Source organism: Eikenella glucosivorans (assembly GCF_016025525.2).
Taxonomy (GTDB): domain Bacteria; phylum Pseudomonadota; class Gammaproteobacteria; order Burkholderiales; family Neisseriaceae; genus Eikenella; species Eikenella glucosivorans.
This window is the reverse complement of the sequence record NZ_JACSGR010000010.1, coordinates 1-40894: the sequence shown is the minus strand read 5'-3', so window position 1 is coordinate 40894 and position 40894 is coordinate 1. Positions and strand designations below refer to the sequence as shown.

The 40894-nt window shown below is 58.5% G+C and carries 42 protein-coding genes and 1 tRNA gene; 18 read left to right on the top strand and 25 right to left on the bottom strand.

Features of this window, described 5'->3' with window-relative positions:
- Window positions 1-154: 154 nt before the first annotated feature.
- From H9Q10_RS11835 to H9Q10_RS11815, 5 genes are all read left to right on the top strand, one after another.
- Entirely contained in the window at window positions 155-2353 is a 2199-nt protein-coding gene (locus tag H9Q10_RS11835; protein ID WP_197904186.1) for a UvrD-helicase domain-containing protein, read from the top strand.
- A 118-nt stretch (window positions 2354-2471) separates the two neighbouring features.
- Entirely contained in the window at window positions 2472-2894 is a 423-nt protein-coding gene (locus H9Q10_RS11830) for an HIT family protein (RefSeq protein WP_197904185.1), read from the top strand.
- A 98-nt stretch (window positions 2895-2992) separates the two neighbouring features.
- Window positions 2993-3667, top strand: a complete 675-nt coding sequence (locus H9Q10_RS11825) for a sigma-70 family RNA polymerase sigma factor (RefSeq protein WP_238480203.1) — start codon at window positions 2993-2995, stop codon at window positions 3665-3667.
- Between the two features lie 9 nt (window positions 3668-3676).
- A complete protein-coding gene (locus tag H9Q10_RS11820) occupies window positions 3677-3868 on the top strand; it encodes a zf-HC2 domain-containing protein (protein ID WP_197904184.1) in 192 nt (63 codons plus the stop codon).
- Between the two features lie 179 nt (window positions 3869-4047).
- Window positions 4048-4123: transfer RNA gene (locus H9Q10_RS11815), tRNA-Phe, on the top strand.
- A gap of 264 nt (window positions 4124-4387) precedes the next feature.
- On the opposite strand, the gene prfH is transcribed toward H9Q10_RS11815, so the two are convergent.
- The 5 genes from prfH to H9Q10_RS11790 all read right to left on the bottom strand — a co-directional run bounded on the left by prfH (window position 4388) and on the right by H9Q10_RS11790 (window position 7736).
- Window positions 4388-5005 (bottom strand): peptide chain release factor H, encoded by a 618-nt coding sequence (gene prfH, locus H9Q10_RS11810; protein ID WP_197904183.1) that lies wholly within the window; start codon window positions 5003-5005, stop codon window positions 4388-4390.
- The gene (locus H9Q10_RS11805; RefSeq protein ID WP_197904182.1) at window positions 5002-5703 is read right to left on the bottom strand and encodes a hypothetical protein; all 702 of its coding nucleotides are present in this window, start codon (window positions 5701-5703) and stop codon (window positions 5002-5004) included. Before H9Q10_RS11805 ends, prfH begins: the two co-directional genes overlap by 4 nt.
- Window positions 5704-5706: 3 nt before the next feature.
- Window positions 5707-6846: an RNA ligase RtcB family protein gene (locus H9Q10_RS11800; RefSeq protein WP_197904181.1), complete on the bottom strand. Its 1140-nt coding sequence runs from the start codon at window positions 6844-6846 to the stop codon at window positions 5707-5709.
- Window positions 6801-7208, bottom strand: a complete 408-nt coding sequence (locus H9Q10_RS11795) for a hypothetical protein (protein WP_197904180.1) — start codon at window positions 7206-7208, stop codon at window positions 6801-6803. The genes H9Q10_RS11800 and H9Q10_RS11795 overlap by 46 nt, the downstream gene beginning before the upstream one ends.
- 171 nt (window positions 7209-7379) lie before the next feature.
- The gene (locus tag H9Q10_RS11790; RefSeq protein ID WP_197904179.1) at window positions 7380-7736 is read right to left on the bottom strand and encodes a hypothetical protein; all 357 of its coding nucleotides are present in this window, start codon (window positions 7734-7736) and stop codon (window positions 7380-7382) included.
- A gap of 659 nt (window positions 7737-8395) precedes the next feature.
- On the opposite strand from H9Q10_RS11790, the gene folP reads away from it, so the two are divergent.
- Window positions 8396-9241: a dihydropteroate synthase gene (gene folP / locus H9Q10_RS11785; RefSeq protein ID WP_197904178.1), complete on the top strand. Its 846-nt coding sequence runs from the start codon at window positions 8396-8398 to the stop codon at window positions 9239-9241.
- Between the two features lie 261 nt (window positions 9242-9502).
- Here the strand turns inward: folP and H9Q10_RS11780 are convergent, their stop codons facing one another.
- A complete protein-coding gene (locus H9Q10_RS11780) occupies window positions 9503-10663 on the bottom strand; it encodes a THUMP domain-containing class I SAM-dependent RNA methyltransferase (protein ID WP_197904177.1) in 1161 nt (386 codons plus the stop codon).
- 204 nt (window positions 10664-10867) lie between these two features.
- On the opposite strand from H9Q10_RS11780, the gene mutY reads away from it, so the two are divergent.
- On the top strand, window positions 10868-11899 hold the full coding sequence (gene mutY, locus H9Q10_RS11775; protein WP_197904176.1) for an A/G-specific adenine glycosylase: 1032 nt from the start codon (window positions 10868-10870) through the stop codon (window positions 11897-11899).
- A gap of 252 nt (window positions 11900-12151) precedes the next feature.
- Window positions 12152-14329 carry a TonB-dependent hemoglobin/transferrin/lactoferrin family receptor gene (locus H9Q10_RS11770; protein ID WP_238480202.1) on the top strand — a complete coding sequence of 726 codons (2178 nt, stop codon included), beginning with the start codon at window positions 12152-12154 and terminating at the stop codon, window positions 14327-14329.
- Window positions 14330-14634: 305 nt separating this feature from the next.
- Here the strand turns inward: H9Q10_RS11770 and H9Q10_RS11765 are convergent, their stop codons facing one another.
- Together H9Q10_RS11765 and H9Q10_RS11760 are read right to left on the bottom strand one after the other, a co-directional pair.
- On the bottom strand, window positions 14635-15543 hold the full coding sequence (locus H9Q10_RS11765; protein WP_197904174.1) for an EamA/RhaT family transporter: 909 nt from the start codon (window positions 15541-15543) through the stop codon (window positions 14635-14637).
- 43 nt (window positions 15544-15586) lie between these two features.
- Window positions 15587-15838, bottom strand: coding sequence for a DUF1289 domain-containing protein (locus H9Q10_RS11760; protein ID WP_197904173.1), 252 nt, complete (start codon window positions 15836-15838; stop codon window positions 15587-15589).
- Between H9Q10_RS11760 and H9Q10_RS11755 the strand changes: the two genes are divergently transcribed.
- The 4 genes from H9Q10_RS11755 to H9Q10_RS11740 all read left to right on the top strand — a co-directional run bounded on the left by H9Q10_RS11755 (window position 15837) and on the right by H9Q10_RS11740 (window position 18969).
- Window positions 15837-15983 (top strand): hypothetical protein, encoded by a 147-nt coding sequence (locus tag H9Q10_RS11755; RefSeq protein WP_197904172.1) that lies wholly within the window; start codon window positions 15837-15839, stop codon window positions 15981-15983. The genes H9Q10_RS11760 and H9Q10_RS11755 overlap by 2 nt on opposite strands.
- A gap of 231 nt (window positions 15984-16214) precedes the next feature.
- Window positions 16215-16844: a lytic transglycosylase domain-containing protein gene (locus H9Q10_RS11750; RefSeq protein WP_197904171.1), complete on the top strand. Its 630-nt coding sequence runs from the start codon at window positions 16215-16217 to the stop codon at window positions 16842-16844.
- Between the two features lie 234 nt (window positions 16845-17078).
- Window positions 17079-18467, top strand: coding sequence for an MFS transporter (locus tag H9Q10_RS11745; RefSeq protein ID WP_197904170.1), 1389 nt, complete (start codon window positions 17079-17081; stop codon window positions 18465-18467).
- Window positions 18457-18969, top strand: coding sequence for a single-stranded DNA-binding protein (locus H9Q10_RS11740; RefSeq protein ID WP_197904169.1), 513 nt, complete (start codon window positions 18457-18459; stop codon window positions 18967-18969). The genes H9Q10_RS11745 and H9Q10_RS11740 overlap by 11 nt, the downstream gene beginning before the upstream one ends.
- A 350-nt stretch (window positions 18970-19319) precedes the next feature.
- Here H9Q10_RS11740 and H9Q10_RS11735 read toward each other — a convergent pair whose 3' ends face one another.
- The gene (locus H9Q10_RS11735; RefSeq protein ID WP_197904168.1) at window positions 19320-21449 is read right to left on the bottom strand and encodes a lysine decarboxylase LdcC; all 2130 of its coding nucleotides are present in this window, start codon (window positions 21447-21449) and stop codon (window positions 19320-19322) included.
- Between H9Q10_RS11735 and H9Q10_RS11730 the strand changes: the two genes are divergently transcribed.
- Window positions 21448-21657 (top strand): hypothetical protein, encoded by a 210-nt coding sequence (locus H9Q10_RS11730; RefSeq protein WP_197904167.1) that lies wholly within the window; start codon window positions 21448-21450, stop codon window positions 21655-21657. The two genes, H9Q10_RS11735 and H9Q10_RS11730, sit on opposite strands and share 2 nt — an antisense overlap.
- A 671-nt stretch (window positions 21658-22328) precedes the next feature.
- Here the strand turns inward: H9Q10_RS11730 and H9Q10_RS11725 are convergent.
- From H9Q10_RS11725 to pheA, 4 genes are all read right to left on the bottom strand, one after another.
- On the bottom strand, window positions 22329-22955 hold the full coding sequence (locus H9Q10_RS11725; protein ID WP_338082329.1) for a TIGR00730 family Rossman fold protein: 627 nt from the start codon (window positions 22953-22955) through the stop codon (window positions 22329-22331).
- Window positions 22956-23091: 136 nt separating this feature from the next.
- Window positions 23092-23496 carry a DUF6636 domain-containing protein gene (locus H9Q10_RS11720; protein WP_197904166.1) on the bottom strand — a complete coding sequence of 135 codons (405 nt, stop codon included), beginning with the start codon at window positions 23494-23496 and terminating at the stop codon, window positions 23092-23094.
- A gap of 171 nt (window positions 23497-23667) precedes the next feature.
- Complete coding sequence (locus tag H9Q10_RS11715; RefSeq protein ID WP_197904165.1) at window positions 23668-24102, bottom strand: DUF6636 domain-containing protein; 435 nt, start codon at window positions 24100-24102, stop codon at window positions 23668-23670.
- Between the two features lie 152 nt (window positions 24103-24254).
- Complete coding sequence (gene pheA, locus H9Q10_RS11710) at window positions 24255-25334, bottom strand: prephenate dehydratase (RefSeq protein WP_197904164.1); 1080 nt, start codon at window positions 25332-25334, stop codon at window positions 24255-24257.
- A 450-nt stretch (window positions 25335-25784) separates the two neighbouring features.
- Between pheA and murA the strand changes: the two genes are divergently transcribed.
- The 3 genes from murA to H9Q10_RS11695 all read left to right on the top strand — a co-directional run bounded on the left by murA (window position 25785) and on the right by H9Q10_RS11695 (window position 28363).
- Entirely contained in the window at window positions 25785-27035 is a 1251-nt protein-coding gene (murA, locus tag H9Q10_RS11705) for a UDP-N-acetylglucosamine 1-carboxyvinyltransferase (protein WP_197904163.1), read from the top strand.
- Window positions 27036-27187: 152 nt separating this feature from the next.
- Window positions 27188-27403 (top strand): 50S ribosomal protein L31, encoded by a 216-nt coding sequence (gene rpmE / locus H9Q10_RS11700; protein ID WP_067593429.1) that lies wholly within the window; start codon window positions 27188-27190, stop codon window positions 27401-27403.
- 201 nt (window positions 27404-27604) lie between these two features.
- Complete coding sequence (locus H9Q10_RS11695) at window positions 27605-28363, top strand: endonuclease/exonuclease/phosphatase family protein (protein WP_197904162.1); 759 nt, start codon at window positions 27605-27607, stop codon at window positions 28361-28363.
- A 463-nt stretch (window positions 28364-28826) separates the two neighbouring features.
- On the opposite strand, the gene H9Q10_RS11690 is transcribed toward H9Q10_RS11695, so the two are convergent.
- The 4 genes from H9Q10_RS11690 to mpl form a co-directional block, all read right to left on the bottom strand.
- Window positions 28827-29078 carry a BolA family protein gene (locus H9Q10_RS11690; RefSeq protein WP_067593434.1) on the bottom strand — a complete coding sequence of 84 codons (252 nt, stop codon included), beginning with the start codon at window positions 29076-29078 and terminating at the stop codon, window positions 28827-28829.
- 333 nt (window positions 29079-29411) lie between these two features.
- Window positions 29412-30518 (bottom strand): N5-glutamine methyltransferase family protein, encoded by a 1107-nt coding sequence (locus H9Q10_RS11685; protein ID WP_197904161.1) that lies wholly within the window; start codon window positions 30516-30518, stop codon window positions 29412-29414.
- Window positions 30519-30668: 150 nt separating this feature from the next.
- A complete protein-coding gene (locus H9Q10_RS11680; protein ID WP_197904160.1) occupies window positions 30669-31220 on the bottom strand; it encodes a hypothetical protein in 552 nt (183 codons plus the stop codon).
- A 153-nt stretch (window positions 31221-31373) separates the two neighbouring features.
- Window positions 31374-32756, bottom strand: coding sequence for a UDP-N-acetylmuramate:L-alanyl-gamma-D-glutamyl-meso-diaminopimelate ligase (gene mpl / locus H9Q10_RS11675; protein WP_197904159.1), 1383 nt, complete (start codon window positions 32754-32756; stop codon window positions 31374-31376).
- A gap of 272 nt (window positions 32757-33028) precedes the next feature.
- Between mpl and H9Q10_RS11670 the strand changes: the two genes are divergently transcribed.
- Complete coding sequence (locus H9Q10_RS11670; RefSeq protein WP_197904158.1) at window positions 33029-33943, top strand: dialkylrecorsinol condensing enzyme; 915 nt, start codon at window positions 33029-33031, stop codon at window positions 33941-33943.
- A 128-nt stretch (window positions 33944-34071) separates the two neighbouring features.
- Here the strand turns inward: H9Q10_RS11670 and H9Q10_RS11665 are convergent, their stop codons facing one another.
- The 7 genes from H9Q10_RS11665 to aroE form a co-directional block, all read right to left on the bottom strand.
- Entirely contained in the window at window positions 34072-34743 is a 672-nt protein-coding gene (locus H9Q10_RS11665; protein ID WP_197904157.1) for a M48 family metallopeptidase, read from the bottom strand.
- A gap of 31 nt (window positions 34744-34774) precedes the next feature.
- Complete coding sequence (locus H9Q10_RS11660) at window positions 34775-35401, bottom strand: hypothetical protein (protein ID WP_197904156.1); 627 nt, start codon at window positions 35399-35401, stop codon at window positions 34775-34777.
- A 61-nt stretch (window positions 35402-35462) separates the two neighbouring features.
- Complete coding sequence (locus H9Q10_RS11655; RefSeq protein WP_197904155.1) at window positions 35463-36182, bottom strand: 7-cyano-7-deazaguanine/7-aminomethyl-7-deazaguanine transporter; 720 nt, start codon at window positions 36180-36182, stop codon at window positions 35463-35465.
- Window positions 36183-36301: 119 nt separating this feature from the next.
- Window positions 36302-36745 carry a hypothetical protein gene (locus H9Q10_RS11650; RefSeq protein ID WP_197904154.1) on the bottom strand — a complete coding sequence of 148 codons (444 nt, stop codon included), beginning with the start codon at window positions 36743-36745 and terminating at the stop codon, window positions 36302-36304.
- Window positions 36746-36855: 110 nt separating this feature from the next.
- A complete protein-coding gene (locus H9Q10_RS11645) occupies window positions 36856-37116 on the bottom strand; it encodes a hypothetical protein (protein ID WP_197904153.1) in 261 nt (86 codons plus the stop codon).
- 22 nt (window positions 37117-37138) lie between these two features.
- The gene (gene queF, locus H9Q10_RS11640) at window positions 37139-37612 is read right to left on the bottom strand and encodes a preQ(1) synthase (RefSeq protein ID WP_197904187.1); all 474 of its coding nucleotides are present in this window, start codon (window positions 37610-37612) and stop codon (window positions 37139-37141) included.
- A 533-nt stretch (window positions 37613-38145) separates the two neighbouring features.
- The gene (gene aroE / locus H9Q10_RS11635) at window positions 38146-38961 is read right to left on the bottom strand and encodes a shikimate dehydrogenase (protein WP_197904152.1); all 816 of its coding nucleotides are present in this window, start codon (window positions 38959-38961) and stop codon (window positions 38146-38148) included.
- A gap of 253 nt (window positions 38962-39214) precedes the next feature.
- Here aroE and H9Q10_RS11630 point away from each other — a divergent pair, with 253 nt between their 5' ends.
- Window positions 39215-39910 carry a Bax inhibitor-1 family protein gene (locus H9Q10_RS11630; protein ID WP_197904151.1) on the top strand — a complete coding sequence of 232 codons (696 nt, stop codon included), beginning with the start codon at window positions 39215-39217 and terminating at the stop codon, window positions 39908-39910.
- 80 nt (window positions 39911-39990) lie between these two features.
- On the opposite strand, the gene H9Q10_RS11625 is transcribed toward H9Q10_RS11630, so the two are convergent.
- Window positions 39991-40704, bottom strand: a complete 714-nt coding sequence (locus H9Q10_RS11625; RefSeq protein ID WP_197904150.1) for a DUF6348 family protein — start codon at window positions 40702-40704, stop codon at window positions 39991-39993.
- Window positions 40705-40894: the final 190 nt, after the last annotated feature.

The following is a 40894-nucleotide window of genomic DNA, read 5'->3' as shown; positions in this document are numbered from 1 at the left end:
TTATACGATACCCCGGCCAAACAGCCGGGGTATGCTTTTGCCTGATGAAAATAAGTAAAGATGAAAATAATTGGAAGGAGATAGAGGGGAAATTTCAGGTAGCCTTTGCTGCTATAATCTGCTTTTTCCCAGCCATCCCTTTCATATCGCGCAGATGTCCATCCCGCAAAACTCTCTTCTTGCCGGCCTCAATCCCGAGCAACTTTCCGCGGTTACCTGGCCGGCAGAATCTGCTTTGGTGTTAGCCGGTGCCGGTAGCGGCAAAACCAAAGTGCTCACCACCCGCATCGCCTGGCTGCTGCACACCGGCCAGGCCAATCTGCATTCGGTGATGGCGGTTACGTTTACCAACAAAGCCGCCAAGGAAATGCGCGCCCGCTTGGAGGCCATGCTGCCGCTCAACATCCGCGCTATGTGGCTGGGCACCTTCCACGGCCTGTGCCACCGTTTTTTGCGCCTGCACCACAAAGATGCCGGCCTGCCCGCCTCGTTTCAAATTTTAGACAGCAGCGATCAGCTGGCACTTGTCAAACGCCTGCTCAAATCCCTGAACATCGCCGAAGAAATCATCGCCCCACGCGCCCTGCAGGGCTTTATCAACGCGCAGAAAGAAGCCGGCCTGCGTGCCGAAGTGCTGCATGCGGGCAATCCGTATGAAAAACGCCTGATAGAATGCTATGCGGAATACGACCGCCTGTGCCGGCAGGAAGGTGTGGTCGATTTTGCCGAACTGATGCTGCGCAGCTACGAAGTGCTCTCTGCCAACGAACTGCTGTGCACACACTATCAAAACCGCTTCAGCCATATTCTGGTAGACGAATTCCAAGACACCAACAAGCTGCAATACGACTGGCTGAAACTCCTCGCCGGCCGGCACGCCGTGGTCTTTGCCGTGGGCGACGACGACCAAAGCATCTACCGTTTCCGCGGCGCGCGCGTGGGCAATATGGCCGACTTCATGCGCGAATTTCAGGTAGCCTCCCCCATCAAGCTGGAGCAGAACTACCGCTCGGTGGGCAACATCCTCTCCGCCGCCAATGCCGTAATCGAGCACAACGACGGCCGCCTCGGCAAAAACCTGCGCACCGAAGCCGAAAGCGGCGAGAAAATCCGCTTCCTCTCCGCCTTTACCGACGGCGAAGAAGCAGGATTCGTGGTGGACGAAATCAAAGCGCTGCACCGCGAAGGCATGGATTTGGAGCACATGGCCGTGCTCTACCGCGGCAACGCCCAGTCGCGCGTGCTGGAACAGGCACTGTTCCGCGCCGGGCTGCCGTATAAGATTTACGGCGGACTGCGTTTTTACGAGCGCCAGGAAGTGAAGCATGCGCTGGCTTATCTGCGGCTGGCGGTGAACCCCGAAGACGATAATGCCCTGCTGCGCGTGATCAACGTGCCCGCGCGCGGCATCGGCAGCCGCACGGTGGAAAATATTCAGGCTGCGGCGGCGGAAGAGGGCGCCTCGCTGTGGCAGGCAGCCTGCCGCGTGGCGGTGAAAAACGGCAAAGTGGCCGCCTTCGTGCACCTGATTGAAGGCCTGCGGACGCAAATCGGCCAGCTGAGGCTACCTGAAAACGTGTCTGAAGCCGTACACGCCAGCGGCCTGTATGAGCACTACCAAACCCAAAAAGGCGACCACCAAGACCGCCTCGACAACTTAGACGAGCTCATCCGCGCTGCCGAAGAGTTTCGCCCCGAAGACAGCAATTTCGAAACCCTGCCCGCCGATGAGGTAAGCAACCCCGCCTTCCCCGTGCTCGCTTTTTTGAGCAACGCCGCACTCGAATCCGGCGAAAACCAGGCCGGCGCCAACGAATCTGCCGTGCAGCTGATGACCGTGCACGCCGCCAAAGGCCTGGAGTTCGACGCCGTGTTCCTCACCGGCATGGAGGAAGGCCGTTTCCCCAGCGAGCTGAGTTTGGCCGAACACGGCGGGCTGGAAGAAGAACGGCGGCTGATGTATGTGGCCATCACGCGCGCGCGCAAACGGCTCTACATCAGCATGGCGCAGCAGCGTATGCTGCACGGCCAAACCCACTACGGCACCGTGTCGCGTTTCGTGGAAGAAATCCCGCCCGATCTGCTGCACCTGCTCACCCCAGTGTTGAAGCCGCGTTTCCCTGTGCCTGAAGGCGTCCCGCCGCGGGGCAGGTCGGAGCCGCAGCCTGAATGGGCCGAGCCTGCCGATTATGGCGGCTTCAGCCTCGGCCAAAACGTGCGCCACGCCAAATTCGGCACCGGAGTCATCATTGAAGGCGAACGCAAAGCCGACGGTGCCCGCCTCACCGTCAACTTCGGCAAACAGGGCATAAAAGTGCTCGACACCAAATTTGCCAAACTGGAAGCCCTGTAAGTTTTCAGGTAGCCTTCAGGGGCTACCTGAAAAATGTATGAGCCGGATGCAGTTGCCACATAGCGCAAGCTGCCTCAGAGGCTACCTGAAAAATATCCGTCCACCCAAGGAGAACACCATGTCCGCATACAATCCCGACAATATTTTCGCCAAAATCCTGCGCGGCGAAATCCCCAACCATACCGTGTACGAAAACGACCAAGTCCTCGCCTTCATGGACGTGATGCCGCAGGCGCGCGGGCATGTGTTGATTGTGCCGAAAACTCAGGCTGTGGAGCTGACCGATTTGCCCGCAGAATACGCCCAAGCCGTATTTGCCGCCGCCAAGAAAATCATCGCCGCACAACGCAAAGTCTTGCAGCGGCACGGCATCGTGCAGATGCAGCTCAACGGCGAAGAAGCCGGCCAAAGCGTGCTGCATTACCATATGCACCTCATCCCCGGCCATGTGCACGAACTCGGCCAACACGAAGAAAAAATGGCCGACCACAGCGAGCTGGCCGAGCTGGCCGCCCAACTGCGCGCCGCCGTGGCAGAGTAGGAGGGCGGCTCGGGCTGTCAGAAAACCGCCGCCCGCACCGTCTAAACAACACAGGCTGCATTCAGACAGCCCGTTTGGCCTTAAAGGCTACCTGAAAAATGGAAAACCCGTTTTCAGGTAGCCTCAAGCAAGATATGGATAAGCAACGCAACACACAGGCAGGCGATACCGGGCTGCCGACAAATGAAACAGGGCAAGGCGCAGCCTGGCAATGGCATGCCGCCGACACCGCCGAGCTGCGGCGCCGCCTGCTGCGTTTCGCCACCCTGCAACTGCGCGACGCACAGTGGGCGGAAGACGTGGTGCAGGACACACTGCTCAAAGCCTTCACCCGCCAGAGCCAGTTCCAAGCCGCGGCGCAATGGCAAACTTGGGTGTTCGCCATCCTCAAAAACACCATGCTCGACCTGCTGCGCAGCCAAAAAAGCCGCCTGCAATGGCAAGCAAGCAGCGAAAGCGAACAGTTTCTCGATGCCGTGCGCCAGGAACAATTCGACGACAGCGGCCATTGGAGCGCCGCCGCCAGCCCGCAAGCCTGGGGCTCGCCCGAAGACACCCTCCGCCGGCAAGAATTCATGCAAACCCTCGAATACTGCCTCGACCACCTGCCCGACAACACCGCCCGCATCTTCATGCTGCGCGAAATAATGGGGCTGGACGTGGCCGAAATTTGCACACAAACCGGCATCAGCGCCGACAACTGCTACACCATCCTCTATCGCGCCCGCAACGGCCTACGCCGCTGCCTGCAAAGCAACTGGTTGAATGAATAAGGGGAAAATATGTTGAAATGCAAACGTGCAGCCGAACTGATGTCACTGCAACAAGACCGCCCGCTCACCCTGCCGGAGCGCTGGCAACTGCGCCTGCACCTCTTGGCCTGTTCCCCCTGCAGCCGCTACCGCCAACAGATGGAAACCATTAACAGGGCGATGGAGCAGATACGGCAAGAGCAAACAGGCAAAATAAAATAGGGGCTACCTGAAAAATACCGCTAACCGAGCAGATTGATGCTTTGATGCAGCCAAGGTTGGAGTTTGGTAGGGACAAAAATCATTCGGAAAAATAATATGTTTATGCGCTCCAGAAAATATTTCGCCGAAAAAGCTTGACTCAGGTTGGATTAACTGGTGTAATAGCAAACTTCAAAAACGGCCAGATAGCTCAGTTGGTAGAGCAACGGATTGAAAATCCGTGTGTCGGCAGTTCGATCCTGCCTCTGGCCACCACTAACCGCTTTTTAGCGGTTATTTTTTTGTCTAACGCCGTCCATCCAAATCTACAAGACCCAAGCCCAGCAAGGCTTTCAGCTATGTTTTGGGCTTGCTTGGTATCTACCGCCGTCTATCCGAATTGCATTGAGGCAACAGAATTTTGGGGGTATTTTTTACGGTATTTTGAAAATACTGCAGGAAAAATACCCCCAAATGCCGCTAACTCATGAAAAGGCTACCTGAAAACTATTCTTCCATTTTCAGGTAGCCTTTTGCCGTTTAGCCGAGCCGTTCTTTAAACTGCCGACCCACAAACACGCGCTGCGGGTTGCCGCGCTCTACTTGGTAGAGTGATTTGTGCGCGCCGGCGGCGTGTTGTTGCAGGGCGGTTTGGTGATGCTCGGCCAGTTTGAGGGCGAGCAGCTCGAGTGCGCGTTTTTTGTTGGCGTGCTGGCTGCGTTCGCCTTCGGCGCGTACGGAGATGCCGCTGGCGAGGTGTACGACGCGCACGGCGGACTCGGTTTTGTTGACGTGCTGGCCGCCCTTCCCACCGGCGCGGCAGGTTTGGAATTCGATGCCGCCCTCATCCGGCAGTTCGGGGATTTCAGGTAGCCTGAATATGCCGATATACCAGTTTTTGCGCGGGTGTTGCGGCCGCTGCGGGCTGGGGCAGACCCATTGCAGGGTGCCGAGCCAGCGGCTGGCCACGGTTTCGGAATCTTGGCCGCTGAGTTTGAGCACGGCGGAGAGGAGGCCGTGCTTGCTTGGCGTTTCTTCCAACAGTTCGGCCTGCACGCCGGCCTGTTCGGCCTCGCACAGTATCCGCCGCAGGACGAAGCCGGCGAAAATTTGGCATTCGGCGGGGCCTTGGGCGGTGGATATTTGCAGGTAAATCATGCTTGGTTTCCTTTCATTTTCGGCCGGAAGGAGCGTTTGGCATCGAAGCCTTTATTGCCGATTTTGTCTTTGTCGGGCACGCTCGGGCTGGTTTCGGCCTCGCTTTTGAGTTGTGACAGGTATGTGCTGAGTTGCTGCCACACGGTGTCGGGGTCGAGGTACACGCCGAGGGCGGAGAGCTGCGGGTTGGCGGCGAAGTTCTGGCGGCGCTCGAGCCGGGTGGGGTGATGCGGGTCGGCATAGTAGGCGAGCAGCAGCGGCACGTGGCGGCAGGCAGCAATGCTGCTGTGGCTGCGGCTGCAAGGGCGTGGGCTGAAATCAGGCTTCTGGAAGTGTGCATACCCGGGCCAATAATAGTTGCTGCATTGGGGCAGGCAATATTCGCTCCCGTCGAGAAAACGCACCATGTGCAGCGGGAGGCGGTGCCGGCGCTGTTGCAGATACGCTGTCTCGATGTCGTATGAGCTATACACTTGGCTGACGGTGGCAAATAGGTACACGTGCAGGTTGCCGATATACAGTTCGGACACCACGGCGCAGGTGCCGAATTCCCTCTCCCAATCATCGGGCGGCAAGGGCAGGCGGTGCAGGATTTCGCTGCCGGGAGGCTGGCGGCGGTCAAACACGAGTATGGGGTCGCTGCCGTATTTGGCCACTTTGTGGTCGTAGAAATCTTTAAATTTGCTGATGATTTTCATGGCTTATCCTTTGCAGCCGCTGCTGGTTTTGTAGGTGAGCACTGGTTTGAGGCGGGCGATTGGTTCGATCAGGCCGGCATGCTGCATGGCGGCGATGATGCCGTCGATATTTTTATAGGCTTGCGGCGCTTCTTCATAAACCAGGGCTTTGTCGGCGCACACCACGAGGCTGCCGAAGGCGGTGTGGCGCAGGCTGTCTGCACTGTATTTGTGCGACAGGCGGCCTTTGCATTCGCTGCGCTGCCATTTGCGGCCGGCGCCGTGGGCGAGCGAGTTGAGTGCGATGCTGCAATCGGCGGCTGGCTCGACCAGATAGCTGTAGTCGCCGCGCGAGCCGGGAATGAGCACCAGGCCGCAGTCGGAGGGGGTGGCGCCTTTGCGGTGCAGCCAGCCGGTTTCGCTACCGATGGCGGTGTGCTGCAGGAAGTTGTGGTGCACGTCGAGCAGGCGGAGGCCTTGGGAGCCCCAGCGCTTGAACATGCGTTCGGCTATCAGCTGGCGGTTGGCGCGTGCGAAGGCGAGGGCGTTGCTGTGCTCGGCAAGGTAGGCGGCGGCTTCGGGGCTGTTTTCAGGTAGCCATGAGTGGCCGTGGGTTTCCACGTGGCGGCGCAAAATCTGCTGGCCGAGCCCGCGCGAGCCGCTGTGTACGAGCAGTTGCAGGCAGGCGGGGTTGAAGTTTTCAGGTAGCCTTTCGGGGCGGTATACGGCATCCACGGTTTGCAGTTCGGCAAAGTGATTGCCGCCGCCGATGGTGCCTAAGGCTACCTGAAAAGGGTGGGGTGGCAGGATTTCATTGATGCGCGCCTGCCAGCTTTCGTCCAGCGGGGCGTCGATGTTGCCGAGCTGTTTGGCCAGTTTGGCGGGTTTGGCTTTGTGTGCGGCCAAATCGGTTTGCCACAGCGCCATGCCGCAGCCGATATCGTTGCCGATGAGCGCGGGGTAGAAGCGGCCGCTGCTGAAAAAGGCGGCGCCGACTGGGTAGCCGCGCCCGGCGTGCAAATCGGGCATACCGGCCACGCGCAGCATCTGCGGCAGGCGGGCGGTGGTTTGCAGCTGTTGGACGGCGTTGCCTTCGATCCAAGTGTAGGTATCGGCGATTAAAACGGTGTTTTCGGAAAGATATTGAGGATTTGTTGTGCCCATATTGGTACTTTCTGGCTGGTAGCGGGAAACCGGGCATTCATACAGCAGCCTGCCTTGCCGTGCGGCAAAGCAATATGCTGAAAATGGAAAGGTTTCGCGCCGAATGCAAACGGCAGGCGCAGCCAAACGGCGCAGGCGCTGCGGTTTACACGATGGGGAGAAAGCAGCCCGAAGCGGGCGGCACAAGAAAGGGAAGCGGCCTTAGGCTTCTGAGCTGCAAAGGATTGAACGGAGGGTGAAAGCGTACGGCATGATGTGCTCCTTCTTTGCATGATGATGGAAAATGGAAAACTTGCGGCAGGGTGCCGCTGCGTTTTGCGGATATTCCGGCTTGCCTTGGCAAAGCGGAAAACGGGCGCCATGGTAGCGGTGTGAGTATGACGGCGGCAAGTCTGGTGTTTGAAAAGGTGGCGAGGTGTTGCGTTTTCCCCGCAAATGCGGTTGATTTGCGTGCGGGCAGCCAAGCAGCCAAACGGGCAATAAAAAACCGGCTGTCTGGCGACAACCGGTTTTTCGCTAACAACTCTGCCGTATCAGCCCAAGTTGCGTTCGGCGTTAACCAAAGAACGGCGAGCCAAAGCCAAGTTGGCTTTGCTTCTGTCCAACACGGAATACAGGAACAGGCCGTCATGACGAGCCAGCGGGCGCAACAGGTGGTATTGGGTGCCCAAGGTAATCAGCATATCCTCGATTTCGTCTTTCAAACCAAGCATTTGCATGGTTTTATTTTTGGCGCGCATCACCTCGGTGTTACCTGCGGCGGCGATTTCCAAGTCAATCGCGGGGCTGCCGCCACCGGCCAGCAGCATGCCGCTGGAGTAGTCCACCACTGCGGCTGCCAAGGCGCCATCCACATTCAGCATTTCTGCTACGGTTTTATCGTAATTCATTTTCGACAAGATCTCCACAAAGAAAACAAAACAAAAAAATCAATAAACTATGGTTTCCTGACAACCTAAACATACTCTCTACTTTGTAACTCAGGAAAAACCGGCAGGCTTTTTTATCTGGTAAACAGACCCGCTTCTATATTGAGCCGAATCCGGCGCTTGGCTGCAACAGCCCTGCAACCGCATTCAACGCTGAATGGCAGTATATGCCTTTTACTTTTTAAAGTAAATATTAACACCATCATAATTCAAACGGCCCGTGGCGGATTTTGGCAGGATGATGTGGCATAAAGCCGCTGATATTTTTATTGTTTACCTGATATTGAGGCGGCGTTGGCAGTAATGGCATCATCCTTTTGTAAATCAGGCATGCTTGGTTTTTTCACTACAATTAGCCGGTTTTTTGGACTTTTCCGTTTTAAATGCCTTTCTATTTTTTGTTTTTCACTAGCGTTTTGAGCCAGTGCAAGATGAGGATTTCCATGCGGGAAAAACCGGAATTGCCGCAAGCCGGCCTTTGGCCGGCATCGGGTTTATAATGCGGCCTTTATTTTAACTTCGTTAGAAGCTCACGCTTTAGCCGTGCAGAAACGCCGCCCTGGCTGCGCCAAGGCATCGCTTTAGCTCACGCTGAAGCCTACGTTTTCAGGTAGCCTCAAATGACAGCACAATCCGTTTGGCAGGCCGGCCGTTTTCAAATCAGCCTGGCCGAGCCCAAAATCATGGGCATCATCAACCTTACGCCCGACTCCTTCTCCGACGGCGGCACGTATTCCCGCAGCGCCGCCGCAGCCTTGGCGCACGCCGAACGGCTGCTGCGGGAGGGTGCCGATATTTTAGATGTCGGCGGCGAATCGACCCGTCCCGGTGCGGCTTATGTGCCGCCGGAAGAAGAGTGGGCGCGCTTGCAGCCGGTGGTGCGCGAGCTGGCTAAGTGGGACGTGCCGCTGAGCGTGGACACGCGCCGAACGGAGGTGATGCGCCGCCTGCTGGATGAGGGGCTGGCCGACATCATCAACGATGTGGCCGCGTTGGAAGACGGGGGAGCGGTGGATTTGCTGGCGCGCCATGCCTACATCGGCATTTGCCTGATGCATATGCAGGGGCTACCTGAAAATATGCAGGAAAATCCGCACTATCAAGACGTGGTGGGCGAAGTGGCAGGCTACCTGAAAAACCGTGTCGAAGCGTGTGCAGCGGCAGGCATTGCACGCAATCGGCTGGTGCTCGACCCGGGCTTCGGCTTCGGCAAAACGCTGGCGCATAATGTGCAGCTCATGCGCCACCTGCCCGAGCTGCAGGCGCAAACCGGCCTGCCGCTGCTGATTGGCGTGTCGCGCAAACGGATGATCGGCGAGCTGAGCGGCGAGACGGAGGCGGCGGAGCGGGTGCATGGCAGCGTGGGTGCGGCGCTGGCGGCGGCGGCACGCGGTGCGGCGGTATTGCGCGTGCACGATGTGAAGGCGACGGTGGACGCTTGGCGGGTGTGGCGGGCTTTGCAGTAGGCAAATGGTTTTCAGGTAGCCTCTATGCTGCGTGGGGCTGCCTGAAAATGATTGGGCTGGTTTCTGCTGGAGGCAATTGCTTTAGATATTGCGAAACGATGGTTTGTATTTTCAGGTAGCCTTTATGCGGGAGGCTACCTGAAAATATTTTTGCTTGTTTTCTAAGGAACTTTAAAGGGATGGAACTGTGGCGGGGAAGAAAAGGCTACCTGAAAATGCTCAATGTGGGTTTTCAGGTAGCCTTTTTGTCGGCTGCCGTATTCAGCTGCCGGATTTGAGCGTGCGGTGGGAGCCTTGCACCATGTCGAGCAGGAAGAGGCGGCAGTCGAGCTTGCCGTTGTAGAGGGGGATTTTGCGCTTGGGAGTGAGGCGCATGAGCTTGGGCATGTCGCGGTCGGCGGTGAAGAGGCCGCACAGCCAGCCGGGATAGTGCTGTTTGAGCCAGGAGCCGAGCTGGGGGTAGAGGGCGTGCAGGGTTTGGATTTCTTCGAGGCGCACGCCGTAGGGTGGGTTGGAGAGGAGGATGCCGCCTTCGCCGTTGGGGCGGGTGTCGCGCACGTCGGCTACCTGAAAAATAATGTGCTCGGCCACTTGGGCTTCGCGGGCGTTGGCGGCGGCGGTTTGGATCATGTGGCGCAGGTTGTCGCTGCCGGCGATGGGGGCGGGTGCTTGGGGCAATACGGCGGCTTGGGCTTCTTGGCGCAGGCGTTGCCACAAGTCGGCATCGAAGTTGGCGAGGTGTTCAAAGCCGAAGCTGCGTTGCAGGCCGGGGACGCGGCGGGTGGCGATGAGGGCGGCTTCGATGGGGAGGGTGCCGCTGCCACAGAAGGGGTCTTGGAAGGGCTGGCTGCCGTTGTAGCCGGCGAGGAGGAGGAGGCCGGCGGCGAGGTTTTCGCGCAGGGGGGCTTCGCCTGCTTCTTGGCGGTAGCCGCGTTTGAAGAGGGCTTCGCCGCTGGTGTCGATGAAGAGGGCGGCGTGCTGTTCGCTGAGGAAGGCGTGGATGCGGATATCGGGGTTGGCTTTGTTGACGCTGGGGCGCTGGCCTTGGCTGCTGCGGAAGCGGTCGCACAGGCCGTCTTTGATTTTGAGGGCGGTGAAGTCGAGGCTTTTCACGCGGGCGCGTTTGCCTTCTGCTTTGATTTTGAAAGTTTGCCCGGCGTGAAACCAGTCTTCCCAGCGGATGCTTTTGGCGAGGCGGTAGAGGTCGTCTTCGCTGCGGTAGGGCCGGTTGTCCAGCTGAAGCAGGACACGGCTGGCGGTGCGGGAGTGGAGGTTGAGGCGGTAGGCGGTTTCGAGGCTGCCTTGGCAGGATACGCCGCCTTCTGCGGGGGCGATTTGGCCGGCGCCGTGCTGCTGCATTTCTTGGGCGAGGATGTTTTCGAGGCCGCGCGGGCAGGTGGCGAAGAGGGTGTGGCGGGTCATGGCGGGGGATCGGGGGTTAATAGAGGGCTGGGATTATATCGGGAAACGGGGCAGTGCGGCGGGAAGGCTACCTGAAAAAGGCGGGAGAGGGGCTACCTGAAAATATCTTGCCCGCTATTTCGCTATACAATATGTGATTTTCGGTTTGAGCTTCGCAGAAACTCGCGAAGTTTGTTAGATGGCTTTTTCAGGTAGCCTTTGGTGATGAGTATGACGAGCGATTTTGCCCGCCGGCTGGTGTGCTGGCAGCGGAAACACGGGCGGCACGGCCTGCCTTGGCAGGTGCGGGAGCCTTATGCGGTGTGGCTTTCGGAAATCATGCTGCAGCAAACGCAGGTGGCCACGGTGCTGGATTATTACCCGCGTTTTCTGGCGGCGTTTCCCGATGTGGCGGCACTGGCGGCGGCGGATGAAGACGCGGTGCTGGCGCTGTGGGCGGGGCTGGGCTACTACAGCCGCGCGCGCAATCTGCATGCGGCGGCCAAGCAGGTAGTGCACGATTTCGGCGGTAGCTTTCCCGACACGCGCGAAGGGCTGGAAACGCTCAAAGGCGTGGGGCGCAGCACGGCGGCGGCGGTTGCTGCGTTTGCCTTCGGCCGGCGCGAGGCGATTTTAGACGGCAATGTGAAGCGCGTGCTGTGCCGCGTGTTTGCGCAAGACGGTGAAGCGGGCGACAAAAAATTCGAGGCCGAATTGTGGCGCTTGGCGGAAAGCCTGTTGCCCGAAGCGGAAGACATGACGGCCTACACGCAAGGCCTGATGGACTTGGGCGCGCTGGTGTGCAAACGCAGCAAGCCCGATTGCGCCGCCTGCCCGATGGCGGAAATCTGTTTGGCCAAATGGCAGGGGCGGATTGCCGAGCTGCCGCGCAGAAAGGCGGCGGCCGCGGTGAAGGAAGTGGCGCTGTATTGGCTGGTGTTGCGCAACAGGCAGGGCAGGGTGTGGCTGGAAAAACGGCCGGCGGGCGGCATTTGGGGCGGGCTCTATTGCGTGCCCTGCTTCGAGCGGTTGGATAATTTGTATGCCTATGCGGCGGCCTTCGGCGTGGCGGCGGAGGATTTGTCCGAAGGCAAATTGGTCAGCCACCGGCTCACACACCGGCTGCTTCAGATCACGCCTTTGCAGGCGGAGGGGATGGCGGCGGATAGCCCTGATAGCTCAATCGGCGGCCTGTGGGCTGATCCGGCAGAATATGGTTTGCCCAAACCGCTGGCGGGATATTTGCGGCAGTTTTGACAAGGCAGCAACAGATTTGACACAAAAGATAAAATTTCTTTACCTTGGTTTTAACGCAATATAGAATTATTCTCAATTTTAAACAGTAAACAGCCTGATGAATGGTAATCAGGCTGTTTTTGTTTTGGAATAAGCCAGTTATTTTGTTTTAGTCAAGAGGATAGAATGTTTAAATCAGATATGCCACCCCATAAAATATCACTATTAAATAGCCGGTTGCTGGCAGCCTGGTGCTTGCCTGCGGTGTTGGTTTTGGCTGCTTTGCCGGCGCAGGCGGCGGACGAGCATACGGATTCCGCCGTGCTGCCGGTGATTGAAATCAAAGGGCAGCGCAATTTATCCACTTCGGCCGGGCAATCGCGACTCACGCGCGAAAATATCGACCAGCAGCAGGCCGACAACGTGGCCTCTCTGCTCGATCTGCTGCCCGGCACCAGCAGCTCCGGTTCGCCTCGTCCGGGCGGGCAAACGCTGAATATCTGGGGTTTCGGCGATAACGAAGACATCAAGATTTCCATCGACGGCGCGGCCAAAAACTTTGAGCGCTACCGGCAGGGCTCGGTATTCATCGAGCCGGAGCTGCTGCGCCAGGTAACGGTAGACAAAGGCTCGTTCGACGTATCGCGCGGCAACGGCGGTTTTGGCGGCGCAGTAAAGCTGGAAAGCCGCGATGCGCAGGAATTCCTTCGTGAGGGGCAGAACGTTGGCGGCCTGCTGAAAATCAGCCACCACACCAATGACGAACAATGGCAAACCAGTGCCGCTGTCTTCCTGCAAAACAACAGCCGCAGCTGGGACGGCCTGCTCTATACTTCGGTACGGCGCGGCCACGATATCAAACAACCCGATGGCGAGCGGCTGGCCTATTCCGCCAACGAGCAGCAGAGCTTCCTTCTGAAAAGCAACTACAGTCCCTCGCCCGAACACCGTTTCACCTTCTCGGCCATGTATGGCCGCCATCACGCCTGGGAGCCGTTTGCCGCCAAACGCGGCGAGCTGCGCGGCCCGACTGAGCGTGAAATCCAGCTGTATGGCCTGGATGCCGCCTGGAAGCGCAAGCTGGTGTACCGCAGCCAAGACGACGAAAGCTATTCGCTCAAATACCGCTATATGCCGGAAAACCCGTGGTTTGACCTCACCGTACAGCTCAACCATGCCAAAACCGTGCAAGACGACCGCCGCCCCGACAACGCCGGTTCCGGCTTCCTCGGCAGCATGGGCAACGAAAGCCATACCGCCTATCAGGACACCGGCCTAGACATCAGCAATGTGAGCCGCTTCTCCACCGGCAGCCTGCAACACCGCCTCACCCTCGGCTTGCAAACCAACCGCCACGTGCGCGACGTGATGATGTTCGACAAGAGCCGGCAGAATAACGCCAACTTCAACTACGGCCGCTTCCAACCCTACTATATGCCCTCAGGCAAACAGCAGCAAAACAGCTTCTACGTGCAAGACGAAATCCGTATCGGCAGCTGGACGCTTACCCCAGCCCTGCGCTACGACCACATCCACAACCAAGGCGAGCCCAATGTGGCGCGCGGCTACAATACCCCCTCCGCCGGCCACGACTACCGCAGCAAAACCTACAGCGGCTGGTCGCCGTTTTTAGGCATAGCCTGGCAACCGAACGACAACGCCCTGCTGTTTGCTAACGCCAGCCGCACCTGGCGCGCGCCGGTAATCGACGAGCAATACGAAGTGCAGTCCGCCACCAGCAGCGCTCCCGCCACCAGCCGCTACCTTGAGCCCGAACGCCTCACCTCCTTCCGCCTCGGCGGCATACTGCGCTGGCAACACCTGCTGCGCGAACAAGACAGCCTGCAGCTGCGCGCCACCCTGTTCCACACGCGCGGCAAAGACGAAATCTTCAAAAGCCGCGGCATTTTCTGCCGAGAGCAGCTGCCCAACCGCCCCAGCAGCGTTTGCGCCCAGCCCATCGGCAACTACCGCAACCTGCCCAGCTACACCATCCGCGGCGGCGAAATCGAAGGCTACTACGAATCCGACCGCTGGTTTGCCGGCCTAACCTACTCCTTCATGCGCGGCAAACGCGAAGGCTCGCCGCGCAACCCCTGGCACGATCAAGACACCTGGCTTGCCGACATCCCGCCGCGCAAAGCCACCGCCACCCTCGGCGTGCGTTTCCCCGCGCAAGGGCTCACCCTCGGCTGGAAAGGCGAGTTTATCCGCCGCCAAGACCGCTCGCCCACCGACGGCGACCCGATGGCCGCCTACTGGGCGCTGCCCAAATCCAAAGGCTACGCCCTGCACGGCCTCTTCGCCGCCTGGCAGCCGCCGAGCCGCAAACAGCTTACTTTGCGCCTGACCGTGGACAACCTGTTCAACCGCCGCTACGCGCCCTATCTGGGCGAAGCCGTGAGCGGCGTGGGGCGCAACATCAAAGGCAGCCTGTCGTGGCAGTTCTAACGGTAATCGATTGATGTGCAAATAAGAAAAGGCTACCTGAAAAACCGGTTTTGTTTTTCAGGTAGCCTTTGTATTGGCAGTAGAAGCAGACAGTTGGGCGTTTTGACTTTGTAGAAACCCGCGAAGCCCTTTTCAGGTAGCCTTTATCGTTCCGCAGAGGCTACCTGAAAACGAGGTTTCCGAAGGAAGCGGAGTTTCTGCGAAGCTAAAACGAGGTTCCCGAAGGAAGCGGAGTTTCTGCGAAACAAAAATGAAACTTCAACGCAGTGAAAACGCAGCGCGGCGAAGTTTCTGCACAGCTGTAATCATATCGCCACGCCCAGCTTCGCCAGCAGCCAATCCAGATAAAACAGGCTGTAAATCGCCGCCAGCGCCAGCACGATGCCGATTTGGTTGATGGTGGAGATTTTTTCTTTAAAGGCCAGCGCGCCGGTGAGCGTGCCCAACACGATCACGCCCAAATTCATGCCCGCAAACACCAGCGTCGGGTCGCCGGCGAAGGCATGGTGTGCCTTGATATAAAACAGGATGTTGCCGAAATTGAGCAGCCCCAGCAGCAGGCCACCGGCAAAATCCGCCGCCTTCAGCGGTTTGCCCTGCCGCCACACATAGCCCCACATCAGCAGGCAGGCCAGCGCAAACGCCACAAACAGATTCAGCGACAGCGCCTGCCCGGTTTTGGATAACTGCTTAAACAAAATATCGATCACGCCGAATCCCAGCCACACCCCCGCCAGCCAGCCCATGCCGCCGCCCTTCTTGCCCTGGCCGGGCTTGTAGAGCAGGGCGGCCAGCGCGCTGAAGGCCAGCACGATGCTGACGATTTTGTTGCTGTTGAGCCGCTCGCCAAACAGCAGAAACGCCGCCAGCACCGGCAACACCAGCGACAGCCGCTGCGCCGCGTCGGAGCGCACAATGCCCGCCTGCTCCACTGCGCGCGCCATCACCACGAAAATGCTCGGCAGCAGCACGCCCAGCGCCAGAAACGGCCACAGGCTGCCGATGCACGCGTGGCGCAGGTTTTCCAGCGGCGGGCTGAGGAACAACCAGCAGCAGGCGGTGGCCACGATGTAGTTTACGGCAATGGCGTGCTCGATGTGGATACCATGTTTGCGTGCGGTTTTCAGCAGCACGGATACGGCCACGCTGCACAGCACGGCCAATGCGAGAAACTGCCAAGTCCAAGTGGCGGGGAAGAGGGAAAGGGCGGACATGGGGGGAAATCCTAGGAGGAAATGGGAAATACGGGGAATGAAGTTAGAAAAAATCAAAATCCATCTGCTCGGGCAGCTCCACGGTAGCCAGCTGCTGCTCGGCAGCCAGCTGGAGCAGCTTGCGTTTGCGCAGGCGGCACAGGCGCAGCACGTTTTGTTTCTGCGTGTCGGTGAGCTTCAGCCAATGCAGCCTCTCGTCGCGGCTGCGCAGGCAGCCTTTGCAGTAGCCCTTGCTGTTGGCCTGGCAAACGCCGATGCAGGGGCTGGGGATGCTGAAGAATTCGAGTTGTTCCATGTTGTGTGCGAGACGCGGCGTGAAGGCGGCATTGTATAGCAAGCGTTTGGGGGGAAGCCAGCGGGGAAGGCTACCTGAAAATTTCCACTTGCCGCGGGCAAATCAGTTTTCAGGTAGCCTGTTGATGCTGCTCAATGCTACCTGAAATATTATCGGGCGTTTTCGCTGCGCGGAAACTCTGCTTCTTTCGGAAATCTCGTTTGATTGAGTTGAAGCTTGCGTTTTCGCTTCGCAGAAACTCCGCTTCCTTCGGAAACCTCGTTTTAGCTTCGCTGAAGCCGATGCTTTCAGGTAGCCTTTGCCGCCCCGCCCGCTGCCAGCAAGGCACCGATTGGCGATATAATGGCGGCCTTTCCGTGCCGAATGGGTTTGAACGATGCCTGCTCCTTTTGCTCCCGAACAAGCCGACCGCCGCCGCCTGCTGCTGTCGCTGGCGGCGCTTTCTGCCGCCGCCTGCCTGCCCAAGCCCGCCCGCGCGGGGGCGCAGCGCGAGGAAACGCTGTCGGACGACGTGGCTTCGGTGATGCGCCATTCGGTAAACAATGTGAACCCGCCGCGCCTGGTGTTTGAAAACCCGTATAACGCGCCGCGCTGGCTCAACGATATGTCGCTGCGGCTGGCGCGTTTTGTGGCCGACCCGCTGGAGCGCCGCCGCCTGCTGATCAACATCCAATACGAAACCACCCGCGCCGGGCTGGATACCCAGCTGATTTTGGGGCTGATTACCGTGGAGAGCGCGTTTCGGCAGTATGCCATCAGCAGCGTGGGCGCGCGCGGGCTGATGCAGGTGATGCCGTTTTGGCAGCGCTATATCGGCAAGCCGGAGCACAATCTGTTCGACATCCGCACTAACCTGCGCTATGGCTGCACCATCCTGCGCCACTACAGCAACCTGGAAAACGGCAATATGGAGCGGGCATTGGCGCGCTACAACGGCAGCCTCGGCAGCCGGCGTTATCCCGACGCGGTGATCGGCGCGTGGCAGAACCGCTGGCAGTGGTCTTAGCCGGCAGGCTTGTTTGATAGAGTGCACACCTGCTTTTCAGGTAGCTGCAAATATTTTCAGGTAGCCTTGAGCACAATCAGGCTACCTGAAAAACAGATTGTAAATAGTTTGAATGGCTTGGAAGGCTGCCGCGAAGCAAAAAGCCAATCCTGCCCGCCTTGCCGAAAAGCGCCCGAGGCCGCAAGCCTTCGGGTATAATCGCACCGTTTTCCACCCCACAAAACCCCCGCCGCTATGTCCCGACCTCCCCGTACCGCCCTGCTGCCGGCCGAATGGCGCGCCAGCGCGTCGCTCTCCGGCGTGTATGCGCTGCGTATGCTGGGCATGTTTTTGGTGCTGCCGGTGTTGGCGCTGTATGCCAAAGAGCTGCCGGGCAGCACGCCGGCTTCCGGCGGATTGGCGATTGCGGTGTATGGCCTGACGCAGGCGCTGTTCCAGCTGCCCTTCGGCATGCTTTCCGACAAGCTGGGGCGCAAAAAAGTGATCTACCTCGGCCTGGCGGTGTTTGCCCTGGGCAGCTTTATTGCGGCTGCGGCGGATAGCGTGGCCTGGCTGCTGGTCGGCCGGGCGATTCAGGGTGCGGGCGCGGTGAGCGCGGCGGTAACGGCGCTGCTGGCGGATTTGACGCGCGAGGAAGTGCGCACCCGCGCCATGGCTTCCATCGGGCTCACCATCGGGCTCACTTTTGCCGCCAGCATGGTGGTGTCGCCGCTGCTCACGGAGTGGATTAAGGTGCCCGGCCTGTTTGCGCTCACGGGCGCGCTGTGCGTGCTGGCCGTGGGCGTGGTGGCGTGGATTACGCCCAATCCGCAGCAGAGCAAGTTCCGCGAAGATGCGGAAATGCAGGCTTCGCGCATCAGTGAAGTGCTGCGCAACAAGCGGCTGATGCAGCTCAATTTCGGCATTTTTGCCCTTCAGGCAGTAATGATGGCGATTTTTGCCAGCCTGCCGATTGTGATGCGCGGCTTAGGGCTGCCCAAGGAGCAGCATTGGCAGATTTATCTGCCGGCGGTGTTGCTCGGGCTTGTGCTGATGGTGCCGGCGATTGTGGTGGGTGAAACGCGCAATAAGCTCAAGCCGGTGTTTGTGGGCGGGATTATGCTGATTGCGGCGGCGCTGGCCGGGCTCTACGGGGGGCAGGCTTCGTTGCTGGCCATCGGCATTTCGCTGGTGGTGTATTTTATCGGCTTCAATATTTTGGAGGCCAGCCTGCCTTCCATTGTGTCGAAAGTGGCGCCGATTGATTTGAAGGGCACGGCCATGGGCATGTATAACACGGCACAGTCGGTTGGTGTGTTTGTGGGCGGCGCGGCCGGGGGGCGTTTGTTTGAACGCTTCGGCTTTTTCGGCGTGTTTGTGTTTGCCATGGTGCTCACGCTGGCCTGGCTGCTGGTGGCCGTATTGGCGCCGGCGCCGGCGGCAGTGCGCAATTTGGCTTTTGCCGTGTCGCCTGCCTGGCAGGGTTGCGAGGAGCGGCTCTTGGCTGTGTTGCAGCAATTCGACGGTGTGGAGGCTGCCAGCCTCAGCGCCGACCGTTCAACCGTATACATCAAAGCGCGGCAACAGGGTTTCGATGAAACCGCCGCCAAACAGATTATTTTAGGAGGAAACCATGTTGAATAAAGTGATGCTTATCGGCAATTTGGGGCGCGACCCCGAAGTGCGCTACCTGCCCAGCGGCGACGCGGTGGCCAATTTTTCCATCGCCACCAGCGAAAACTGGAAAGACCGCAACGGCCAGCGCCAAGAGCGCACCGAGTGGCACAACATCAGTATGTTCGGCCGCTTGGCTGAGATTGCCGGCCAGTATCTGAAAAAAGGCAGCAAAGTGTATATCGAAGGCCGCATCCAAAGCCGTAAATACACTGGCAAAGACGGTATCGAACGCACCGCCTACGACATTGTGGCCAACGAAATGAAAATGCTCGATGGCCGCAACAGCGGCAGCGGCCACTATGAAGGCGGAGAACAATATGCCACTGCGCCGAGCCAGCAGCGGCAACAGCCCGCCCAAAGCTACAATGAGCCGGCCTACGCTGCCGAGCCGCCTGCCCCGCCGCGCCGCCAGGCCGCCGCGCCTGCGCCTGCTCCGATTGACGACATTGATGACGATATTCCATTCTGAGGATTTGGCGGATTTCCCGATATGGTAAAAGGCTATCTGAAATTGCTGCGGCAGCTTTTCAGGTAGCCTTTTGTTGTGAGGATAGTTTGCAAAGGCTTCAGGCTACCTGAAAATATGCGGGAGGATGCGGGCAGGGTTTTCAGTAGCCTGTGGGGATAAGAGGGCTACCTGAAAATTGTTTGGGATAACGGGGAAGGCTACCTGAAAAACGGCGAGAGTTTTAACTACGTTGAAACTTGGTTTTCAGGTAGCCTTTTATTGCCAGAATAGAAAACCGGCCTGAGCAATCAGGCCGGTTGGTTTATGCAGCTTGGGGTTCAAGCTGCGCGGTGCTCAGATAGTGCTTTGGGTTAGGCTTTGATGATCTTAACTTTGTAGCGGCCGTCGTCTTGACGGTAGGCACCGTGGATGTCGGTTTCGAAGCCGGGGAAGTGGGCGCCGATTTCGCACAGCATCATCAGGAATTCCAAGATGGGCTTGCTTTCTTCGGTGATCATTTCGCCAGGCATTACCAACGGTACGCCAGGAGGATAGGGCAGGATCATGTTGGCATTGATTTTGCCGATCATGTCTTCCAGGTAGCAATCTTCAATCTGGCCTTTGAGCTCGAGCTGGAAGGCTTTGTGCGGGTTCATCACCATGGTCGGCAACACTTCGAATGCGCTGAACATGAGTTCGGGCAGGTTGTGTTTGCAGATCAGGCTGTGGATGCCTTGGGCCAGTTCTTGAATCCGCATGTCTTTGTAGAACGACGGGGATTCGTTGAACACGCGCGGCAATACTTCTTCCACGGTGGCGTTGGCGTCGTACAGGGATTTGAACTCGTTCAGGGCGTGCAGGAGGCCGAGGGCTTTGGTGTCGTCCACGCCGATGCTGAACAGCACGAGGATGTTATACGGGCCGGTTTTCTCTACGATGATGCCGCGGTCGTCCAAGAATTTGGATACGAGGTTGGCGGGAATACCGGTTTTTTCCAGCTGGCCGTTTTTATCGAGGCCCGGGGTGAGCAAGGTGACCTTGATCGGGTCGAGGTACATGTGCTGGGCGTCGATGTCTTTGAAGCCGTGCCATTTGTCGGATTGATGCAGCTCCCAGCATTCGATGGTATCAACGTTTTCAGGCTGCCATACGTCGAAATACCATGAATCAGCGGCTGCTTTGTGTTTCTTGATTTCCTTACGGAATTTGATGGCACGTTCCAAGGAATCCTGCATGATGCGTTTGCCGGGGTTGCCGCGCATCATGGCGGCGGCCACTTCGGTGGCGGCTACCATCGGGTAGAACGGGGAAGTGGAGGTGTGCATCATATAGGCTTCGCCGAAGGTGGCGGTGTTCAGGTTACCCTTAACGTGAATCATGGAAGCCTGTGAGAATGCAGCCAACAGTTTGTGGGTGGAGTGGGTTTCAAAGATCACTTTGTCTTTCACCTGTTTGCCGCCCATACCGGTTTTGCCTTCGTAGATCGGGCTGAAGTTGGTATAGGGCACCCAAGCGGAGTCGAAGTGGATAGATTTCACATCCAAGGTGTCTTTGATTTTGTCGGTGTTGTAGAACAGGCCGTCGTAGGTGGAGTTGGTGATGACGGCGTGTACCGGCCAAGTGGCACCCGGAACTTTGGCGAGTTTTTGGTTGATGACTTCTTTGGTGAACTCTTTCTGCGGGATACCGCCCAAGATGCCGTAGGCGTTGCGGGTCGGTTTCAGATATACCGGAGTGATGTCGCTCATCATCAACAGGTGGGTTAATGATTTGTGGCAGTTGCGGTCGATCAGCACGGTGCTACCGGCGGGTACGGAATACATGCCAACGATTTTGTTGGCGGTGGAAGTGCCGTTGGTAACGATGTAGCTGTGATCGGCATTGAAGGTTTCGGCAATATATTCTTCAGCCTCTTTATGCGGGCCGGAGTGGTCGAGCAGTGAGCCCAGCTCGCCCATAGAAACAGAAATATCTGATTTGAATGTGTTTTCGCCGTAGAAATCGTAGAAAATGCTGCCCACCGGGGATTGCAGATAGGCGGTGCCGCTCATGTGGCCCGGCGTACAGAATGTGTATTTGTTTTCGCCCACGTAGTTGAACAATGCTTTGGTGAACGGGGGAGTGATTTCGTCGATGTAATGGTGGATGGCTTTTTCGATTTTGTCCACCACGTCTTCGTTGCTGAACAGGTGGCAATCGATGAAGGTGGCATGGTCGCCCACGGCACCGAAGTCTACCGGCTGGTCGCAGTCGGTGGTTTTCAATAGGAATACGGGCAGCTCTTCGTTGAGCGCGATGATTTTTTGTTCCAACTCCTTGTTAAAAATATCCAGTGTGCAAAGCACGGAACCTATTCTGGCGTCATGTTTCAGAAGCGTCAGGATTTCTTGCTGGTCATGGGCTATCAGGATGGTGTACCCACTCTTTTCCAAAGAGGTAACGAGACTCTTGACATAGTCCCCCAGTTCCTTCTGACCACAGCCTAATAAGATATTCTTCATGACATCAATCCTTATAAATAAATTAAAAAACAGCTGTTTTACTGCAAATCCGGGCAAGCCCGGCCTTCTTGAAGCCGCCGCGCTGCGTCATGCAGACGAGCGTGGCAGCAACAATCTTCGCTGCGCCGCTTGGCAACAAGCGGCAAAAACAAACCTGCATACGGGTATATGCAGGCAAGAAGGGATTGATAGGGTATTAATAATGTAATGGAATACCGGCTGGCGGGATTGTTTTTGCCTTTGGTTTGGGCGGATAATCGAGCCGGAAGGAAATGTGTGCAGTCTAAAGAAACAGTTAAGAAATGATAAGCATAATTAACAGTTTCTTCAGTCTATGCGTCCGATTACAGGCTGGCATTGCATAAGCCTGCAATCTTGCTTGCATATAATACATTCTGATTTTAAAGAACTATTCTGAATTTAAGGTTTCAGATTAGCGGTTTGTTTGAATGGCTACCTATTTATTGATACATCATATCATAAAATTGGCAGATAGAGATTGACTTTGGTCATAAAATTTTAGAGCAAACGGCCTGAGAGGGCGGATGTGCCAAGAGGGGAGCGGCTTGTGGTGAAGGGGTGCTTCGGTAGGTAAGTGTGGGTTTATGCAGATAGAAATGGATATGCCTGGTCGGGTTTGCTGTATGTTTACGGCGGGTAGAATGCTGCCGGGAGTGTTGCGGGGTTGCTGCTTGGCGGTGTTGGGATTTGGTTTCGGGGAAGTGGGATGCGGCTGCCGGGGGAGGGATTGTTTCATTCCTTTAATGGCGGGCATGTTAGTTTTGCCGGAATTTTCAGGTAGCCTCATGGGGTGGTGAGGCTACCTGAAAATGTTGGTTGTAACGGAGGGAAACGTGTATAGCGGGTTTGGGAACGTTTTCAGGTAGCCCCTACTGCGATTTTGGCTTCTTCGGCTTGCTGCCAGGCGGGGCGTTTCCATTTTGGGGCGTCTTGGAAGCGGTAGGCGGCCATTTTGGCGAGCAGGGCGGGGATGTTGCTGTCCACGCAGACGAGGCCGGTGTTGGCGGGGGGCATGAAGCCTTGGTCGGCGGTGTGTTGCAGGAGGGCGGTGAGGGGGTCGAAGTAGCCGCCGATGTTGAGCAGGCCGATGGGTTTGCTATGCAGTTTGAGCTGGGCGGCGGAGAGGACTTCGAACAGTTCTTCGTAGGTGCCGAGGCCGCCGGGCAGGGCGATGAAGGCGTCGGCCATTTCCATCATTTTGGTGCGGCGTTCGGCCATGCTTTCGGTGACGATGAGCTCGGTGAGGCGGCCGTGGGCCATTTCTTCGTGGCGCAGGAAGGTGGGGATGATGCCGGTTACGCGGCCGCCGGCTTCGAGTGCGGCGTTGGCGGTTTCGCCCATCAGGCCGATGCCGCCGCCGCCGTACACCAGGCGGCTGCCGCGTTGGGCGATGGCGCGGCCGAGCTCGCGGGCGGCTTGGGAGTAGCGGGGGTCTTCGCCGAGGTTGGAGCCGCAATAGACGACGATGTTGTTCATTTGGTTCATGGTTTTGCTTTCGGATGGCCTCTCGGGCGGTGCGGGGTTTTTAACTGCGTTGGCGTTGATGTGTCAGCTTCGTGGCAGCAAATATTTTCAGGTAGCCTGTCGGCTTGCGGGAAGGCTACCTGAAAATGTGCTTGGCTTAGAACAGGCGTTGGCGGCGGCGGCTGATTTCGAAGCCGTGGTTTTGGCTGTTGGTGCAGGTCATACCGCTGGTGCGGCTGGTGCACTGCCAGCCGTCGCCACGCAGGGTTTGGCCGTAGGGGAGGATGCGGCTGTCGGGGCTGGCGAGGCTGTCGCCCACGCAGCCCATCTGGGTGCGGCCGGTGCGGACGATGGTGAAGTTGCCGCCCCAGTCGAGTTCGCAATCGGCCGGTTTGGGGCGGACGGGGCGTTCGGGCTGGGGAATCTGGCATTCCACTGTGCCGGGAGTGTGGCCGTACATGCAGTTGATGTGGCCGCTGGGGCTGCGGAAGCTTTGGATGTCGGCATGGGCGGCGCCGGCGGCGAACAGGAGGATTGCGGCGGCGAGGGGGAGGGTACGCATGGTGCGGTTCCTTAATATGAGGTTGGAAAGCGGGGGATTTTACCTGAAAGCGGGGATGTGTGGGTTTCGTGGGCTTGGTTTTTAGCTTCGCAGAAACTCAGCTTCCTGCGGAAACATATTTTTCAGGTAGCCTTTTACTGCATCGAGAGGCTACCTGAAAAATATGCGTGCTTAGAAGCGGCGCAGGCTGTTTGGGCTGATTTCGAAGCCGTGGCCTTCGGGGTTGGTGCAGGTCATGCTGCCGGATTGGCTGGTGCATTGCCAGTTGGGCTGGTTGAAGAATGTGTACGACTTTTCTTCGGTGAGGACAACGCTGCCGATGCCGTGCCGGGTGAGGTTGTAGCGGTTGCAGTTGAGGCGGGTGGGGCCGGTGCGGAATAGGGAGATGCTGCCGCTCCATTGGCCGGGCTCTTTTGGGGTGTCGCAATCTCGTGGTTCGGGGGTAACGGGAATGGGCTTGGCTAAGTGGGAAACTTCGCAGGTGATCTGTGGGTATGCACCGCCGTATTCGCAGGTGATTTGGCCGTTGGCGTTTTGGAAGTAGCTGAGCTCGGCGTGGGCGGTGCCGGCCGCGAGGAGAAGGGCGGCGAGGGATAAGGTGCGCATGGGTTGTTCCTTTTTGTGTGTTTGGGAAAGGGGATTTCCGCAAAGTGGTGATTTTGGTTTTTAGTTTCGCGGAAACTCGGTTTTCTGCGGAAATATATTTTCAGGTAGCCTCTCGCCACATCAAGAGGCTACCTGAAAAATAGGATGCGGCGTTACAGTACGGCCTGCGGATAGGCGCCGACGATTTTCACCAGGGCGGCGCGTTCGGTCATGGCGTCGAGGGCGCGGCGCACGGCGGGGGTGTCGGCGTGGCCTTCGATGTCGATGAAGAAAACGTAATCCCACAGGCCGGCGCGGCTGGGGCGGCTTTCGAGCTTGGTCATGGAGATGCCGTGGTCGGCGAAGGGTTGGAGCAGGTGGTGTACCACGCCGGGGCGGTTGGGGGCGGAAACGATGAGGGAGGTTTTATCGCGGCCGGAGGGCTGGGTGTGGTTGTGGCCGAAGATGAGGAAGCGGGTGGTGTTGTTGGGCTCGTCTTCGATATTTTCGGCGAGTTTGGCGAGCCGGTAGTGCTCGGCGGCGGCTTGGCCGGCAATGGCGGCGGCGTTGGGGTCGGCGGCGGCGAGGCGGGCGGCTTCGGCGTTGCTGGCCACGGAGATGCGGGTGGCGTGGGGCAGGTGGCGGTTGAGCCATTCGTGGCATTGGGCGAGGGCTTGGGCGTGGGCGTATACGGTTTCGGGCCGGGGGTTGCCGCCGCTTTGCTGCAGGAGGTGGTGGTGGATACGCAGGAGGACTTCGCCACAGGCGCGCAGTGGGGTGGAGACCATGAGGTCGAGGGTGCGGCCGACTGGGCCTTCGGTGGAGTTTTCTACGGGGGTGACGGCGTAGTCGGCGAGGCGGGCTTCCACGAGGCGGAAGCATTCGTCGATAGAGGGGCAGGGCTGGGTGTGGGCGGCGTGGCCGAAGTGTTTCACGGCGGCTTGCTGGGTGAAGGTGGCTTCGGGGCCGAGGTAGGCGATGGTGAGCGGGCGCTCCACGGCGAGGCATTCGCTCATCACTTCGCGGAAGAGGCGGGTAACGGCTTCATCGGGCAGGAGGCCGCCCAGGCTTTGGTTGAGGCTTTGGATGCGCTGCAATACTTGGGCTTCGCGCTCGTGGCGGTAGATGATGCCAGTGCCTTTGAGCTCGCCGATGGCGCGGGCGTGGCCGGCGCGTTGGTTGAGCAGCTTGAGGATTTCGGCGTCGATGGTGTCGATGGCTTGGCGGTGGGGGGTGAGGGCTTGGTCGGTCATGGCGCGGCCTTTGTGTGGAGGTGGGGAATGGCCGGATTGTACCGCAAGAAGGCCGAGGCCTTGGCAAAAATACTGCCTGCGGCGTATTTCTGTGCGGCTCACCCGCCTTGCTTGATATTAGGCCTGCGCGTGCTGTGCTGTTGTGTGTTAAGCGGTATCCGAGATGGCTAAAAATTTCAGGCTGCCTGAAAAATCGGCTTTTGGGAGTGAATGAAGCATAGCAACTTGTTTTTTCGCTTCGTGAAAACTTGGTTTCCTTCGGCAACCTCATTTTCAGGTAGCCTTTCCGCTGGGTAGGCTACCTGAAAAATATCTGGCCAACCGGCAGCGGCAAATTTGAGCAAAGGCAGCCTATCGCACCGGCAAAACGTTTATAATCCCGCGTTTTCAGGCAGCCCCTGCACGAGGCGGCTGCCGCTTCAAACCAAAATCAAAGACAATCAATCAAATATGGACAAACTCAAAATTACCGGCAACGGCCCGCTGCATGGCGACATCGTGGTGTCCGGTGCCAAAAACGCCGCCTTGCCGCTGATGTGTGCCGGCCTGCTCACCGAAGACATCCTGCACCTCACCAATGTGCCGATGCTGGCCGACGTGAAAACCACCCACAAACTGCTGCAAGGCATGGGCGCCGAAGTGGAAAGCGACGGCGTGAGCGAGTTCAAAATCAACGGCGGCACGGTAAACAACACCTGCGCGCCCTATGAATTGGTAAAAACCATGCGCGCTTCCATCCTCGTGCTCGGCCCCACACTGGCGCGCTTCGGCGAGGCGCAGGTGAGCCTGCCCGGCGGCTGCGCCATCGGCTCGCGCCCGGTAGACCAGCACCTCAAAGGCCTGGAAACCATGGGTGCCGAAATCACCATCGAGCACGGCTACGTGAAAGCGCGCGGGCGGCTCAAGGGCGCACGCGTGGTGATGGACATGGTAACCGTGGGCGGCACCGAAAACCTGCTGATGGCCGCCACCCTGGCCGAAGGCACCACCGTGCTGGAAAACTGCGCCGTGGAGCCAGAAGTGGTGGACTTGGCCGAATGCCTGGTGAAAATGGGGGCCCAAATCAGCGGCATCGGCACGCCCACCCTCACCATCCGAGGCGTGAAGAAACTGCACGGCTGCACCCACAGCGTGGTGCCCGACCGCATCGAAGCCGGCACCTTCCTCTGCGCCGTGGCCATGACCGGCGGCGACGTGCGCCTGCAAAACGCCGCCCCGAAAACCATGGAAGCCGTGCTCGACAAACTGGCCGAAGCCGGCGCCGATATCCAAACCGGCGAAAACTGGATCCGCATTAAAATGGCGCAACGCCCGAAAGCCGTGGACGTGCGCACCGTGCCCCATCCCGGTTTCCCCACCGATATGCAGGCGCAGTTTATGGCGCTAAACGCCGTGGCCGAAGGCAGCAGCCGCGTGGTGGAAACCATCTTTGAAAACCGCTTCATGCATGTGCCCGAGCTCAACCGTATGGGCGCGCAGATTAGCGCCGAAGGCAACACCGCGCTCATCAAAGGCGTGCCCAAGCTTTCCGGTGCCACCGTGATGGCTACCGATTTGCGCGCTTCCGCCAGCCTAGTGATTGCCGGTCTGGTAGCCGATGGCGAAACCACCGTCGAGCGCATCTACCACCTCGACCGCGGCTATGAGCACATCGAAGAAAAACTGGGCAAAGTGGGCGCTAAAATCGAGCGCGTGAAATAATTTGGTTTCGGCGCAACAAAAGGCTACCTGAAAAGTTTCAGGTAGCCCTTCCCGCCAACACCCTATTGCTTTTTAAACCGTTTTTAGGCATAATGCGCCGCTTGTCTGTAGTATAGGCAAATCCCCTATACCCGCTTAGTAAAGGAAAACCCATGAAACCCGAAATCCATCCCGACTACCACGATGTCAACGTTACCTGCTCCTGCGGTAACAAATTCACCACCAAATCCGCCATGGCCAAAACCGATTTCACCATCGAAGTTTGCTCAGAGTGCCATCCGTTCTACACCGGCAAACAGAAAATCGTGGACAGCGCCGGCCGCGTGGACAAATTCAACCAGAAATACGGCAATATGTTCAAACGCTAATCCGCCCGTGTTTCCCCAGGCTGCCAGAAGGCAGCCTTTTGTTTGGCCCGCAGGTTTTGCAATGGATGGTTAAGGCTTGGAAAAAATGTCTCCCGACACCACCTGCCGGCGTATGATACGGCCAATATCAGTTGGCACATAATATGCTAGCTGTAAGCCCAGTTTCCCCATTTTCTGCCAGGCAAACCCGCCGAAACCATCATGGCCAGCACCGTTTCCCTCACTACCTACAACATCCACAAAGGCATGTCGCCGCTCAACCGGCGGCTGCAACTGCCGCAAATGGTCGATGCCCTGCAACATTTGGATACCGATATCCTGTTTTTGCAGGAAGTGCAGGGCGCGCACGGCAAACGGCAGCAGTATGTGCCCGAATTTCCCAGCGAACCGCACGCCCAAATCATCGGCCGCCGCCTCGCCTTCGCCAGCAGCTACGGCCAAAACGCCACCTATGCCAACCGCCACCATGGCAACGCCATCCTCAGCCGCCTACCGCTGGAAACCCGCGCCAACCTCAACGTGTCCGTAAACCGTCTCGAGCAGCGCGGCGTGCTGCATTGCGAGATCCGCCCGCCCGGCTGGGATGTGCCGCTCACCTGCCTGTGCGTGCACCTCAACCTGCGCGAGGCCGACCGCAAACTGCAATACCGCGCCATCGCCGGCTACATCAACAGCCAAATCCCCGCCGACACCCCGCTGATTTTGGCCGGCGATTTCAACGACTGGCGGCATCAATCGTGCAGCCGTTTTGGCCGCCTGTTGGGGCTGGACGAAGCCTTCGTGCGCTTTGCCGGCAGCCAGCCCAAAACCTTCCCCGCCCGCCTGCCCATATTGAGCCTGGATCGCATCTACACGCGTCATCTAAACGTGCTGGATGCCATGAGCCACCAAGGCTTGCCATGGCAGTTGTTGTCCGACCATCTGCCGCTGTCGGCAGTGGTGGAGCTGCGGGGGTGTTGAATAGGCTCATTATTTGGTTTTGCAACACTTGAAATGAAGTGCTTTAAGTTTATTACAGCGGGTTCAGGTGGTTTGCCGAATTTCAGGTAGCCTGCATCATTTGCACTTCTTTCACCTTTGCGCCTTATGCCGGCGCGGGCACTTCCTTTCTTTGCTTCGCCAAAGAAAGGAAGCAAAGAAAGGCGACTGCGGGCACAGGTTTGCTGCGCAAACTTCCCTCACTCCGCGCAATTTTTCGGGCGGGCTCGCAACTTGCGGCTGCGCCGCTTCGAACATGCAAGCCCTTGTTTCCCGAAAAACCGCGCTCCGTTCGGCTGCGCCAGCAGAGAAAGCACAGCCCAACCGTTTGCAATAAATATTCTGTGTTTGGTTTTACAGACGCTTAATGGATTGTTCCCAAAATAGAAAACAAAACAGCCGCCGACAGGGAAACCGGTCGGCGGCTTGGTTTTGGCGGCGGGGTTTAGTGCCCTTGTTTAGCTGCCCATTCGGCGGGGGTGGCGGCCACGGAGATGGAGAGGGCGTGCAGCTCGTTGCTGGCCAGTTTGTCGGCGAGGCCGTCTTTAATCAGGCGGTGGCGGGCGAGGCGGGCTTTGCCTTCGAAATCGGCGGATACGATGGCGGCGAAGAAGTGGTGGCCGTCGCCTTCCACTTGGATCAGCTCGGCATCAACGATTTCGCCGATCATGGCTTGGACTTGTTCGGGAGTGAGCATGGCGCTTCCTGTGTTGTGGGATGGAAAGGCGCGTTTATAGCAAAACGGGCGGGGATTGTCATGTGCGGCGGGTGTTTTATTTTCACTTCGTTGCAGCCGATATTTTCAGGTAGCCTTTAAGGAGGAGAGGCTACCTGAAAATATCGGCCGTGGTGAGTTTCAAACAAAGCTGCCGGCTGAATACGGCTATCTGTGCCGATTTTGCAGGGCATTTTGGCTTCGCAGAAACTCGCTACGCTCGTTTTAGCTTCGTTGAAGCTGACGCTTCAGCTTCGCAGAAACTCAGCCTTGGCTACGCCAAGATATCGGTCCACCGCGTTGAAGCTTGCGCTTTCAGGTAGCCTGTGCGGGCTGTAGGATGTAGAGGCTCACGGTTTCTTGGTGGCGGGCGTGGGCGAGGGGGTTGGTGGCATCTCGGCTTTTGGGGTGTTGCGGGCGGGTGTCGAGGCGTTGGGCGACGGTGAGGCCGGCGGCGGCGATGTGCGCGGCCAGTTCGCCGGGCCGGCGCAGGCCGAGGTGTTCGGCAAGGTCGGACATGATGAGCCAGATTTGTCCGCCGGAATTGAGGTGTTCGGGGGCGCCTTGGAGGAAGGCTTGCAGCATGGCGCTGCCGGGGTCGTAGAGGGCGGTTTCGATGTCGGCGGCGGGTTTGGCGGGCAGCCAGGGGGGATTGCAGACGATGAGGTCGGCACGGCTTTCGGGGAAGAGGTCGGCTTGCAGCAGGGTGATTTGGGTGAGGCCGAGGCGTTGGAAGTTGTCGCGGGCGCAGGATATGGCGCGGGGGCTGTTGTCGGTGGCGGTGATGGCGGGGAGGCCGCGTTGGGCAAGGAGGGCGGCGATGGCGCCGCTGCCGGTGCCGATGTCGAAGGCGCTTTGGGCGCGGGGCGGCAGGGGGGCGGCGGCGATGAGGTTGAGGTATTCGCCGCGCAGTGGGGAGAATACGCCGAAGGGGACGTGGATGCGTGCGCCGAGAGCGGGGATTTCCACGCCTTTTTTGTGCCATTGGTGGGCGCCGATGAAGCCGAGTAGTAGGTTGAGCGGCAGCAGGAAGGGCTCTCTGTTGGGTGTGCCGAACACGTCGGTGAGCGCGGCGGACACATCGGGGGCGCGGCGCAGGTTTAGCCGATGGCCGGGGTCGATTTCCACCAACAGCATGTTGGCGAGACGGCTGCGCTGGGCCTGTTGCATGCGGTGGGTGTGGAAATCGGGCGAGGTGGCGGCGGGGAGCTGGCGTTTGACGGCGCTTAGGAGCTGCACGGCTTGGTGGTAGTCGCTGCGCCAGAGCAGGGCTTGGCCTTGGTGGAAGCTTTTGAGGGCGGCTTTGGCGGAGAGGTTGGGCTCGGCCACGGCGAGCTCGGTGGGCGGCTTTTGGGCGGCGGTGTGGCGCCATTCGGCTTGGCGGGTTTGGCCTTGTTCTTGCCAGGATAGGATGTGGGGCATGGCGGGTGGGTTTGGCTGTGTGGATGTTTTCAGGTAGCCTGCTAAATGGATGCAGGCTACCTGAAAAATGGTTGGATACTTGGGCAATAGGCTACCTGAAAAACTACTTGTGCGTTTCAGGTAGCCTTTTTTGCTGGTTTGGGCAGCTGGTTAGTTGGCGGAAATGGAAAGGGGGAGGATTTTGCTGTTGGGCTGGTAGCGGGTGGTGCGGCGGGGCAGGCTGTCGCTGCCGGAGTAGCGGCCGGCGTCTTCCACTTGGATGGTGAGCCAGGCGGGCTGGCGCTGGAAGGTGGCAAATTCGCGGGCTTCGATTTCGCTCTGCACGATTTCTTTCACGCGGCCGAGTTTGCCGACGGCTTCTTGCAGGCTCATGCCGGGGTGGACGCCGGAGGCGGTGCGGCAGGCGGGGCTGCTGGTGCTGAGCATGGTGATTTTGGCGCGCTGGTTGATACGGGAGTCGGGGTCGTCTGCGCTTTCTTGGTAGGCGAGGACGACGCTGCGGTCGGGCAGGGTGATGGCGATGTAGCCGACGCCTTCGCCATCGCTGGTGCGCTGGAAGCGGGCGCGGGGGATTTGCTGCTTCACTTGGGCGGGGGTTTGGCCGAGGCGGATACCGCCGATGCCGTTGGCCTGAATCAGGCATTCGGCGGCGGCGGGGGCGGAAAGGGCGGTGAGCAGGAGGGCGGTGAGGATGGGTTTCATGGTGGGCTTTCGGTGGTTGGGGGATTTTGGTTTTCAGGTAGCCTGATTGTACAGGGAAGAGGCTGCTTAAAAGCGATTGATCGGCATGAGTTTTGTTGAAGCTCAAGTTTTCAGGTAGCCTCTTACGCAAGCAAGACTACCTGAAAACTTATTTCACCCCTGCGCCAAACCGTCCAGCAGCTTTTGATGAATGCCGCCGAAGCCGCCGTTGCTCATCACAAGGATGTGGTCGCCGCTCTTGGCGCTGTGCAGGATGCTTTGCACGAAGGCGGCAAAATCGTTGCCGGTGTGCAGTTTGCCGCCGAGGGGGGCGAGGGCGGAGGCCACGTCCCATTCCACGCCGCCGCCGTAGCAGAACACTTGGTCGGCTTCGGCCAGGCTTTCCGGCAGGGCGGCCTTCATGCTGCCGAGCTTCATGGTGTTGGAGCGTGGCTCAAGCACGGCCAGGATGCGCGCCTTGCCCACCTTTTGCCGCAGCCCGGCCACGGTGGTGGCGATGGCGGTGGGGTGGTGGGCAAAGTCGTCATACACGGTGATGCCGCGCACGCAGCCTTTGATTTCCATGCGCCGTTTCACGTTTTGAAACTGCGAAAGCGCTTCGCAGGCTACCTGAATATTCACGCCGGCATGGCGGGCGGCGGCAATTACGGCCAGCGCGTTTAAGCGGTTGTGTTCGCCCAGCAGCGGCCAGGCGATGCGGCCGACAACTTGGCCGTGGTGCAGCACGTCGAACGCACCTTCCTCATCCGGCTCGCCGGCCTGCCAGCCCCCGGCGCTGCCGAAGCCCTCCACCGGCGTCCAGCAGCCTTGCGCCAATACCTGTTGTAGGCTTTCCTGGCGCTCGTTGCACACAATCAGGCCTTGGCCGGGGATGGTGCGCACAAGGTGGTGGAACTGGGTTTGGATGGCGGCCAGATCGGGAAAGATGTCGGCGTGGTCGTATTCGAGATTGTTTAGGATGGCGGTGCGCGGGCGGTAGTGCACGAATTTGCTGCGCTTGTCGAAAAAGGCAGTGTCGTATTCGTCGGCTTCGATCACGAAGAAGGGCGAGCGGCCGGACGGGTCGGCTTGGGGCGCCTGCGGCAGGCGGGCGGAAATGCCGAAGTTTTGCGGGATGCCGCCGATGAGGAAGCCGGGGGCGAGGCCGGCGTATTCCAGCACCCAGGCGAGCATGGAAGCGGTGGTGGTTTTGCCGTGCGTGCCGGCCACGCCGAGCACCCAGCGGCCGGCGAGCACGTTTTCCGCCAGCCATTGCGGGCCGGACACATAGGGCAGGCCGCGATCCAAAATGGCTTCGATCACTGGCATGCCGCGCTTGGCCACGTTGCCGACCACATACACATCGGCGGGAAATTCACCCAGCTGACCGGCATCGAAGCCTTCATGCACGGCAATGCCCAAATCGGCCAGCTGCGTGCTCATCGGCGGATACATTTTGGCATCGCAGCCGCTCACTTTGAAGCCTGCTTCTTGCGCGATGGCGGCGAGCCCGCCCATAAATGTGCCGCCGATGCCGATGATGTGGATGTGTTGCATAGCCGAAAGCCTTCTCAGAAAACGGAAAGGCGGAATTATAGCGGATTGGCGCGGCAGCGGGCATGGGTTGGGGTTTGGGCGGCCTCATAGGCGAGTTATGAGGCTACCTGAAAAATAGATTTCTTATGAAGCATGGCATGTTGTTTATACCGCACAGGCTGTGTTTGGGCAGCTTGGCAAATTTCAGATGGCCTTTGGGATAAACCTGTTGATTTGACAATAAAACAACTGAAATTTAGAATCCCGCCGTTTTGGATTTCGGAAGAAGGAAAATGGTAAAACGCGTGTTGGTGGTGTCGTATTCGCAGAGCGGGCAGCTGGCGCGGCTGAAGGAGAGTTTCCTGCGCGATTGGCGCGGCGAGGCGGCCATCGAGGTGGACGACGTGGTGCTGCGGCCGCAGCGGCCGTTTGCTTTCCCATGGCGCTTCCTGCCGTTTTTCGATGCTTTCCCCGAAACCGTGCATTTGCAGCCTGTGCCCATCGAGCCGCCCGAGCTGGCGCATGAGCGTTACGATTTGGTGGTGATTGCTTACAGCGTGTGGTTTTTGTCGCCTGCGCAGCCGGTTACGGCGTTTCTGCAAAGCGAGACGGGGCGGCGGGCGTTGCGCGATACGCCGGTGATCACGCTGATTGGTTGCCGAAATATGTGGCTGATGGCGCAGGAGAAAATGAAACGCCTGCTGGCCGATGCCGGGGCGCGGCTGGTGGGCAATGTGGTGAAAATCGACCAATGCGGCAGCGCTGCCAGCTTTATCACCACGCCGCTGTGGATGTTTACCGGCAAACGGCAGGCCGTGCCTTGGCTGCCGGAGGCGGGCATCAGCGAGGCGGAAATCGCCGATATGGTGCGCTTCGGACGGCGCACGGCGGAGGCTTTGCGGCGGGGCGAAACGCTGGATGAAACGCTGTTGCAACGCATGGGCGCGGTAAAAATCAACGAAAAGCTGATGGCCAGCGAGCGCGTGGGCAACCGCAGTTTTTTGCTGTGGGGGCGGCTGCTGATGGCGGCGGGACGGGTGTCGCCGCGGCTCCGGCGGCTGGTGTTATGCGTGTATATCGTGTTTCTACTGGGGCTGATTCTGACTGTGGTGCCGCTTGGCGCGCTGCTGAAAATGCTGCTCTCGCCGTTGCGCCGCGAGCAGATGCGGCGGGAACGGGCGTATTATGCGGCACCGTCTGGGGAGTAGCCAAAGGCTACCTGAAAAATATAGCGGATTAATTGGTAAGAAACATTTTTACATCTGCGAGATATAAAGGCTACCTGAAAATACCCGACGGGTTTTCAGGTAGCCTTTTGCTTGGGCGGGCACGGCGGCTAGAGGACGAACAGTTCGCGGCCGTGCTGTTTGAGCCAGGCGGAGGCGGCGCTGCGGTGCGGGGTGTGCTGTTCGACCAGCGCCCAGAAGGCGGGGCTGTGGTTGGGGTGGCGCAGGTGGCAGAGTTCGTGCACGCCCACGTAGTCGGCCACGTATGCGGGTGCGCCGACGAGCCGCCAGTTGAGGCGGATGCTGCGCCGGTGGCACACGCCCCAAAAGCTTTTGGCTCGGGAGAGGGCGCTGTGTTCGGGGATGAGTTGCAGCCGCTCGGCGTGGGCGGCGAGGCGGGGGAGGAGGTAGGCTTCGGCCAGGGGCAGCAGGTGGCGGCGCAGTTGGGCTTGCTGTTGCGGCCATTCGGCCGGGGGCAGGAGGATGCGGCCGGGCTGGATTTGGATGGTGGGTTGGGTGTGGCTGCCCAGCTGGTGCGGCCGGCCGTGGAGCCAGATGCAACCGGGGGCGGCGGGCGCGGGGGCTCGGGCGAGCATTTGCTGCAAGGCGGCTTCGTTGTGTTGCAGCCAGCGACGCAGCTCGGGCAGGCTGAGCTGCGGTGGAATACTGAGGCGCAGGCTGCTTGCGCTGTGGGCGCGCAGGATGATGTTTTTCTTGGCGCGGCGGCTGAGGTGGAGCTGGATGGTTTGGCCGTTGGCGAGGGTGTGGGGGAGGAGGGGCATGGGTGGTTTTCAGGTAGCCTTTGAATTGGGGCTACAGCTTGAGGCTTTGCCAATATGGCGGCAGTTGTTTGAGGCGCTGGCGGATGGCTTGTGCTTGGCTGTCGCCGTGGGCGGCGAGGTGGCGGGCGGCGAGGTCGAGGTAGGCGATGGCGGCCAGTTCGCTGTCTTCCTGATAGTCGGTGGGTTCGGTGCGGCCGTCGGTGAGCAGTGCTTCGGCATCCTCTAAGATGATACTGAAATCGGCGAGTATGGCGCGGCACATTTCCTGCACGGATTGGGTGTTGCCACGCCGTTTTTGCAGCCGCATCATGGCGTGCATGAGGGGGCCGATTTCGGCACGGTAGTGGGACACCACGGCGAAGGCGGCGAGCCGCCAACATTCGAGGGCTTGCGGCCAAAGGTCGTAGAGCCGCTGCTGTTCCAGCCAGTTGGCAAGGGCGCGGGCGGTGTGGACGAGCTGGTAGCCGTCTATCCACACGGCGGCGTTGATGGATCGGGCGGGGTAGTCGTTGCTGCTGCCGCTGATGTGTTGGGCTTGGGCTTTGAGCTCGGCGAGGTAGGCTTGCAGGGCGGGGAGATCGGGCGGGCGCCGGCAGAGGGTGTCGAGCGGATTGGCCTGGGTAGGGGCGAATTGGGTTTTTCGTTTGTTTTTACTCATGTTGCTCTTTGGGCAGATGGTTTTCAGGTAGCCTTTGCGCGGGCAAGGGCTACCTGAAAATTTAATTGGATTGACTGGCGGTTTCAGGCTGCGGGGCTGCGGCTTCGATTTCCAGCGGCTGGTGCAGGGTGGTGAGTTTGCGGGTGAGGATGTTGAGGATGAGGCCGTAGGCGGGCAGGAAGAAGAGGGTGCAGATGACGAGTTTGAACAGGTAATCGACAAAGGCGATGTGCGGCCAGTTGGCGGCCATGAAGGCGTCGGCGCTGGCGGCGAAGGCGATGGAGAAGAAGAGCAGGGTGTCGACGGCGTTGCCGGCAAAGGTGGAGGCGGTGGGGGCAATCCACCAGGATTTGAGCTGGCGCAGGCGGTTGAACACGAAAATATCGAGGATTTGGCCGACGGCGTAGGCGGAGAAGCTGGCCAGGGCGATGCGGAACACGGGCATCACGAATACGGCGAGGGCGCTCCAGCCTGTCCACGCGCCTTCTTGAAACAGCACGGAGAAGGCGTAGGACACGAGCAGGGAGGGAAACATGACGAGGAAGATGATTCGCCGGGCGAGTCGTTGGCCGAAGATGCGCACGGTGAGGTCGGTGGCGAGGAAGATGAAGGGGAAGGTGAGGGCGCCCCAGGTGGAATGCACTTCGAAGCCGTTGGGCAGGGTAACGGTGAAGGGGAATTGCACGAGGTAGTTGCTGGCGGCAATTACGAGGATGTGGAAGAGGGTGAGCCAGATCAGGGCTTGGCGCTGTTGGGCGGGGGTAAAAACGTAGTTTTGCATGATGGTCCTTAGTTTTGGTTTAGATGGAAATCTGCGCGGGAGGGTTGCGAACCGCGCTGGGGGGAACTGGCTAAAAAATATCGATTTTAAAATTATATGATTAATTAATATTAATAGGCTTAAAATTTAATGCAAGGTAATATTGCATCCTCACGGGTTTCATTTAGTATGCCGGAAAATTGGGTGATGAAAGTATCGAATAAAATCGGCTCTGTTACAAAATACATTGTTGCCATGCTGCTAACCATTCTGGATTTAAACTTAAAATATTCAGTTTCTAAATATACTTTAATAAATAATCTACTATGATGGTTTTCTGAAAAGTGTAATCGTGCAGTGAAAGCTCCTCCTGCATACTCTTCCCCTAAACCACCTAATCGTAAATCGTAGATTCCATCAAGCTGTTTACTCAAATCACGGAGATCGTTCAAGATGGATATACAGTTCTCTTTTCCAGTATAAATCTTAGTGCGGAATGTGGACTGGTGATTTGATGCGATAATTTCCCATTCCAGTAAGTCATAATCGTTAATAATTTGCCGGAAACGGATAAATTGGTTCATTATGCTAAATTTTTCTTAATTAGTGTGGTAGATAATTTAATTTTGCCACTGGTGTCAAAGGAAAAAGTGAGGCTGGCAAACCAGTAGAGGCTACCTGAAAAATATTGCCGCTATGTTTCCTGCTCGAATTCTGCCTGCATGATTTGGCAGGCTTGTTCAAAAGCGGCTTTCTCTTTCGTGCTGAACGCAGGCAGGGAGAGGGTGAGCCGTTTGGCTTCGCTCAAACTGATGCGGCGGTTGGCTTGCACAAAGGCAATGCAGGACAGCAAGGATGCGCCGTGCTGTTTCAGCCGGCGGATTTCGGCAGCCAGTATAGTGTTATCCAGCGGGGGAAGGGAGGTGGCATGGTTTTTGATTTCAGCAAGCGGCATGGTTTTCAGGTAGCCTGCCGGCTCACTGCATATCGTGTTTTAGCAGTCGCTCGCGTGCCATTTGCTCGAACGCTGTGCCGGGGCGGCCCCAGTTGGCAAAGGGGTGGATGGCGATGCCGCCGCGAGGGGTGAATTCGCCGAACACTTCGATGTAGCGCGGGTTCATCAGTTTGATGAGGTCTTTCATGATGATGTTGATGCAGTCTTCGTGAAAGTCGCCGTGGTTGCGGAAGCTGAAGAGGTAGAGTTTGAGCGATTTGCTTTCCACCATTTTGATGTCGGGGATGTATCGGATGATGATGGTGGCGAAATCGGGCTGGCCGGTGATGGGGCAGAGGCTAGTGAATTCGGGGCAGACGAATTTGACGAAGTAGTCGTTGCCGGGGTGTTTGTTGTCGAAGGTTTCGAGCACTTCGGGGGCGTAGGTGGTTTTGTATTCGGTTTTCTGGCTGCCCAGCAGGGTGAGGCTGCCGAGCTCTGCTTGGTTTCTCATGATGAATCCTAGTTTTGGTAACGCGGGAGGGTTGCGAACCGCGGGTGGAAAAAGGGGCGGATTATAAAGGATTTTCAGGCTACCTGAAAAGTTTCTGGCAGCCTGTGTTGTTTTAAGGGAGTGAGTTTTGGCGGTTTGCCGGATTTTAGCTAACCTTTACCATTCGCACCCTGCTCACCTTTGTGCCTCATGCCGGTGCGGGCACTTCCTTTCTTTGTTTCGCCAAAGGAAGGAAGCAAAGAAAGGCGACTGCGGGCACAGGTTTGGCTTCGCCAAACTTTCCCCACTCCGCGCGGTTTTTCGGGCGTGCCCGAACTTGCGGCCTCGCCGCTTCGAACAGGGCGTGCCCTTGTTTCCCGAAAAACCGTGCTCCGTTCGGCTGCGCCAGCAGAAAGGAGCGAAGCCCGACCGTTTACGCCAAATATTTTAGGAAGTTGGTGTTTTTTATTGTGAGGCTACCTGAAAAATAGTGCTGCGGTTTTGATTTGGTAAAAATTCCGCTGGGCTACGTTTCAGGTAGCCTTTGGACGGCGAAGTTAGATTACTCCGGCGCGTAGGGCGGAGAGCACGGGGGCGGTGTCGGGCGAAAAGCCGCGCCAGAGGCGGTAGGATTCGGCGGCCTGCTCCACCAGCATGCCCAGGCCGTCGGCAGTGCGTTGTGCGCCGGCGTTTTGTGCGAAGCGCATGAAGGCGGTGGGTTCGCGGCCGTAGGCCATGTCGTAGGCGAGCTCGCATTGGGCGAACACCTTGGCGGCAATGGCAGGCACTTGGCCGCTGAGGCTGCCGGAGGTGGCGTTGACGGCGATGTCGAAACCGGCGGCGGGTAGTTCGGCAAACTCGGCGGCAGAGGCGCCGAACGCTTCGGCCAGCTCGCGGGCTTTGGCTGCAGTGCGGTTGGCGATGGTGAGGGAGGCGGGACGGCACTCGAGCAGCGGCAGGATGACGCCGCGTGCCGCACCGCCGGCGCCGATGAGCAGGATGCGTTTGCCGGCTAAGGCTACCTGAAAATGGCGGCGGATATCGGCCACCAGGCCGAGGCCGTCGGTGTTGTCGGCATGGATTTGGCCGTTGGGCTGTTTGATCAGCGTGTTGGCGGCGCCGGCGGCGCGGGCGCGTGCGGAAAGGCTGTCGGCCCAGGCGCAGGCGTCGGTTTTGAACGGCACGGTTACATTGGCGCCCAGCCCGCCCGCGGCGAAAAAGGCGGCGGCGCTTTCGGCAAAACGGCCGGGTTCGGCCAAAATGCGTTCATACTCGATGGCGGTGCCTTCCTGCGCGGCAAACATTTGGTGGATGCCGGGCGAGCGGCTGTGGGCGACGGGGTTGCCGAATACGGCGTAGCGGGGGGCGGGCATGGCGGTTCTCGCGAGGTAAATAAATGTGAATTATATAGCGGATGCGAACAATCGGGCGGCGGCACGCCTTTACCTAAGGCAACATTCGGCGGCATTGCAAACGGGCAGTGCTGCCCCATATTGCCGGCATGGCGGAGGAGCTGGGCTGCCAACAATTTGTTTTGCAGGCGCTTATATTTCGCGCAAAGGGCGAAATTGCTGTTACAATCCGCGCTCGTTTGTTTCATTATTTGCTAATCAAGAGGAGTTTTCGATGCAACCGAATAACGTTTACGATTACACCGACGTCGGCCGCAGCGCTGTGTCGCAGAATACCGTTTTGCGCAAAACCTACGGCCTGCTCGGTTTGTCTTTCCTGCCCGCCGCCGCCGGCGCGTTTCTGGCCATGTCTACCGGCCTGAGCCTGTTTAGCTTCACCGGCAACCGCTGGATTGCAATCGGCATTTTCTTCGCCTTCTTCTACGGCATGAGCTTTCTGATTGAGAAAAACCGCTACAGCAACGTGGGCGCCGCGCTCCTGATGGTGCTCACTTTCGGCCTGGGCTTCACGCTCGGCCCGATTTTGAACTACAGCCTGGCTTTGTCCAACGGTATCGAGCTGGTCGGCATTGCCGCTGTGATGACCGCGGCTGTGTTCCTGAGCATGGCGGCAATGGCCAAATCGGCCACTTTCGAAACCAACAGCATTGCGCGCTTTGTATCCGTGGGTTTCGTGGTGGCGATGATCGCCATGGTGGCCAGCTTCTTCCTGAACATTCCGGCACTATCGCTGGCGGTATCCGGCCTGTTTGTGATGGTGAGCTCCGTGTTGATTATGTGGCAGGTGCGCGTGCTGATTGAAGGCGGCGAAGACAGCCACATCAGTGCCGCGCTCACGCTGTTCGTGGCCATCTACAACATCTTCACCGGCCTCTTGCGCCTGCTGCTGGCTTTTGCCGGCGAGGAATAAGCCGCTTTAAGTGCTGAATGGATGAAAAGGCTACCTGAATTTTTCAGGTAGCCTTTATTTATGGCAACACGATAGGCGGCTTATGAGCGGCCTTCATACAAGGGTTTGAGCACAATGCAGCGGCGCACGCTGTAATAGTCTTCCCTGCGCGGCCAGGGGAGCCGGGCAAGCTGTTTTTCCGCTTCGGCATCGTCTTGGTTGTCTGCCATAAATTCCACGTTCAAGGTTTTGTTTTTCGATTGGGCGTAAAAGAAGCGAATTAAATGATATTGTGCTTCGAGCTTTTGATTGCAGATAACGGATTGCAGCGTGCTTTCCAATGCTGCGGGAATGATGCTGCCGATTGCTTCCGCATTGCCGCCGTCTGTGTCTTCGGCCGGTTTTTTTGTGGTCCAGTCGCCCAAAATGGCTTGGAAACGTTTGCCGTTGCGGGCTGTCCAGATTTCGTGCGGGCAACGGTTTTCGCCGGGATTGAACGCGTCCAGCAAAACGTGCAGGCTGTTGGTGCAGAAGCTTTGCAGGTTACGCGAGAGGGCTTCTTCCAGATTTTCGCCGATGTCGCCGCAGCATTCGTAGAGTTCGCGCCCGTCCGGCAGGGTGATGCCGACATCGAAACGGCTCACCACCACGCCGTTGGCGTGTTCGCGCGGAAACGCCCAAGTTTCCAACCGCACGGGCACGGCGAAGTCGGGCAGGATTTTGTCGCCCTGCGTTTGGCAGGCATAGCCGTGGGCTTGCAGGATTTCGGCAAGGGCTTCGTTGAGGTTTAGGGTGTCGGGTTCTTGGGTTGGCATAAGTTTGCCCTTGGGCTTATCTGAAAAAGCGGTATATCGCAATAAGGATGGCTGCCGTGGGCTCGCAAAAGGCTACCTGAAAATTTAGCTTCGCAGAAACGCGCGGAGCTGGTTTTCAGGTAGCCTTATATATTGCACCCCGTTAACAAACCTTATCAAAAGGTCTTGTTAGCGGGGTTTTTCAGCCCCG

What these genes read in the sequence shown, in the direction of transcription:
- H9Q10_RS11660 (WP_197904156.1), bottom strand. Translation starts at nt 35,401, where the DNA reads ATGAGTAAAAACAAACGAAAAACCCAATTCGCCCCTACCCAGGCCAAT.
- H9Q10_RS11655 (WP_197904155.1), bottom strand. Translation starts at nt 36,182, where the DNA reads ATGCAAAACTACGTTTTTACCCCCGCCCAACAGCGCCAAGCCCTGATC.
- H9Q10_RS11645 (WP_197904153.1), bottom strand. Translation starts at nt 37,116, where the DNA reads ATGCCGCTTGCTGAAATCAAAAACCATGCCACCTCCCTTCCCCCGCTG.
- H9Q10_RS11755 (WP_197904172.1), top strand. Translation starts at nt 15,837, where the DNA reads ATGTTGTGTGCGAGACGCGGCGTGAAGGCGGCATTGTATAGCAAGCGT.
- H9Q10_RS11830 (WP_197904185.1), top strand. Translation starts at nt 2,472, where the DNA reads ATGTCCGCATACAATCCCGACAATATTTTCGCCAAAATCCTGCGCGGC.
- H9Q10_RS11665 (WP_197904157.1), bottom strand. Translation starts at nt 34,743, where the DNA reads ATGCCCCTCCTCCCCCACACCCTCGCCAACGGCCAAACCATCCAGCTC.
- H9Q10_RS11670 (WP_197904158.1), top strand. Translation starts at nt 33,029, where the DNA reads ATGGTAAAACGCGTGTTGGTGGTGTCGTATTCGCAGAGCGGGCAGCTG.
- H9Q10_RS11690 (WP_067593434.1), bottom strand. Translation starts at nt 29,078, where the DNA reads ATGCTCACTCCCGAACAAGTCCAAGCCATGATCGGCGAAATCGTTGAT.
- H9Q10_RS11765 (WP_197904174.1), bottom strand. Translation starts at nt 15,543, where the DNA reads ATGTCCGCCCTTTCCCTCTTCCCCGCCACTTGGACTTGGCAGTTTCTC.
- H9Q10_RS11680 (WP_197904160.1), bottom strand. Translation starts at nt 31,220, where the DNA reads ATGAAACCCATCCTCACCGCCCTCCTGCTCACCGCCCTTTCCGCCCCC.
- pheA (WP_197904164.1), bottom strand. Translation starts at nt 25,334, where the DNA reads ATGACCGACCAAGCCCTCACCCCCCACCGCCAAGCCATCGACACCATC.
- H9Q10_RS11835 (WP_197904186.1), top strand. Translation starts at nt 155, where the DNA reads ATGTCCATCCCGCAAAACTCTCTTCTTGCCGGCCTCAATCCCGAGCAA.
- rpmE (WP_067593429.1), top strand. Translation starts at nt 27,188, where the DNA reads ATGAAACCCGAAATCCATCCCGACTACCACGATGTCAACGTTACCTGC.
- H9Q10_RS11735 (WP_197904168.1), bottom strand. Translation starts at nt 21,449, where the DNA reads ATGAAGAATATCTTATTAGGCTGTGGTCAGAAGGAACTGGGGGACTAT.
- H9Q10_RS11650 (WP_197904154.1), bottom strand. Translation starts at nt 36,745, where the DNA reads ATGAACCAATTTATCCGTTTCCGGCAAATTATTAACGATTATGACTTA.
- murA (WP_197904163.1), top strand. Translation starts at nt 25,785, where the DNA reads ATGGACAAACTCAAAATTACCGGCAACGGCCCGCTGCATGGCGACATC.
- H9Q10_RS11720 (WP_197904166.1), bottom strand. Translation starts at nt 23,496, where the DNA reads ATGCGTACCCTCCCCCTCGCCGCCGCAATCCTCCTGTTCGCCGCCGGC.
- H9Q10_RS11795 (WP_197904180.1), bottom strand. Translation starts at nt 7,208, where the DNA reads ATGGCGCCCGTTTTCCGCTTTGCCAAGGCAAGCCGGAATATCCGCAAA.
- H9Q10_RS11760 (WP_197904173.1), bottom strand. Translation starts at nt 15,838, where the DNA reads ATGGAACAACTCGAATTCTTCAGCATCCCCAGCCCCTGCATCGGCGTT.
- H9Q10_RS11805 (WP_197904182.1), bottom strand. Translation starts at nt 5,703, where the DNA reads ATGAAAATCATCAGCAAATTTAAAGATTTCTACGACCACAAAGTGGCC.
- H9Q10_RS11820 (WP_197904184.1), top strand. Translation starts at nt 3,677, where the DNA reads ATGTTGAAATGCAAACGTGCAGCCGAACTGATGTCACTGCAACAAGAC.
- H9Q10_RS11625 (WP_197904150.1), bottom strand. Translation starts at nt 40,704, where the DNA reads ATGCCAACCCAAGAACCCGACACCCTAAACCTCAACGAAGCCCTTGCC.
- H9Q10_RS11790 (WP_197904179.1), bottom strand. Translation starts at nt 7,736, where the DNA reads ATGAATTACGATAAAACCGTAGCAGAAATGCTGAATGTGGATGGCGCC.
- prfH (WP_197904183.1), bottom strand. Translation starts at nt 5,005, where the DNA reads ATGATTTACCTGCAAATATCCACCGCCCAAGGCCCCGCCGAATGCCAA.
- H9Q10_RS11630 (WP_197904151.1), top strand. Translation starts at nt 39,215, where the DNA reads ATGCAACCGAATAACGTTTACGATTACACCGACGTCGGCCGCAGCGCT.
- H9Q10_RS11725 (WP_338082329.1), bottom strand. Translation starts at nt 22,955, where the DNA reads ATGAACCAAATGAACAACATCGTCGTCTATTGCGGCTCCAACCTCGGC.
- folP (WP_197904178.1), top strand. Translation starts at nt 8,396, where the DNA reads ATGACAGCACAATCCGTTTGGCAGGCCGGCCGTTTTCAAATCAGCCTG.
- mutY (WP_197904176.1), top strand. Translation starts at nt 10,868, where the DNA reads ATGAGTATGACGAGCGATTTTGCCCGCCGGCTGGTGTGCTGGCAGCGG.
- H9Q10_RS11685 (WP_197904161.1), bottom strand. Translation starts at nt 30,518, where the DNA reads ATGCCCCACATCCTATCCTGGCAAGAACAAGGCCAAACCCGCCAAGCC.
- H9Q10_RS11695 (WP_197904162.1), top strand. Translation starts at nt 27,605, where the DNA reads ATGGCCAGCACCGTTTCCCTCACTACCTACAACATCCACAAAGGCATG.
- H9Q10_RS11715 (WP_197904165.1), bottom strand. Translation starts at nt 24,102, where the DNA reads ATGCGCACCTTATCCCTCGCCGCCCTTCTCCTCGCGGCCGGCACCGCC.
- H9Q10_RS11825 (WP_238480203.1), top strand. Translation starts at nt 2,993, where the DNA reads ATGGAAAACCCGTTTTCAGGTAGCCTCAAGCAAGATATGGATAAGCAA.
- mpl (WP_197904159.1), bottom strand. Translation starts at nt 32,756, where the DNA reads ATGCAACACATCCACATCATCGGCATCGGCGGCACATTTATGGGCGGG.
- H9Q10_RS11730 (WP_197904167.1), top strand. Translation starts at nt 21,448, where the DNA reads ATGACATCAATCCTTATAAATAAATTAAAAAACAGCTGTTTTACTGCA.
- H9Q10_RS11745 (WP_197904170.1), top strand. Translation starts at nt 17,079, where the DNA reads ATGTCCCGACCTCCCCGTACCGCCCTGCTGCCGGCCGAATGGCGCGCC.
- H9Q10_RS11800 (WP_197904181.1), bottom strand. Translation starts at nt 6,846, where the DNA reads ATGGGCACAACAAATCCTCAATATCTTTCCGAAAACACCGTTTTAATC.
- H9Q10_RS11740 (WP_197904169.1), top strand. Translation starts at nt 18,457, where the DNA reads ATGTTGAATAAAGTGATGCTTATCGGCAATTTGGGGCGCGACCCCGAA.
- aroE (WP_197904152.1), bottom strand. Translation starts at nt 38,961, where the DNA reads ATGCCCGCCCCCCGCTACGCCGTATTCGGCAACCCCGTCGCCCACAGC.
- H9Q10_RS11750 (WP_197904171.1), top strand. Translation starts at nt 16,215, where the DNA reads ATGCCTGCTCCTTTTGCTCCCGAACAAGCCGACCGCCGCCGCCTGCTG.
- H9Q10_RS11780 (WP_197904177.1), bottom strand. Translation starts at nt 10,663, where the DNA reads ATGACCCGCCACACCCTCTTCGCCACCTGCCCGCGCGGCCTCGAAAAC.